The following is a 55,784-nucleotide window of genomic DNA, read 5'->3' as shown; positions in this document are numbered from 1 at the left end:
GAGGTGGTCGGTCCAACTGCGCGCCTGGCCCAGCGCGTTCGTGTTGGTGCGGCGGAAGAAATAGGTCTGGACATCCATCTGCTGGATGTGGAACTCGCCGGCCTCGATGCGGCGCCGGACCCACTGGTGGCTCGGGTTGAAGCGGCGCGTGTGACCGCACATCGCGACCAGGCCGGTCTCGCGCTGGCGGCGCACGACGGCCTCGCCGTCGGCCAGTACGTCGCAGAGCGGGATCTCGACTTGCACATGCTTGCCCGCGTCCAGGCAGGCCAGCGCCTGGCGCGCATGCAGCTGCGTCGGCGTGCAGAGGATGACGGCGTCGACGTCGTCGCGCGCGAGCGCCTCGTCGAGCTCGGTCGTCGCATGGCCGATGCCGTACTTCGCGGCGGTCTCGCGGGTCTTGTCCAGGTCGCGGCTGATCAGCGACACCACCTCGACGCCGTGGATCTGCTTGAGCGCGTCGAGGTGCTTCTGGCCGAAGGCGCCGGCGCCGGCCAGGGCAATGCGGATCGGTGCGGTCATGGAGGCTCCGGAAAGTCGAGGGTCGTGGACGGGACGGTTCAGGGGTTCTCGAGGATCAGGTGACCCACGGCGGTGTTGGACGCGGGCACGTGATAGAAGCGGTGGGCGACCCGCGGTGCGCCGCCGCCGTCGAGGTCGGCCATCGCGCCGCGCGCGATCAGCCACATCACGAGCTCGATGCCTTCGGAGCCGGCCTCGCGGACGTAGTCCAGGTGCGGCATCTCGGACAGGCCGCGCGGATCCGCGATCAGGCGGTCCATCCAGGCGTTGTCCCACTCGCGGTTGATCAGGCCGGCCCGCGGCCCCTGCAACTGGTGGCTCATGCCGCCGGTGCCCCAGACCTGGACGTTCAACGGCGTGTCGAAGCTCTCCACCGCGCGGCGGATCGCCTGGCCGAGCTGCAGGCAGCGCCGGCCCGAGGGCACCGGATACTGGACGACGTTGACCGCCAGCGGGATCACCGGCACGGGCCAGCCGGGCGCGCCGGCCTCCTGTTCGCCGAACATCAGCGACATCGGCACCGTCAGCCCGTGGTCGACCGTCATGCGGTTGATCAGCGTCAGGTCGAAGTCCTGCTGGATCACGCTCTGGGCGATGTGCGCCGCGAGCTCGCCGTGACCGTGGACCGTCGGCACGGCGCGCGGCCCCCAGCCCTCGTCGGCAGGCTCGTAGCGGTCCGCGGTGCCGAGCGCGAAGGTCGGGATCATGTCCAGGCTGAAGGCGTTGGCGTGGTCGTTGTAGACCAGCACGATGGCGTCCGGCCGGTTCGCGGCCATCCAGCGGCGCGAGGGCGCGTAGCCCGCGAACAGCGGCGACCAGTACGGGTCCTGCGTGCGGCCCTGGTCCATCGCGACGCCGATCGCCGGCACGTGCGAGGTGTAGACGGACGCGGTGATCCGCGCATGGGTGCTCATCGGGGGCTTCCCTTCGTGTCGTGCTTCGGGCCGTGCTTCGTCTCCTGCCGGGTGTCGCCCTTCGTGGCGGTGCTCGCGTCGGCCGTGACGTCCGGTGCGACGGCCGCCCGTCGCGGCGTGCCATCGGGGCGCCGTCCACCGGCCAGCATCATGTCGCGGTAGTCGGCCTCGGTCATCCCGGTCATGCCGGCGGCCATCTGCTGGTAGCTGCGGCCGTCGGTCGCGCCGATCTTGGCCAGGAAGTAGATGTTGCCGCCCAGCCGGATGCACTGGTTCAGGTCGCGCGCCAGCACGGCCTCCTTCTGCGCCGCCGTCATCGCCCACTCGTCCAGGTAGGCGCGCTCGTCGGCCTTGAAGCGCGCGCGGTTCTCGGCCTTCATCAGCGACATGCAGAACTGGTTGAGCCAGTAGCCCTTGCGGGCCTGGTCGGCGTCGAAGATGGTGGTGCCGGGGATGTCCTGGTAGGGCTTGTCGATGGGCATGGCGGTTTCCCTCAACGGATGGCCTCGGGCCAGTAGAGCCGCATCGGGTTGTCGACCAGCAGCCGCTGACGCAGGTCGGCAGTGGGCGCGATGCGCGGGATCACATCGACCAGCAGGCCGTCGTCGGGCATGTGGTCCTTCAGGTTGGGATGGGGCCAGTCGGTGCCCCAGAGCACGCGGTCAGGAAACTCCTCGACGACGCGCCGCGCGAACGGGATCACGTCGCGGTAGGGCTCGCGCTCACCGTTCAGGGCGGGCGGTCCGGTGACGGAGAGTCGCTCCGGACAGGTGACCTTGCTCCAGACGAACGGATGCTCGCGCAGGAAACGCAGGAAGAGCGCGAACTCCGGGCCGTCCACCGGTTTCGTGACGTCGGGTCGGCCCATGTGGTCGACGACGACCGTCGTGGGCAGCGCGCTGAAGAAGTCCCACAGCTCGGGCAGGTCGGGCGCCTCGAAGTAGATGACGACGTGCCAGCCCAGCGCCTTCACGCGCTGCGCGATCTCCATCAGTTCGTCGCGCGGCGTGAAGTCGACCAGCCGCTTGACGAAGTTGAAGCGCACGCCGCGCACGCCGGCGTCGTGGAGATCCTTCAACTGCTCGTCGGTGATGCCGCGGCGCACGGTCGCGACACCGCGCGCGCGGCCGCCGGACGCGCGGCAGGCATCGACCATCGCGCGGTTGTCGTCCCCATGGCAGGTGGCCTGCACGATCACATTGCGACTGAAGCCGAGCCGGTCGCGCAACGCGAAGAGCTGCGCCTTGCCCGCGTCGCAGGGCGTGTACTTGCGTTCGGGCGCGTAGGGGAACTCGGCGCCGGGGCCGAAGACATGGCAGTGCGCATCGACGGCGCCGTCGGGCAGCTGGAAGCGCGGCGTCGACGGGTCCTGATACCAGTCGAGCCAGCCCGGGGTCTTGTCGAAGCCGCCGGAGGTGGGGAGCGCCGAGGTGGTGCGCGTCATTGCGGGTCCTTCCACAGAATCAAAGCTTGGGCTTGGCGAGTTGCGCCAGCAACCGGTCGGCCTCCGTGCGCCAGTCCGGGCTGCGGCCGAAGTCCGCATCGCCGCGCCGGCCGAAGATGCCGTCCTCGGCCAGATCGGCCATCCAGGCCTGGCGCTCGGTCGTGCCTTCCGCGCTCCACGGCGTGAGTCCGGCATCGCGGACCGTCTCGGCGACTTCGCGGACTTCCTCGCTGCGGCGGCGGCCGTGCTGGATCACGCGCTGGAAGAAGTAGGCGGCCTGCTTCTCCCAGTCGATGCCGGGGAAGGTCTCCTTCAGCGAGGCGAGCACCGCGTCCTCGACGCCGTAATGGCGCGCCGAGGTGAGGCTCTCGATCACCATGGCCTCCAGGCCCTTGATCATGACGCTGCGGCACATCTTGGTCGCGCTGACGATGCCGAGGTCCGCGCTGCCGACGGTCGGCGCGAAGCCCAGTTGCCGCAGCAGCGGCTCGGCCGCCGCTGCATGCGGGCCGCCGAGCAGCAGTGGCACGCGCAGGCGGTAGGGCGGGACGCTCGTCATGACGGCGCCCTCGACGTAGCGTCCGCCGTGCGCGTGCACCGCGTCCGCCGCCTCGCGCTTGGCCTTGGGCGACGCCGAGTTGAGGTCGAGCACGACGGTGCCCGGCTTCAGTCCGGCGGCGGTCGATCGCGCGGCGTCCAGCGTCTGGCTCGCGGTGACGGCGATGACGACGAGGTCCGCCGGCGTCGCCACCATCGTGGCCGAGCTGGTCAGTTCGACGCCGAACTCGACCGCGTGTTCGCGCATCGTGTCGGCGTCGCTCGACGGGGACTCCAGCTTCAGGTCGTAGGCGCTGACCGCGGCGCCGGTGGCGCGCAGGTCCTCGGCGAGGATCCGGCCGACTTCGCCATAACCGACGAGGCCGATGCGCAGCGCCTGGGATGGCGCCGCCGTCGATGGGTCCGGTGGCGTCTGCGCCTGTGTCGGCGGTACTGAGGTGCTCATGTCAGTCCAGCGAGATGTTGAGCCGCTTGATCAGCTCGGCGTACTTGGCGGACTCGCTCGCGATGAAGGTCTGGTACTGCTCCTTCGTCGTCGGGAAGACGTCGTAGCCGAAGGTGGCGTAGCGCTCACGGATGTCGGGTTCGGCGAGCGCGGCCTCGATGTCGCGCTGGATCTTCTCCTGCACCGCCTTGGGCAGGCCGCGCGGCGCGGCGATCGTGGTCCAGCCGGTGACCTCGTAGCCGGCCGGTCCGCCGGATTCGCTGACGGTGGGCAGGTCCGGGAAGGCTGGGTGGCGCTTCGGCCCGGTGACCGCGATGAAGCGGATCTTGCCGGCGCGCTGCAGCGGACCGGCCGTCGCCATCGAGCCGAGCGCGAAGTTCAGCTCGCCGTTGGCCACGGCGGTGTAGAGCATCGTCGTCTCCTTGTAGACCACATGCGTCATCTGCGTCTTCGTCATCGCCTCCAGCTGCGCCGCGCCCAGGTGCACCGGGTTGCCGACCGACCAGGAGCCGTAGTTCAGCGCGTTGGGATGGGCCTTGGCGTCGGCCACGATGTCGCCGACGGTCTTGTACTTGCTGTTGGCCGGCACGCCGACGAAGAAGTAGGTCTTGAACAGCGGCGCGATCGGGTCGAAGTCCTTGACCGGGTCGTAGGGCAGCTTCTTGAACAGGTGCGGGTAGACGACGAGGTGGACGTTGTCCAGCTGGATCAGGTCGTGGCCGTCGGTCGCGCCGCGCTTGAAGGCGTCGATCGCGATGAAGCCGTTGGCGCCGGGCTTGTTCTCGACGATGACCGGCTTGCCCCACTTCTTCGAGAGCTTCTCCGCGACCACGCGGGCCACGGTCTCCGGACCGGCACCGGCCGGGAACGGCGTGATGATGCGCACGGGCTTCGTGGGCCAGTCCGCAGCCGGGGCCGCGGGGGCGCTGGCCTGGGCGGCGGCCAGTCGCGGCAGCGCCGCAGTCAGCAGCAGCGCGGCGAGGGTCAGGCCTTGCCCGGCGCGAGCAAGGGCAGTGCGGCGATTCGTAGGGGCAGTCATCGTCGTTGTCTCCGTCGATCTTTTGTGGTCGGCAACCTCTACAAGGCGGGTCGCTCGAGTGGATGGGTACTGCTGCGTGGTACTGCAGGAACTGCGGAAAACCTGAATCAGTCGATGTAGCGCAGCCCGGCCTTGGCCAGCGGCTCGCGCATCTTGTACATGTCCAGCCCGAGCACGCCGGCGGCGAACTGCTCGCGCTTGGCGCCTTCGTTGGCCTCGCGGGCCGCGGCGGCGTCGAGCGTCTGCTGCGCCACGGCGGCCGGAACGCAGACGATGCCGTCGTCGTCGGCCACGATGACGTCCCCGGGATGGACCAGCGCGCCGGCGCACACCACGGGGATGTTGACCGACCCCGGCGTCGCCTTGATCGTGCCCTTCGCGGAGATGCACCTGCTCCAGACGGGGAAGCCCATCTCGTTGAGCGTGCGCACGTCGCGCACGCCGCCGTCGATGATCAGCGCGCGGGCGCCGCGGGCCTTGAAGGAGGTCGCGAGCAGGTCGCCGAAGTAGCCATCGCCACACTCCGAGGTCACGCCGGCGACGACGATGTCGCCTTCGCGGATCTGTTCGGCGGCGACGTGCAGCATCCAGTTGTCGCCGGGCTGCAGCAGCACGGTGACGGCGGTGCCGGAGACCGCGACGCCCGACTGGATCGGCCGCATGTAGGGCTTGAGCAGGCCGACGCGGCCCAGCGCCTCATGGACGGTCGCGGCGCCGAAATGGCCGAGCGCGTCGGCGGCGACACGGTCGGCGCGGGTGATGTTGCGGTAGACGACGCCGAGTTCGTACATGGCGGGTTCCTTCTTGGGGGATCTGAGGATCTGAGGATCGGAGGGGGAGGCGGCGGGGCGGCGGGGCGGCGAATGTCGGCGGGCGTGCCTCGCCCTTCAGGCTGCCGGTGAAGCGAGACCCAGCCGACGGCGCAACGCGTCGTGGCGAGGAGAGGCGAAATCGTCGGCGACGCGTTGCGCGGTGGCGGGTTCGGCGGAGGTCACCGCGACGGCGGCGGTGAATCGGGTGACGATCTCGAGCCCGGGCGGCATCGGGCCCAGGATCGTCAGGCCGCCGTGGCCGAGGAGCTCGCTCAACTGCTGGAAGCCGAGGTCGACATCGCCCTGGGCGACCATCTTCGCCACGGGCACGCCGGCGGGAGACTGGCGCAGGCGGTCGTCGAGAGCATTGCGCAGGCCCCAGTCCTCGAGCAGCTTCAGCAGTGCCTGACCGCTGGGGCCGGTGGAATAACCGATGGCACGCGCACCGAGCAGGGCCTGGCGCAAGGCGTCGGCCGTGTCGACGGCGGGTCGCGCGTGGCCTTCGGGGGAGGCGATGAACATCGGTGAATCGGCGATCGGACGCAGCGAGCCGGCGCGCAGATGCCCCGTGCTCGACAGCCGATCCATCGCATCGGCGGCGAGCACGACGAGGTCCAGCGATTCGCCCGACGCGACGCGCCTGGCGGCGTCGACGCCGCCGATCGACTCGACACGGATCTCCACGCCGTGCGCCGCGGTGTAGGCGGCGGACAGTTCCGCCAGCAAGACGCGGGTGGCCATCGAGGAAATGCCGGCGAGGGGTGCGATCACGGGGCGGTCCGGAAGCGGGTCGGGTGGAAGGGCGGAGGGCGGGTTGGCAAGGAGGCGGGATTGCGGCGCATTCTGGTCCCGTCGAGCCGGGCCAACCAGTTCTGGGTTCCACTAGCTGCTATTCCGATCCGGCATGACACGGATCCAGGGCCATGCCGGTTCGTGAGAGCATGCGGACCATGAACCTCACGCAACTGGAGACTTTCGTCCATGTGGCCGAGCACGGCAGCTTCAGCAAGGCCGCGATGGTGCTGGGCGTGGCGCAGCCGGCGCTGAGCCGGCAGGTGCGGGCGCTGGAGACGGAGCTGCACGAGACACTGCTGCTGCGCAACGGCCGCGGCGTGGAACTGACCGAGGCGGGACGGCGCCTGCTGCAGCATGGGCAGGACATCCTGAACCTGGTCAGCCACGCGAAGGACGATTTGCGCGCGCGGCGCAGCGAGCCGGTCGGCCAGATCACGATCGCGATGCCGCCGACGCTGGCGCGGCTGCACACGCTGGCGCTGATCCGGGCCTTCCAGGCGGAGATGCCGCAGGCGCGCCTGACGATCATGGAGGGGTTCTCGGTGCATCTGACCGAGTGGCTGCTGACCGGGCGCACGGACCTGGCGCTGGTCTACAACCCGGAGCCCGTGCCGGCGCTGGAGATCCTGCCGCTGCGGCGCGAGCGGCTGTGCCTGGTCAGCCCGAAGGATCAGGCGCCGGCGCGGCCGCCGACCTTGTCGCAGCTCTCGCGTTATCCGCTGGTGATGCCGCAGCGCGGGCACATCTTCCGGGCACTGATGGAACAGGCGGCGGCGATGGCGGGCGTGCAACTCGACGTGCGCTGGGAAGTGGCGAGCGTGCCGGCGATCCTGGACTGCGTCGCGGCCGGCATCGGCCACGCAGCCTTGGGCGAGGACGCGTTGCAGATCTACGAGAAGCCGGAGCGTCTGGTCACGACGCCGTTCGCGAAAGCGGACATCCAGAGCACGCTGTGCCTGGTCACGCCGACCAGCAAGCGGGCGACGCCGTTGATGCAGAAGACGGCGGGGGTGCTGATGCGGATGGTGGGGGAACCGCGCTGATCAGCGATCAGATGGCGAGGTCTTTCCCCGTCGCTCAAGGCCGTCGTGCCGACGCGCCCCAGAGGAAATCACCATGACCACGACTGAATCCGCTGCGGCCATGTGACGGCAAGAGCAAGCTCGGCGGCTGAAGACCGCCGCGCGTCAGAGTTCCCATGGCGCCTTCCTCGCCATCATTCGTTGGTAGGCGGCGTTCTCGCTGAGCGGCCGATCCAGGAGGTCTTCGCAAGCTTGCAGTTCGTCTTCGGTCAGTCCCTGCGTCGCCTTATGCAGGATGGCGCCTTCAGCCGCGTCCAGCATCGCGTCGCGCACAAATGCGGCACGCGTCTTGTTGGCGCATTCGGCCGCGCAATCGATCAATTCACGAAGTTCAACCGGAATCTGCAGCCAATGACCCTGACCGCTCTCGATCAGGGGGGCGCGTTCGACGGCGGCGATTTGCGCTGCGATGTCGGGAGGCGCGGAAACGTTGTGGTCAAGATTGAGTGCGGTCATGAATCGAAGTGGAGTTGAAGATCAATTGGCCGGCATGCTGCTGCCGATGCGGCCACGAAGCAAGCCAGCCGGCGGGTGTCGCGACAGAAATCCGGCGTTCCGTTGACGTGCCTCAAAAAATCTCTGCGCGACAACGTCATGCTCCACGAGGTCGCGTCGACGCGCATCGCCCCGAGTGGGGCAATGAAGAGGGCCTACCAAAGAGGGAAATGGGGGGAGGCGCTCAGGCCGCCTTCGCTGTTGGCGGCTTCGCGCGCTTCACGTATTGCGGCAGGAAGCTCCGCTTCTCTTGACCGAATGCGACGGTCACGCTGTCTGCGCTGGCCTCGACGACCACGCCGCCGCCGTAGCGTTTGACCCGAACCGCTTCGCCGGGCTGGAACACCGCTGCCGCCGCGGCCGGGGTGTCAGGTGTTGCCTCGGCAGCGCGCATCGACGACTCGCGCTCATGCGCATCGATGCGCTCGCAGTTGTCGCAGCCGTGGCAGCGGTCGAAACCCGCCGCCTCGTCGAAGGCCTCCAGCATCACGCGCCAGCGGCACAGCCCGCTCTGCGCGTAGAACACCATCTGCTCGAGACGGCGACGGTCCTGCCCGGCCTTCGCTTCGTAGCGGGCCAGGGCCTCCATCAAGGACGCCACGTCGCCGGGCGCCGGGTCGCTGAGTCGGAATGCGTCACCGTCCTCCGTCAGCCACCCCTCGCGGACCAGCAGTCCCGTGAGTACCTCGAGCTTGTTGCGCGGCCGGCCGAGCCGGTCCCGCAGCGCGTCGAGCGTCCAGCCGGCCTCGTCCGGCGGTGGCGTGCGCAAGGCCTCGGTCAGCGCCTGCGCGTCGGCCGGCGCCGGATACCGGCCGTTCAGGAAGAACTGCTGCACCGCCCGGTCGCCGGCCACGAACAGCAGCGTGCAATCGGCGCGCTCGCCGTCCCGGCCCGCGCGACCCGATTCCTGGTAGTAGACGTCGAGGCCGGCCGGCACCTGGTAGTGGACGATCCGCCGGATGTCCGGCTTATCGATGCCCAGCCCGAACGCGTTGGTCGCGACCATCACGCGCGCATCGCCTCGCATGAAGCGGTCCTGCGCATCGTGGCGCTGGGCGGCGCGGAGGCGGCCGTGATACAGCGCCGACGGAACGCCCGCGCCGGTCAGCGCGTCATGGATCGATTCCGCCGCCTTCACGGTGGCGGTGTAGACGATCGTCGACGGCAGCGCCGACGATGCCGCGACGTCGGTGTCTGCCTCGTCGGCTTCGTCGGCACCCGCCGCTTCATCCGGTCGATCGGCCCTGTCCGCATCCTCGCCGGCGACCAGCGCCAGCAGGCGCCGGAGCTTGTCCTCCTCGTCCGCCAGCGGCTCGACGCGGTAGTGCAGGTTGGGGCGGTAGGTGCCGCCGATCAGGCAGCCCGCGGCGGGAATGTCGAGCTGCCGCGCGATGTCCTCGACGACCTCCGCGGACGCCGTCGCCGTGAGCGCGAGCACGGCGGGCCGGCCCAGGCGCTCGCGGGCCTCGCCCACGCGCAGGAAGGCCGGACGGAAATCGTGGCCCCATTCGGAGATGCAATGCGCCTCGTCGACCACGAGCAGGTCCGTCGGACGCTGCGCGAGACGCCTGACCCAGTCGGCATCGTCGAGGCGTTCGGGCGTCAGCAGCACGACCTTCGCCGTGCCGTCGAGCGCCATCTCCTCCTGCGCCGCGAGCGACGCCGCATCGAGGCCGCTGTGCACCTGCGCGCACCGGATGCCGAGCGCGCCGAGCCGCGCGCACTGGTCCTTCATCAGCGCGATCAGCGGCGAGATGACGATCGTGCGGCCCGCCATCAGCGCCGCGGGCAGTTGATAGCAGAGTGACTTTCCGGCGCCGGTGGGCATCACGGCCAGCGTGTTTAAACCACGCAGCACGCGATCGATGACGTCCTTCTGTCCCGGTCGCCAGACACGGAGTCCGAAGCGACGCAGTTGTTGAAGGACGAGGCGTTCTGAAGGAGCTGGGCGGCGCGTGGGCATGAGGGCTCAAGACGGGCAGGGCGAGGGTCCCGCACGCCTTCAGCAAGCCGCGAGCCCGACGGGTGTCCCCACGTTCGTACACCGGGCACAGGGGTTGCCGTACAGGGCCATGCCGCCCACGCGCAGCGTCCTTCGCCGCGCGCCGGGCCCGACCCACGTCACAACATTCCGGAGATCCGCATGATCAGCACCATCCTGCTCGTCATCCTCATCCTGCTGCTCGTCGGCGCCTTGCCCTCATGGCCTCACAGCCGCAGTTGGGGCTACGGCCCCAGCGGCGGCCTGGGCCTGGTCGTCCTGATCCTCATCGTCCTGCTGCTGCTGGGATACATCTGACGACCGTCGTCAGGAGCCGGCTCGCGAGCGCCCCTCGCGGGCGCAGTCCGCGGGCTCATCAGCTTCGGACCCGCTGGGCGCTCACGCGCCCAGCAACGACTGTCCGCACACGCGCAGCACCTGACCCGTGAGCGGGTGCGCCCCCGGCGACGCGAGGAAGGCGATGGCCTCCGCCACGTCCGCCGGGGTGCCGCCTTGCTTGAGCGAATTCAAGCGACGTCCCGCCTCCCGCACCATCCACGGCATGCGTCGCGTCATCGCGGTTTCGATGAAGCCGGGCGCGACGGCGTTGATCGTGCCGCCGCGTCCGGCCAGCGTCGCTGCCCGGGCGCCCACGTAGCCGATCAACGCGGCCTTCGACGCGCTGTAATTGGCCTGGCCGGCGTTGCCCGCGATGCCGCTGATCGACGACAGACAGATCTCGCGCGCTCCGGCGTTCAGCAGTTCGGCATCGTCCAGCCGCGCATCGATCGCGAGGATGGCCGCCAGGTTCACCGCCATCACCGAGTCCCATTCCGACGCGGACATCCGCGCCAGCGTCCGGTCGCGCGTGATCCCCGCGTTGTGCACCAGCACGTCCACGCCGTGCAGGCGCCGCACGGCATCGACCAGCTCATCGACGGCGCCCGGTGCCGTCAGATCCGCCGCGAGCAGCGATCCGCCGATCTCGCGCGCCACCGCTTCGAGCGGTTGACGGGCCGCCGGCACGTCCACGCAGAGCACGCGCATGCCGTCGAGCGCCAGGCGCCGGGCCGTGGCCGCGCCGATGCCGCCGGCCGCGCCCGTTACCAGCGCCACCGGCGCGCGATCCTCGTCGATCGGCGCTTCGACGTCCTTGCGCCAGGACAGCACCTGACCCGAGACATACGCGGAGCGATCCGTGCCGAAGAATCGCAGCGCGCCCGCGAGCGATGCCATCGACGCCGCGCCCTCCTGCAGCACGAGGGCGTTGGCCGTCGCGCCGCGCCGGCCGATTTCCTTGGCCAGCGCGCGGACGAAGCCCTGTGCCGCGTGCAGGCAGGCGGCTTCCGCCGCGCTCATGACACCGGCCGAGCTCAGCGCCAGCACGCGTCCCCCCACCGCGAGGCGGACCATCGCCAGCTGCGCCTGCTCGAACAGCAGGCGCAAGGCCGCGACATCGCGGCAGCCGGTCGCGTCGATCACCAGCGTCCGGACCGGACCGTCCCCGCTCGGCATGCCGCCTTGAGCGACGATCGCCGCCAGCAGCGACGGCAACGGCGCCGTGCTGCCCGGCGCGATCGCAAGCACGGATCGGCCGGCAAGTTCCTCGTCGACCCAGGCATTCTGGCGACGGAGCAGCGGCACTGGCTGCGGCAGGTTGAACAGGCGCGCGATGCGCCGGCCGAACGGGTGCTGGACGAAGTGGAGCAGGCGGTCGGTCATGGCGGCAAGGCGACGTCGGCATGTCGCCGGAGAGCGGGGAACGGCGCGCAGTGTAGGCGCGCCCGGATGCACCGGCGCTCAACGTCAACCCGATGCGCCCGGTGCGCCCGGTGAGCATCTTGCGTCGATGACAAAACGGTCATCCGCATGTCCGGCTCATGTCGGTGTCTCGCGCCTAGAGTGGACTTCAAGGCGTTTGAAACGCGCGCCGACGCAGCGGGAACCGGTCCGGTTCAACTCATCGGATCCCGCGTGCAGGACCACTTTCAATCCAAGGAGTCTGACCATGAACCACTTCAAGAAGCTCTCCCTTCCGATCGGTGCGGCTGCACTGGCCGCCGCCATCGCCGTACCCGCGTTCGCGCAGGTGGAGGAAGAAGTCCTGTCCGGTCCCAAGTCCCGCGACCAGGTGATCGCGGAACTCGAGACCGCCCGCATGGACGGCAGCCTCGACAGGTTGCAGGGCGAGCACAGCTATGCCCCGGACTTCGATGAAGCCAAGGGCATGGACGTGCAGTACTCGAATCACCAGGCCGATGCCGACGTGACGGTGGGCATGTCTACGGACACGAGCACCCAGGTTCAGTTCGCCGCGCCTGCCGCGGGCGGCAAGACGCGTGCCCAGGTGATGGACGAACTGGAACAGGCTCGCGCCGATGGCTCGCTGGAACGCGCCTGGAGCGAGCAGGGTTATGCGCCGGAGCTCGAGGCGGCGCATTCGTACCGTCGCTGATCGACGGTCTTCCGACTTCGAGCAACGGGGTTCCCATGAGGGAACCCCGTTTTGCATTCACAGCCGCGTGACGTCCAGGATCGCCTGCGCGAACGCCTTCGGCGCTTCCTGCGGCAGGTTGTGGCCGATGCCGCCGGTCAGGTCGCGGTGCTGGTACTTCCCGGCGAATTTGCGGCGGTAGGCGGACGGTGCCGGATGCGGCGCGCCGTTGGCGTCGCCTTCGAGCGTGATCGCGGGGATCGTGATGTCGGGCGCCGCGCCGACGCGCGCCTCCACCGCGTCGAAGCGCGATTCACCGTCGGCCAGGCCCAGGCGCCAGCGGTAGTTGTGCACCACGATCGCGACATGGTCCGGGTTGTCGAAGGCGGCGGCGCTGCGCGCGAAGGTCGCATCGTCGAATCGCCATTGCGGCGAGGCCAGCTGCCAGATCTGCTTCGAGAACTCGGCGCGGTACTTCTCGTAGCCCAGCCGGCCGCGCTCGGTCGCGAAGTAGTACTGGTACCACCACTGCAGCTCCGCCGCCGGCGGCAGCGGCTGTTCGTTGACCTTGCGGTCGACCAGCAGGTAGCCGCTGACGGACACCACGGCCTCGCAGCGTTCGGGCCAGAGCGCGGCGAGGATGCCCGCCGTGCGTGCGCCCCAGTCGCAGCCGCCGACGATCGCCTTCGGGATGCGCAGCGCGTCCAGCAGCGCGATCGCGTCGCGCGCCAGGGCGCCTTGCTGGCCGTTGCGGGCCGTGTCGGCGGACAGGAAGCGCGTCGTGCCGTAGCCGCGGGCGTAGGGCACGATCACGCGATAGCCGGCCGCCGCGAGCAGCGGCGTGACCGCCTCGTAGGTGTGGACGTCGTAGGGCCAGCCGTGCAGCAACAGCACGGGCGGGCCGTCGGCCGGACCGGCCTCGACGTAACCGACGCGGAGATCGCCGGCGTCGACGTGCTTGAGCGTGCCGAAGGCGGGCGCGATCGCGATGGATGCGCCTGCCGCCGACATCGGCGCCGCCAGCGCGGCGGACGGCAGCAGGCCCGCCAGCGGCAGCGCGGCGGCAGCCGTCGCGGCGCCCAGTGACGCGCCGAGGCGGAGGAACTGGCGGCGCGGCAGCGCGGCGCCGATCAGGTCGGGCGTGTCGATCATGTCGTGGCGGTCGGTCATCGGGGATCTCCGTGGGTGTGGTGGCGACCTCGGCAGTGGACGTCCGCGATGTATCTCCGCCTTGTCGACATCGAACCGGGTTTGCATGCCGGTGTCGCCCCTCCCGGCGCAGATACAGGGGCATACAAAGCCGATCTCTGACATCGGTCAAACCAGCCCCTGGCTTTCCGGCGGCGTCTTTCCTAGCCTGCCGCTGACCGGGCGCGCGGGGCGCCCGGATTCGGGCCGCGGGCCCGCAGGAGGTGGCTATGAATGGGGTCTCGCTGGATGAGGTCGTCTACTTTCCGTCGCTGCAGACGTTGCCGGCCGAGCTGCGCGGCTTGCGTGAACTCGACCGGGTGCGCAAGCGCCGGATCCTGCCGTTGATCACGCTGCTCCCGCTGCAGCGGATCCCCGACGTGGTGGACTTCCGCCGCGCGGCGCAGCGGGCGGGCGAGGCGATGCAGGAGCTGCCGCATTTCATCGACCTGGGCCGCGTCCCGCTCGACCACGCGCTGGCGTGGCGGCGTCTGGCCGACCCCGCGCAGGGGTTCCGGACCTGGCGCGAGTTCGTCCAGGCACACCGGAACGCCGTGCCCGTGGTGCTGATGCCCGACGGTGCCAGCGAACGCAGCGTCGTGCTGCAGGCGTCGGCGATCGAGCGCGAGTTCGGCCGGGTGCTGTTCCGGCTGCGCGGCGCGGCACCTTTGACGACACCCTCGGCGGCGCCCTCCACGGCGCTCGTGGAGCGGGCCCTGGAGGGCCTCGAGGACCCGCGCCGCGCGCTCGTCGTGCTGGACTTCGGGACCGAGCGCGAATGGCTGCTCGGCTGCGCTGCCGCCGGCCGGGACCTGCTGGCCCGTTGGCGGCGGCGGTGGCCGGGGTTGCGTGTCGTGATGATGGGCAACAGCTTCCCCGCGACGGCGCCATGGATCGGGGCCGCGACGTCGGAGGACAACCCCCGGTCGGGCCGTCTGGCGATCCTCGAGCGTGAGTTGCACCGGCGGCTGGGCGGCCCGGCGGTCGTCGGCTACGGCGACCATGGGGCCATCCATGCGCCCAGCGAGCCCGGCCCGGAACTGCCGACCGGGCATGTGCGCATCGACTATCCCTGGCAGGGCGTCTGGTACTTCGAGCGCCGCCGGCGCGCGAATCCGGACGAGGCCAGCCGGGAAGCCGCCGAGGCCATCGTCGCGACGGCACCGTCGTTCGGTGCACGCGGCCTGTGGGGGGAGCACGAGATCCAGGAAGCCGCCCACGGCAGGATGGTCGCGCCGGGGATGGAGACGTGGACGGCGATCCGCGTCAATCTGCACCTGTCGACGCAGGTCGACGAGATGTCGATGGAACACCGGAGCATCCGGAGCCTGCTGCCGGCCTCGACTTCGTGAAAACCACGGGTCGGCCACAGGGCGCGGCGAAGCCCGCTGGCGGGGAGGGACCCGCGGGGCTGCCTATACTCGCGCCCCATGCGCCGCTGGTTGACCGTCTTCCTGCTGATCCTGCTGCCGCTCCAGCTGAGCTGGGCGGTGGCGGCGACCTATTGCGCGCATGAAGCCGATCCGGCGGTGAACCACATCGGGCACCACGAGCATCGGCATGAGGCGTCGGGCGACGCCTCGGACGCCGGAGCGGCGCCTGAAGCCGCGAAAGCGGAGAAGGCCGCCGACAAGGCCCTGACCTGCGTCGACGACGACTGCGGCTTCTGCCATCTAGGTCACAGCCAACCGGTGGCCAGCACGCCGATCGTGCTGCCGGCGATGGCCAGCCCGCTCGTTGAGGGCTCCGTGCCCGAGGTGTGGTCCTCGCGCGGCCCCGACCGGCGCGAGCGACCGAACTGGCGACCCGCCTGAACGGCGACCGCCCCGCGGCGCCGATTTGGGCGCCCCGCGTCGTTGCAAATCCTCGCCATAGCGCTGCTATGGCTCCGGTTTGCGCCTAGCGGTGCATCCCAACTCGACGCCGCGTCCATCGATGGCAGTCAGGGATGACTGGCCTCGCGTCGAGCGCTCGCCGATTCCTCGTTGATCCCCTTCCTGCCCGGCCGCCCTTGCGGCGGCGGGCACAACGCCGGAGTCTCCGATGCCCAAGTTCCTGGTGCCGCTGTGCAGCGCGGCACTGCTTTCGTTCACGCCGATGGCGTCACGGGCCGCGCCCGAAGCGCCGTCTTCCTCATCACAGTCGTCCGCGCTGCCGCTGACCCTGAGCGCCGCCATCGAGCGCGCGTTGACGAGCCACCCACGCCTGCGCGCGGCGTCCTTCGAAGTCGAGGCCGCCGACGGCGCGGTCCAGCAGGCCGCGCTGCCGCCCAATCCTTCGCTGGGACTCGAGCAGGAGGACACCCGTCGCGAGACGCGCACGGTCACCGTGCTACTGAGCCAGCCGCTGGAAATCGGCGGTCAGCGCGCCGCCCGGACGGCGCTGGCCCAGCGCGGCCGTGACATCGCGCAGGCCGGGCTGGACGCGATGCGCGCCGAGCTTCGGGCCGATGTGGTGCAGGCCTTCTTCACCGCGCTGGTCGCGCAGGAGCGGGTCACCGCCGCCGAGGAATCGCTCCGCATCGCCGGCGGCGGCGCCGACGCGACCGCGCGGCGCGTGGCCGCCGGCAAACTCGCGCCGAACGACGAGACGCGGGCGCGCGTGGCCGAAGCCACCGCGCGCATCGAGCTGCGCCAGGCCCAGGCGGACCGGCTCGCCGCGCGGCACACGCTGGCGGCGGCCGTCGGGATGGACGAGGCGTTGATCGGCGCACTCGACGGCAGCGCCGGCTCGCTGCCGGCCTTGCCCGCCGAGGCCGATATCGCCCGCCGTCTGGTCGACGCGCCGGCGTTGCGGCGCGCGCGGCTCGAGGTCGAGCGCGCGCAGGCCGCGTACGAGCTCGAACGCGCGCGCCGCATCCCCGACGTCACGGTGACTCTCGGCGCAAAGCGCGCGCAGGAGATCGGCCGCAACCAGGCCGTGATCGGCGTGTCGATGCCGCTGCCGCTGTTCGATCGCAACCAGGGCGCGCAGCGCGAGGCGCTCAAGCGCCGCCAGGCCGCGGAGCAACTCGCGGAGGCCGAGTCCCTGCGGCTGCGCGCCGAAGTGCTGAGTGCGGCGGACGAGCTCGGCGCCCGCGCAGACGAGGTCGACGCCCTGCAGCGCACCGTGCTGCCCGGCGCCCGCGAGGCCTACACCGCCGCGACGCGTGGCTTCGAACTCGGCAAGTTCGGCTTCCTGGAGGTGCTCGACGCGCAGCGCACCTGGCTGCAGGCGCGGGTGCAGTGGCTCGACGCGCTGTCGCGGGCGCATCGCGCCAACGCCGACCTCGAGCGCCGCCTCGGCGCGCCCGTCCAGCAACCGTGAGAACGACGATGAATTTCAACCAGCAAGACAACAAGGCGTCCTCGGGACGCGGACTGCCCAAGAGGCAACTGATCGCGATCGCGGTGCTCGTGGCCATCGGCCTCGGCGGCGGCGCGGCCATCCTCGCCTCCGGCGCCACCGCCTCGCCCAAGGGCGGCCATGGCGAGCACGCCGAGGGCGGCCATGGCGAGCACGCCGAGGGGGGCCATGACGATCATGGTCATGAGGGGGAGAAGAGCTCGGGCGAGCACAAAGGCGAGCAAAAGAGCGAGCAAAGAGGCGATCACAAACACGAGGACAAGGACGAGCACGCTGGCGACGCCAAGGGTGCCGGGTCGGGCGATGCGCATCGGTCCGGAGCGGCTGGCGGGGAGGCCTCGCACAAGGAGGCGGGTGGCAAGGACGATGGCCACGGCCATGGCACGGGCGAGCCTGAAACCATCGCGATGAGCGAGGCGCAGATCAAGTCCGCCGCGATCGCGCTGGAGACCGCGGGGCCGGCGTCGATCCGGACGACGACGCGCCTGCCTGGCGAGATCGGCTTCAACGAGGACCGCACCGCGCATGTGGTGCCTCGCGTGGCCGGTGTCGTCGAGGCGGTGCCCGCGACGCTCGGGCAGACCGTGCGCAAGGGCGAGCTGCTGGCGGTGATCGCCAGCGCGCAGGTGTCGGACCAGCGCAGCGACCTGCTCGCGGCGCAGAAACGCGAGCAGCTGGCGCGCAAGACCTTCGACCGCGAACGCAAGCTGTGGGAGGAGAAGATCTCCCCGCGGCAGGACGTCGACATCGCCGAACAGGCGCTGCGCGAGGCCGAGATCGCCGTCGCCAACGCGCGCCAGAAGCTGATCGCCATCGGCGCCGCGCCGGGTTCCCTGGCGGGCGCCACGAGCGGCGGCGCGCTCACGCGCTTCGAGCTGCGCGCGCCGTTCGACGGCGTCGTCGTCGAGAAACACCTGACGCTGGGCGAGCAGGTGAAGGAGGACGCGAGCGTCTTCGTCCTGTCTGACCTGCGCACCGTGTGGGCGCGCATCGACGTGCCGGCCGGCGACCTGGCCAAGGTGCGCGTGGGCGAACGCGCCGTCGTGCGCTCGGCCGCCTTCGAGCAGTCGGCCGACGGCAAGGTCGCCTACGTCGGCGCGCTGATCGGTGGACAGAGCCGCACCGCGCAGGCGCGCATCTCGCTGGCGAATCCGGACGGCGCCTGGCGGCCCGGCCTGTTCGTCAACGTCGACGTCGTGACCGGCGAGGCCCCCGCGCCGGTGACCGTGGCCGCCGACGCGGTCCAGGTCTTCGAGGACCGTCAGGTCGTCTTCGTGCGCACCGCCGAAGGCTTCGCCGCGCAAGCGGTGAAGACCGGTCGCGGCGACGGCCGTCGCATCGAGATCGTCGACGGCCTGAAGGCCGGCGCCAAGGTCGCGGCGGTCAACGCCTTCGTCATCAAGTCCGAGGCCGGCAAGGGCTCCGCGACGCATTCGCACTGACGGAGACGACATGTTCGAACGCATCATCCGATTCGCCATCGAGCACCGATGGCTGGTGCTGGTGGCCGTGCTGGGCATGGCCGCGCTGGGGGTCTTCAGCTACCAGAAGCTGCCCATCGACGCGGTGCCCGACATCACCAACGTGCAGGTGCAGATCAACACCGGCGCGCCGGGCTACTCGCCCTTGGAGGCGGAGCAGCGCGTGACCTTCCCGGTCGAGACCGCGATGGCGGGCCTGCCGGGGCTGAAGCAGACGCGCTCGCTGTCGCGCTACGGGCTGTCGCAGGTGACGGTGATCTTCCGCGACGGCACCGACATCCACTTCGCACGGCAACTGGTCAACGAGCGGCTGCAGGCCGCGCGCGAGCACCTGCCCGACGGTTTGACGCCGGCGATGGGGCCTGTGTCCACGGGCCTGGGCGAGATCTACCAATGGACGATCGAGGCCGAGGAGGGCGCGCGCAAGCCGGACGGCTCGCCCTACACGCCGATCGACCTGCGCGAGATCCAGGACTGGGTCGTCAAGCCGCAGCTGCGCAACGTGCCGGGCGTGACCGAGGTCAACACCATCGGCGGCTTCGCCAAGGAGTTCGAAGTGGCGCCCGACCCCGGGCGGCTGTCGTCGCACGGGCTGACGCTGGCGGAGGTCGTCGAGGCGCTGGAGCGCAACAACGCCAACGTCGGCGCCGGCTACATCGAGCGCCGCGGCGAGCAGTACCTGATCCGCGCCCCGGGCCAGTTGCGCGACCTGGCCGACATCGGCAACGTCGTGCTGCGCACCGACGGCGGCGTGCCGGTGCGGGTGCGCGACGTGGCGCAGGTCGGCATCGGCAAGGAGCTGCGCAGCGGCGCGGCCACCGACAACGGCCGCGAGGTCGTGCTGGGCACCGTCTTCATGCTGATCGGCGAGAACAGCCGCAGCGTGGCGCAGGCGGTGGACCGCAAGATGAAGGAGGTCGCGACCACGCTGCCGAAGGGCGTGCACGTCGTGACCGTCTACGACCGCACGGTGCTGGTGGACAAGGCGATCGCGACGGTCAAGCGCAACCTGGTCGAGGGCGCGGTGCTGGTGATCGCGGTGCTCTTCCTGTTCCTGGGCAACCTGCGGGCGGCGGTGCTGACGGCTCTGGTGATTCCGCTCTCCATGCTGTTCACGTTCACAGGCATGGTCGGCCAGAAGGTCAGCGCCAACCTGATGAGCCTGGGCGCGCTGGACTTCGGGATCATCGTGGACGGCGCGGTCGTGATCGTCGAGAACTGCGTGCGGCGTCTGGCGCATGCGCAGTCGCGGCTGGGCCGGCCGCTGACGCGCACGGAGCGCTTCCACGAGGTCTTCGCCGCCGCGCAGGAGGCGCGCCGGCCGCTGCTGTTCGGGCAGTTGATCATCATGGTGGTCTATCTGCCGATCTTCGCGCTGACCGGCGTGGAGGGACGGATGTTCCATCCGATGGCGGTGACCGTGGTGATGGCGCTGCTGGGCGCGATGATCCTCTCGATCACTTTCGTGCCGGCGGCGGTCGCGCTGTTCATCGGCGACAAGGTCCAGGAGAAGGAAAGCCGCGTGATGGCGTGGGCGCATCGCGCCTACGAACCGCTGCTGGTCAAGGCCATGGCCGCGCGTCCGGTGGTCATCACCGGCGCGGCGGTTGCGGTGGTGTTGTCGACGCTGCTCGCGACGCGGCTGGGCAGCGAGTTCGTGCCCAGCCTCAACGAAGGCGACTTCGCGGTGCAGGCGCTGCGGCTGCCGGGCACCAGCCTGTCGCAGTCGGTGGCGATGCAGCAGCAGATGGAGGCGCACCTGACGCAGAAGTTCCCCGAGATCGAGCGCGTGTTCTCGCGCACCGGCACGGCGGAGATCGCGGCGGACCCGATGCCGCCGAACATCTCCGATGCCTACGTGATGCTCAAGCCGCAAGACCAGTGGCCCGAGCCGCGCCGCACACGCGACGCCTTGATCGTGGCGGTGCAGGAGGAACTCGCGACGCTGCCGGGGCAGAACTACGAGTTCTCCCAACCGATCCAGCTGCGCTTCAACGAGCTGATCTCCGGCGTGCGCTCGGACGTGGCGGTGAAGGTCTTCGGCGACGACATGGACCAGCTGAACGCGGCGGCGACAAAGATCGCCGCGGTGCTCGGCGGACTCGACGGCGCCGCGGAAGTCAACGTCGAGCAGACGACCGGACTGCCGATGCTCACCGTCGACATCGATCGCGAGAAGGCGGGACGGCACGGACTGAACCTGCAGGACGTGCAGCAGCTAGTCGCGACGGCGACCGGCGGGGCGCATGCGGGCACGCTGTTCGAGGGCGACCGGCGCTTCTCGATCGTCGTGCGCCTGGCCGAGGCGCTGCGCACCGATCTGGCGGCGATCGAGCGCCTGCCCGTGCCTTTGCCCAAGGGCGCTGACGGCGCGACGCGTTTCATTCCCTTGTCGGAGGTGGCCAGCCTGTCGCTGGCGCCGGGGCCCAACCAGGTCAGCCGGGAGGACGGCAAGCGGCGCGTCGTCGTCAGCGCGAACGTGCGCGGCCGGGACCTGGGTTGGTTCGTCGCCGAGGCCCAGCAGACGGTGACCTCGCAGGTCGCGTTGCCGTCGGGCTACTGGCTGGGCTGGGGCGGCCAGTTCGAGAACCTGCAGTCGGCCAGCGAACGCCTGCGCGTCGTGGTGCCAGTGGCGCTCGGCCTGGTCTTCGTGCTGCTGTTCGCGATGTTCGGCAACGCGCGGGACGGGCTGCTGGTGTTCTCGGGCATCCCTTTCGCGTTGACCGGCGGCGTGCTGGCACTGTGGATGCGCGGGATCCCGCTGTCGATCTCGGCGGCGGTGGGCTTCATCGCGCTGAGCGGCGTGGCGGTGCTGAACGGGCTGGTGATGATCTCCTTCATCCGCCAGTTGAGGGAGCAGGGCCGTCCGCTGGGGGAGGCCATCCACGAGGGGGCGTTGACGCGCCTGCGGCCGGTGCTGATGACGGCGCTGGTGGCATCGCTCGGATTCGTGCCGATGGCGCTGGCCACGGGCACCGGCGCCGAAGTGCAGCGGCCGCTCGCGACGGTTGTGATCGGCGGGATCCTGTCCTCGACGGCGCTGACGCTGCTGGTGCTGCCGGTGCTGTACCGGTGGGTGTATCGACGGGATGAACACTCATCCACGTGAGTGAGCTGCCTTGTCGAAGTGGCCTCGGTGCCAAATCGACAAGTGCAGGTCATGGCATCCGGAGCGACATCTCCCTAGAGTGGCTGCATCGCTTCGCAAGGAGAGTGGTGTGGCTATGTCGAAGATGGAAATGAACGGACGGATCGTCGTTCCCAAGGACATCCGGAAGGCCGTTGGCGCCAAGCTCGGCACGCGCTTCATCTGGAGCTTGACGGAAGATGGCTGCATCCACGTCGTTGCGAAGTCGAAGAGGCCGGTCGCGGAAGTGATGCCGCAGCCGGATTCCGGTGACTCACTGAATGGAGATGGCAATGCATGAAACGTTTCTGAGCGAGCAAGGCACCCTGCAGGTGCCTGCGGAGATCCTGAAGGAGTTGGGGGCAAAGCCTGGCACCCCGTTCGTCTGGTACACCCGTGGCGACAATACCCTCTATGTTCGCGCCAAGACCAAAACCTGGGATGACTTGGTGGGGATGCTGAAGCCGCGCAACGGCAGGACGGTATCCGTCGAAGAGATGAGTCCGTTCCGCTGATGGGCGCCGTCGATACCAACGTCCTGATTCGGTGCATCGTTCAGGACGATCAACGTCAATGTGGCGCAGTCGCTCGATTGCGGGAACGCTACATGCAGAAAGGCAGCAAGCTTTTCGTGCCTGTGACGGTCCTGCTGGAGTTTGAATGGGTGCTGCGAAGTCGCTTCAACTTCGACAAGACTGAAGTTATCGCCGCCATGTCGACGATCTTGAACGCCAGCGACTTTGTCGTCGAGCGAGAGATGGCGATGGTCGAAGCGCTCGCAGAATTCAAGGTGTGCGATGCGGATCTTGCCGACTGCATGCATGCACGGATTTCGGCATGGGAGGGGCAGGAGCCGCTTCACACATTCGATCGTCGTGCTTCGACCCTGCCGGGCGCACAACTGCTCAGCATCAGGGTGGAAGAGCCGAGACCAGCATGGCGAAGGAGTCCGATTCAGGTTCGAGTAATGGCGTAATGGGGAGGGACGAACCGTCCCTCCCGCGAGACCCTAGCAGTCAAGAACGGCAGCGACATGGAAGAGACGACATTGAAGGCGAACGGGACACTAACGTTGCCGGCGTCGATTCGAAAGAAAATCGGCGCTAAGGCGGGCATGCGCTTCCTGTGGGGCTTGATGCCCGATGGAACGCTGATCGTCCAGGCGAAGAACAAGTCTCTGCTGGACATGCGCGGGCTGCTAAAGCCCAAGAAGGGACTTCATGTGTCGATCGAGGAGATGAACCCTTGGGTCTGAGGATGGTGATCAACACGGGAGTGATAACGTCTCCCCCCATGACTCGCAAGCCATCAAGACCGACCGCCTGGGCGACTGAAGGTGACCGCGACGTAGTCCTGCTCACCGGCGGCAACCCGCAGATCCCGAAAGGGTTCGGCGATGAACCGGTGCAGGCGTATATCGCAGCGCTGCAGGATTGGAAGCAGGCGGTGGTGAGACGCATGAACGCGCTGATCGTCGAGGCCGTGCCCGGCGTGCGCAAGGCCGTGAAGTGGAACTCGCCGATGTATGGCCTCGATGGCACGACCTGGTTCCTTGGCCTCCATGTGATGACGCGCTATGTGAAGGTCGCGTTCTTCAACGGCAAGTCGCTGGACCCGATGCCGCCCGTCGATTCGAAGACGGCTCACGCCCGCTATCTGCATGTGAGCGAGAAGGAGCCCCTCGACGAGGCCGCCTTCGTCGCCTGGGTGAAAGCCGCGAGCGCGATCCCTGGCGAAAAGATGTGATCAGCGCGCGGCGCGCCAGTCGATGAGGTCCTCGTAAGTCGCGCACGCACCGCCGCAGAGGATCACCAGCACGTTCCTGGCCTTCTGCAGCGCGGGGACTTCGCGCTTGAGGGTCGCCGCGACCGCGGCCCCGCACGCGGGTTCGACGATCAGACGGTGTTCCTTCGCCACGTCGAGGCAGGCCTGCACCGCCTCGGCATCGGTCACCGTCGTGGCAGTCACCGCATGCCGCTTCGTCCACGCGAAAGCCTGCTCGCTAACCCGTCGCGCGCCAAGCGAAGTCGCGAGGCTGGTGATCGCGTCCAGGGTCACCAGTTCACCCGCGGCGATCGCCGCGTTGAGTGAATGAGCGCCGATGGTTTCAGCCGCCACCAGCGGCACGTCCTGCCACCCGGCCGCGTGCATGCCCTGCAGCACGCCGCTCATCAGGCCGCCGCCGCCGACCGAGAGCACGACCGCGTCCGGCTTCGGCGCCTGCGTCGCCGCCTCCGCGATCATCGACGCATGGCCGTCCCACAGCAGCGGGTCGTCGAACGGATGGATGAAGGCGTCGGTCGGCTCGCGCAGCGACATCAGGTGGTCATTGGCTTCCATCCAGCTCTTGCCATGGACGACGACCTCCGCGCCCTGACGACGGATCAGCGTCTTGGGCCACTCGCGCGTCGTCTCCGGCACCACGACCACGACGGGCAGCCCGAGCCGCCGTCCCGCGTACGCGACCGCAATCCCCGCGTTGCCGCCCGAGGACGACAACAGCCGCGTCGCACCGCGCGACGCGTGGACTTCGCAGGCATGGCCGATGCCGCGCAGCTTGAACGAACCGCAGGGCTGGAGGGCTTCGAGCTTCAGCGAGACGCGCTGGTCGGGCGTGCTGAACGCGTCGGATTCGACGGTGGGCGTGATGATGTGGATGGCCATCCGAGGATCGTAGCGCGAGGGCCGGCAGCCGCTACCATCCAGCGCACATGAATGCCCTCTTCGAACGATCCTGGCAGCGCGCCTGGTCCGCCCTCGTCGGCGAACGCGACGGCACCGCGCTGCGCGACGAGCTGCTCGCCCGCTACGCGGAGCCGCAACGCAAGTACCACACGGGTCAGCATCTCGAGGAATGTCTGGCGCTGTTCGACGAGGTCGGCGATCTCGCCGCGCATCCCGCCGAGGTCGAGATGGCGCTCTGGTTCCACGACGCGATCTACGACGTGAAGGGCTCCGGCAACGAGGAACGCAGCGCCGAGTGGGCCCATGAGGCGCTGCTCGCCGCCGGCGTGAGCCGCGAGGTCGCCGATCGCGTCCGGCACCTGGTGCTGGTCACGAAACACGACGGCGTGCCGGCCAGCGTCGACGAGCAGGTGCTCGTCGACATCGACCTCGCGATCCTCGGCGCCGAGCGCCTGCGCTTCGACGAGTACGAGCGCCAGATCCGCGATGAATACGCGTACGTGCCGGGTTTCCTCTTCCGCCGCAAGCGCAAGCAGATCCTCAGGATCTTCCTGGATCGACCGGTGCTGTACAGCACGCCGGCGCTGCATGAGCGGCTGGACGCGCGCGCCCGCGAGAACCTGCGGCGCGCGATCGGCTGATCAGCGTGTCGCGGCCGCGACCGCCTGCGGCGTGTTGCGGAAGCTGATGGCCAGGCGGTTGTAGGTGTTCATCAGGCCGATCGCGATCGTGAGGTCGACGAGTTCCTTCTCGTTGAACACCGCGCTGACGGCGGCGTAGTCGGCATCGGGCACGCCGGTCGTCGCGACACGCGTGACGGACTCCGCCCAGGCCAGCGCCCCGCGCTCGCGGGCGTCGAAGAGCGTGCCGCCTTCCTGCCAGGCCTGCACCAGCGCAAGCTTCTCGACGGGCACCCCCTTCTTCAGCAGGTCGCGGGTGTGCATGTCCAGGCAGTACGCGCAGTTGTTGATCTGCGAGATCCGCAGGAAGACGAGTTCGACGAGCGCCGGCGACAGGCCGCTCTGGGCGACGTAACCGTAGACACCGCCGAGCGCCTTGACGCCGGCGGGAGCGATCTGGCTGTAGTCGAGACGTTGGGACATGGTGGGCTCCTTGGGAATGAAATGGAAAGACAGGGATGAACAGGGGGCGGGTGGTCGATGCGTGATCGATGACTGGATTCTTCTCCCACCGTGGTGCAAAGTGGAGTCCCAAGAACTACAGGAATCGCTGTACCACGATGAGCACGCCGCTGAGCCTTTCGCTCGACAAGTCGTCGACCATTCCGCTGGCCGACCAGATCCACCGCGGCATCGCGACGGCCATCGAGCAGCAGGTGCTCCAGGCCGGCATGCGGCTGCCGTCCTGGATCGATCTGGCGGCGCAACTGGGGGTGGCGCGCGGGACCGTGCGCGTGGCCTACGAGAAGCTGGCCGCCGCGCAGATGATCGAGGCGTCGCGTTCCGCCGGGACACGCGTCGCGGAGCGGCCCGCCGCCGCGCGCCGCAGCGAGAGGACGCTCGATCCCGGACCGTTCATCTCGATGTACCGTGAGCTGACGGCGGGCCCGGGGATCTTCCAGCCCGGCATTCCATCGCGCGACAGCCTGCCCTCGAAGCTGATGCAGCGGCTCCGCGCGCGGGCGCTGCTGGCCGAGACGACCGGCGCGGCGCTCTATCCCGATCCGCGCGGCGAGCTGGAACTGCGCCGCGAGATCGCCGCCTACCTCGCCGTCGCCCGCGGCGTGGTCTGCTCGCCGGACCAGGTGCTCGTCACCGGCGGGTACGCGGCGGGGCTTGGCATCACCTTGCGAGTGCTGGGGATCGAAGGGCGCATGGCGTGGATGGAGGAGCCCGGCTTCTTCTTCACGCGCCAGGCGTTGATGCTCGGTCGCCTCACGCCGATTTCCGTGCCGGTCGATGAAGAGGGAATCGATGTCGACGCCGGCTGGTCGCGCGCGCCAGACGCGGCGCTGGCCGTCGTCACGCCGGGGCAGCAGGCGCCGCTGGGCGTGACGATGTCGCTGCAGCGCCGGCTGCGGCTGCTCGACTGGGCGGCGAGCACCGGCGGCTGGATCGTCGAGGACGACTATCTGAGCGAGCTGCAGCTGCAGGGCCGCGCCGCGCCGGCGCTCGCGTCGCTGGACCAGCACGGGCGGGTGATCCACATCGGCTCCTTCAGCAAGACGATCGATCCTCGGCTGCGGCTCGGGTTCGTCGTCGCGCCCGCGGCGATGGCGGCGCGTTTCGCGGAGGTCGCCGCGTGCCTGGCGCCGCCGCCGGGGCCGGCCGCTCAACTCGCGATTGCGGCGTTCATGCGCGACGGGCACTACCTGCGTCATCTGCGTCGCGCCAAGCGGCTGTACCTGGCGCAGCGTGACGGCCTGCTGGACCTGTTGCACCAGCGCGGCCTGGAGACCTTGCCCGCGGCCCTGGCGGTGCTCGTCCGGACGCCGGCGGGCGCCTCGGACCTCGCGATTGCGCGGGACCTGTTCGCCTTCGGCATCTCGCCGGCGCCGCTGTCGGTCTGGTTTGCCGAACCGGAGCGCGCACAGCCAGGGCTGATGCTCAGCGTCGCGACGGCGCCGCAGGCGCAGGTCGCTCGCGCCTGCGACCGGCTGCTGGAGGCGATCGCCCGGCACGCGCCGCGTTGAAGCCGGCCACGCCGCGGAAGTCACCGGCGTCGGCGGGGGTTGTCGGCGTCGGCGGCTCGTACCGACGGCGAGGCCGGTGCCGGCAACACGTCATCCCGGGAGGAACGACCCTTGCCACGAGGGCGGCTCCACTCCGATCTTGACGGGAACTCCCATGGACCTCGACCACCGCCCGCCGCGCGACCTCTGCGTGGGCACCGCTTCCGGACTGCTCGGCGGCCTGATCGGCGCCGCCGCGATGACCGCCTTCCAGGCGGGGCTGGAGCGGGTCGGCATCACTTCAGGGGTACGGGGCATGCCGTCGACCGAGCGTGCCGCCGATCGCCTGGCGACACTCGCCGGCCGGAGACTGCCCTCGCGCCAGCGCCCCGTCGCCGGCGAAGCCGTCCACTACGGGATGGGGTCGCTGGTCGGAGGCCTCTACGGCGCCGCGGCCGAACTCGATCCGCGGGTGACCTGCGGGCGCGGGACCGTCTTCGGCGTGGCTGCGGCGACCGTCGTCGACGAGACACTCGTCCCCGCGTTCCGCTTCGGCGATCCGATCACGCGGGCGCCGCTGCAATCGCATCCGTATTCGTATGCGTCGCACTTGGTCTACGGCGCCTTCACCGAGTCGGCACGCCAGCTGTTCCGCCGATTCTTCGGGCGGGTGCGTGCGGGCGCGCAGGTCGTCCGCGAGGCCAGGGCGCAGGGTGTGCCGGTCGTCGCGGTCAAGCCGGCGGACTCCCGGCGCACGCTGCTGATGGCCTTCCTGCTCGGCAGTACGGCCGGTCCACGGACCAGCGCGCCGCTCACCGTCACGAGCTGGGCCGCGAAGCTCGGCTGGATCGATGTGAAGGACTCGCCGCTGGCCTTCCTCGCCTCGGCGCACGCCGTGGCGGTGACCACGCCGATGGCGATCGGGGAGCTCATCGTCGACAAGCTGCCGGCTACGCCCGATCGCACCGATCCGCCGGGGCTCGCGGCGCGTGCCGTCAGCGGGGCGATCTCGGGCGCGGCGCTGGCGGGCGGGCGCTCATGGCCGGCCGCCTTCGCGGGCGCGATGGGCGCGGTCGTCGCGACCTATGTCGGGTACACGCTGCGCGAGAAACTGTCCGATGCGCTCGGCCACGACTTTCCCGTGGCGGCGGTCGAGGACCTGATCGCCTTCGGCGGCGCAACGATGGTGTGCCTGGCCCAGTTGGGCGGCAGCGAGGAGGCGGCGCCTGCCGCCGCCGCACGGCAGGCGGATTCTTACGACGACGCGCTCTCGGTGCTGGGCTGGCCACACAGCTGAAGCGGCAGGACCTGGCGGCCGTCTCGTCAGAGGGTCGGCCGCAGGCGCGGTGGACGCCCTGGCATCACACCGCGGCCTTGCGTCGCGGCAGCCCTAGGTCAGGGCGGCGATCAACGCGGCGCAGAGTGCCATCGCACCGAGATAGAGGCCCCAACCACGCCAGCGGCGGGCGCGGTCTCCGGGAGCGCCGCGATCGTCTTCGCCTCGGGCCAGCATGGCGCCTGCCGCATACAGCCCGGCGGCGATCAACGACGCGGCGAGCAGGTTGCGGCCCTCGCTCATGTCGTCGCTGACATCGAGCCAGAACGCCGACGCCACGCCCGTCATCGCGACGAGACTCACGGCGCGCCAGCGGTCCAGCCGGCTGACCGGCGGATCGAAGCGCGGTTGCCGCAGCCGTTCGTCATCGGGCGCGGCCATCGTCGGCATGCCCGGCGGTGCCCAGCCCGGCGACTTGAACAGCACGCGGATCCGGTCCGTCCATCGCGGCGTGGCCCGGGCCCGGTCGAACAACTCGCCGTAGAACTGCCCCACCGCCCGGATCGGATTCCAGCTGTGCAGCGGCTTGACCGTGCCGTAGACGCAGGGCTCGGTCTCCTCGGCGAAGGTGCCGAACATCCGGTCCCAGATCACGAGCACCGCGCCGTAGTTCCTGTCCAGGTAGCCCGGATTCACTGCATGGTGGACGCGGTGGTTGGACGGCGTCGAGAACACGCGGTCCAGCCAGCCCAGCCGACCGATGTGCTCGGTGTGGATCCAGAACTGGTACAGCAGCACGAACAGGCCCGCGGCGACGTACTGCTCCAGCGGCAGCCCCAGCAGCGCCATCGGCAGGAAGAACGGCCAGCCCATCACCGCGTAGAAGCTCTCCTGGCGCAGGGCGGTCGTCAGGTTGAAGTGCTCGCTCTGGTGGTGCACCGTGTGCGCCGCCCAGAAGAGGGCGCTCTCATGGCTGACACGGTGCAGCCAGTAGTCGCAGAAGTCGTAGATCACGATCGCGACCGCCCAGCCCCACCAGCCGTCCCAGGCCGAGGCCGGGACCAGCGCCAGATGCGGCTGCAGCCACGCGTACATGCCGTTCTGGAACAGCGGCGTGACCGCGGCGACCGCCAGGCTCATCAGGCCCTGGCTCAGGCTGCTGATCGAGTCCGGCAGCCGGTAGGTGTCGCGCCCCTTCAGCCGCCCCCACAGCCATTCGAAGGCGATCAGGAGTCCGAACAGCGGGACGGCGATGAGGAGGACGCGATGCATGGGGAAACTAGAACCGGTACCAGAGGCTGGCGCTGAAGGTCTGCTGCGACTTGGAGGTCGTCAGCGGCGATCGCGACGCGTCGCCCACCAGCCGCGCATTCAGCCACTGGCCGCTGACGGACCAGCGCTCGGAGAACTTGTGCTCGCCGCTGAGCGCGATGCTCCAGTCCATCAGGCCGGCACGCGGGTGCCATTCGGGCAGGCCGCTCGCGCGGGATTCGCCCGCGCCGATGCCGTAGCTGCTGCGCAGGTGCGCGCCGTTGGCCGCGGTGGTCGCCAGCGTGATGGCGATGAGGTCGTCTCCGACCGGGATCCCCGACGTCAGCCCCACCTCGAACAGCTGCCCGTCATGCCGGCGGCCGCTGCCCCAGGAGAACCCCGACTGCAGCATGAGCCAGGAGGCCGCCTGGACGTTCGCGAACGCCTCCGTCGTGACGCGTGAGCCCAGTCGGTCGATGCCTTTGGGGGTGACCCGCGACGGCCGTCCGAACTGAGGCCACAGCCGCGCGCCGACCTGCCAGGTCGAGGCGGTCTCGGCATCAGCCAGCAAGGGCACGAGGTTCCAGCCGACCCCCAGGTCCGTGGAGACGAAGGCGCCATTGGAAGTCAGCACCTCCACGGCCGGCAGCAGGTCGTTGCTGCGGGCACGGCTGCCTGGCGCGGAGGGCCAACTGCGGGTCGAGACGCCGCCGAACCAGCTCGTTTGCGCTGGCGGCGCGTCCATCAGCACCAAGCTGCCCGCGGCCAGGGCCGGCAGGGGCGCGATGCCGGCGGTCAGGCCGGCCATCAGGAGCTGGATCTGGAGCTGGGGGAGGGGAGGTCGAGGGACGCGGCGCATGAGGGGACGGAAGCTGCCCGGAATTCTAGGGAGCGGGGTCCGTCGTGACCTTGCTGGAATCTGTCGGTCGACCCTGCCAGTCCCGTGCGCGGTACGTTTGGCGTTCCCACCAGATGGGGGGTAGCGCACGCAGCGAGGGACCTATAAATAGGGATGGCGCGTGACAACGTTGCCGATCTAAATCCGCAACATGTCGTCACAAGTGTTTCAGGCATCACCCCTCAGGGTTCCCCCTGAAGAGGGGGCGACGCAAGTGACCATCGGCCTATCATGCGGGCCTTCTCCGGCGTGCAGTGAGGGGTGACGACGACCGAGCCGGAGACCCATCGGTCAGTCGAAAAAAGGGAGGCCCTATGGAAGCAGTGTCCGTTGCCCGCACGTTCGAGGCGGCTGGAAGTGGTGGCTATGCGTTGCCGGCGGTGAAGCGCCGCGTGCTCCTGGTCGACGACCACGAACTTGTGAGGGCGGGGATCCGCACGCTGTACCAGTCGCTGGACGAGATCGACATCGAGTGGGTGGAGGCGGCGTCGTTGCAGGAAGGCCTGCAGGCCTACGCCGGCGGCGGCGCGGTGGATGCCGTGCTGCTGGACCTGAACCTGGGGGACTGCAAGGGCCTGCAAGGGCTGCGGCAGTTCATGGAGGCCTATCCCGAGGCCCGCGTCGTCGTGTTCAGCGGCACGCAGGATGAATTCGTCGTCCGCCAGGCGCGGGCGCTGGGCGCCGTGGGCTACCTGCCCAAGGGCGCGCTGATGGCCGAGATGCGCAGCACGCTGCGCGCGCTGCTGGCCGAGGGTCAGCGTCATCGTCAGGCCCAGTCGGGCACCTTGTTCCCGCGCTTCCCGTCGTCCGCGATGTACGACCGCGTGGCCGAACTCGGCCCCCGCCACCTGGAGATCCTCGAGCTGGTGCTGTCCGGCTGCAGCAACCAGGAGATCAGCAATTCGACACAACTGTCGCTGGGCACGGTGAAGAACTACGTCTCCTCGCTGCTGCTGGCGCTGGACGTCAAGTCGCGCTCGCACATGATCAGCCTCTTCCGCTGACGCGGTGGCCACGGTCCACCGAGGCGGGCACGGCGTCGAGGAACAGGCCCCCGACACCACCTTCCCGCCGACGGAGCTCTTCATCGACTCGCCGGACGTCCTTGACGTGCCGGCGAGCGCCTTTTCTGGCGGGTCCCCTGGCGGGTCCCCTGGCGGGTCCCCTGGCGTGCCCTCCGGCGCGTCATCGAACGGCGGCAACGCCACGCCCCTTGCGCACGCCACGCACGCCGCGCCTGTTGCGGATCGCTTCTCCGGTTCGTCCGGGCCCGGCGGGACATCGACGCCCGGCTCGCGTCCGGGTGACGCCGGTTCCCGCATGTCCGCACCGCCGGGCGCGGGGGCTCCGCCGCCCGCCGACGGCATGGGAGCCCGTCCCAAACGCTCCCGGCGTCCACCGAAGCCGAGCCTCTTCGTCGCGGTCGCCGGCGCCGTGCCGGAGAACGACGAGTCCGTCCAGGAAGGCCGCCGCCGCGAACGGCGTGCGATCGCGCGGCGGCTGCAGGACGCGGGCTTCGACGAAGCCTGGAGCCATTGGCCCTGGCTGCTGACGGCGGTCGCCGTGCCGCTGGTGTCGGCGCTGCTGCGCGGCATTCCCGCGACGGGTCTGGTGGTCTGGGTCTTCGGCGTGATCGCGCTGGCGGTGGGCTGCGTCTTCACCGCGCGATCGCTGTCGCATCGCGGGCCCCGGAGCGACAGCAGCCGCATGGCCTTCTCCGACCGCGAGGGCCGGCGACTCCTCTACCTGCAGGCTGCCGGCTGTCTCGTGCTGCTGAGCCTGCACCCGTGGCTGGCCGAATCGCCGGGCGCGCGCGGCCTGCTGACCGGACCGCTGCTGGCGGCCACGGCGGCGGTGGTGGGCGTGCTGCTCGCGCCCATGGGACGCTGGTCGGCGGTGATCGCGGTGCTGCCGGCCTCCGAAGGCCTGGCGCGGCTGTTCGATCCCGCCGCGCGGCCGGGGGCCGGTCCGGTGTGGTTCCTCGCCGCGGCGGTGGTCGGCGGGCTGGCCCTGCTCGAACACCATCGCTGGCAACGCGCCAAGCGCCTGCTGATGGAGCAGGACCTGCAGGTCAGCACGCTCGAGCAGGACCGCGACGGCGCGATCCGCGCCGACCAGGAGAAGAGCCGCTTCCTCGCGATCGCGAGCCACGACCTGCGCCAGCCGGTGCACGCGCTGGGGCTCTTCGCCGCGAGCCTGGAGCGCCGCCTGCAAGGCACCGAGGAAGAGCCGCTGATCCGCAACGTGATGCGCTCGATCGAGGGGCTGGAGCGCTCGTTCAACGCGATGCTCGACATCTCCCGGCTGGACGCCGGCACGGTCGAGCCCAACCTCCAGCACTTCCCGCTGCGCGACCTGTTCCGGCGCCTGCACATGCACTACGCGGGGCAGGCGGAGGGCTCGGGCCTGGGCCTGCGCTTCTCGCCGGGCGGCAAGTCCGTCACCAGCGATCCGCAACTGCTGGAGCGCATCCTGGGCAACCTGATCCAGAACGCGATCAAGTACACGGAAGAGGGCGGCGTGGTGGTGGTCGCGCGCTCGACCTCGACCCACCTCAACCTCGAGGTCTGGGACACCGGCATCGGCATCAAGTCCAGCGACCTGCCGCGGATATTCGCGGAGTTCTACCAGGTGGGCCAAAGCGAGCGCAGCCGCACGCAGGGTCTCGGCATGGGGCTGGCGATCGTCAAGCGGCTGGCGCACCTGCTGGGCTACCGGCTGATGGTGGCGTCGCGGCCGGGGCGGGGGACGATGTTCCGGCTCAGCATCCCGCTGGGCGGCCTGCCGGAGATCCCCGAGTTCACGACGGCGGCCGACACCGTGCCGATGCCGGTCATGGAGCCGCGCTCCGTGCTCGTCATCGACGACGAGGAGCCGATCCGCATCGGCTTGCAACTGCTGCTCGAGGAATGGGGCTACGAGTCCATCATCGCCGCGACGGCGGCCGAGGCGGCCGAGGCCGTGCGCACGCGCGCCGAGCCGCCGGACCTGATCCTGTCAGACCTGCACCTGGGCGACGGGCCGGACGGCATCGCCGCGATCCGCGCGGTGCGCGAGCTCTGCCGCATGGAGGTGCCGGCGATCCTCGTCACCGGCGACACCAGCCGCGAGGAACTGCGCCGCGCGACCGAAAGCGGTCACACGGTGCTCTTCAAGCCGCTGCAGCCGCGCAAGCTCTTCAACGCCCTGCGCGGCATGGTCTCCTGACGCCGGGCGAGTGTCGCGCGTGGGGCGCCCCATGGCGCCTACAGTAACGAGCCCTTCACGCCGCTCCACGATGACCACGATCTCCGACACCCTGACGCCCCGCCGCCTGACCTCGGCGGCCTGGGCGCTGCGCATCCAGTTCTTCGTCTCCGGCGCGCTGTTCGCGACCTGGGGCGTGCACGTGCCGACGGTGAAGGCGCATTACGGCCTGGGCGAGCAGTCGCTCGCGATCGCGATGCTGGCCTCGGGCGTCGGCGCGCTGCTGGCGCTGACGCAGGCCGGCCGTGTCGTGGCGCGGTTCGGGCCGCGTGGGGTCGCTGGCTTGACCGGCGTGCTGTGCGCCGCCGGCGTGTCGATGCTGATCGCGCCAAGCGCATACCTCGGGCTCGTCCTGCTGCTGATGCTCTTCGGCGCGACGGCCAGTCTCTTCGACGTCGCCATCAACGCCGAGGCCACCGAGATCGAGCACCTCGCCGGCCGCCCGCTGATGAGCGGCTTCCATGCGATGTTCAGCCTGGGCGGCATGGTCGGCGCGGGCGTGGGCAGCCTGCTGCCGCTGCTCGGCTGGACGCCGCAGACGCACCTGCTCGTGGCCTGCGGCACGGGCATGGTGATGATCCTTGCCGCCTGCGCGGCCATGCTGAAGATGAAGACCGATGCCGGTGAGTCGCAACCGCTGAGCCTGCCGCGCGGCGTGCTCGCGCTGATCGGCACGCTGGCGGCGCTGGGGCTGATCGCCGAAGGTGCCATGTACGACTGGAGCGTGCTGTTCATGAAGCAGGAGCGCGCCAGCGACGCCAGCCTGTCGGCGCTCGGTTATGCGAGCTTCAGCCTGGCGATGGCGTTGGGGCGATTCGGCGGTGACTGGGTGCGGGCGCGCGTCGCGCCGGTGCCCTTGATGGTCGCGAGCGGCCTGCTCGCGGCTGCCGGCATGGCGACGGCGCTCCTCGTGCCGATCGCGACCGCCGGTCTGCTGGGCTTCGCGCTCGTCGGCCTGGGCCTGTCGAACGTCGTGCCCGTGCTGTTCAGCGCGGCGTCGAAGGTGCCCGGCGTCAGTGCCGCGCACGGCATCGCGGCGGTCTCATCGCTGGGCTACCTCGGCATGATGGCCGGCCCACCGCTGATCGGCATGATCGCGGAGCACACCTCGCTGACTGCCGGGCTGTCCTGCGTGGTCTTCTTCGCGCTGTTCATGGCCGCCAGCGCGCAGCGCGCGCTGGGCGGCACCACGCGCACGGCCGCGCCCGCTGCCGCTGATTGACGTCGCTGGTCGACGCCCACACGCCACGATCGGGTGAGGGCCGGGGCCGCCCCGTGATCCGTGTAGGCGATTGCCCGACACGCGCATCGGGCGATCACGCAGGCGACGATGCGTCGTTGACCTCGTGCCACGGCACGCCCTCGTCCCTACAGTTGATCCTGACAACGGAATTCGAGCTTCCGTTGTTCATGCTTCTCTCTCGCATGGTCCGCCTTTTCCCTCTGCAGGCGGACGAACTTTCGGCCCCGGTCTCACGACCGGGGCCTTTTCTTTTTGGGCGCCTTCGCGACTGTCTGCGTTCGTGCGCATGCCTAAGATGCGTGACCATGAACAGCACGACTCCAACGCAACGCCTTCGCATTGACTGGCGCGGTCGGGCCACCGACATCGAATACACTTGGATCAACGACGCGCCCGCCGACGCGCCGCTGATGGTCTTCCTGCACGAGGGCCTCGGTTCGATCGCAATGTGGCGCGATTTCCCGACGCGCCTGTGCGAGGCGATCGGCATGCGCGGGCTCGTGTATTCGCGGCCGGGCTACGGGCGCTCGACGATGCGCGCGCCGGACGATCGCTGGGACGTCGACTACCTCCACCGGCAGGCGCATGAGGTGCTGCCCGCGGTGCTTGCGGGATTGGGCGTGACCTCACCGCCCTGGTTGTTCGGGCACAGCGATGGGGGCTCGATCGCGCTGCTGCATGCCGCGAAATTGCCGACGGCGGGGGCAGTCGTTGCCGCCCCGCACATCGTCGTCGAGGATCTGTCTCTCGAGGGTATCCGCAAGACCGTCGAGGTCTACGAGGCCGGTCCGTTGCGCGAGCGCCTGGCGCGCTTCCACGACGATCCCGATTCGCCGTTCGGCGGATGGAGCCAGACGTGGCTGAGCCCCGCGTTCCGCGACTGGTCGATCGTCGAGGAGATCCGTGCGATCACCTGTCCGCTGCTGGCGATGCAGGGTGTCGACGACGAGTACGGCACGCTGGAACAGATTCGCGGCATCGCACGCCAAGTGCCTCAGACGAAGCTTTTCGAGATCCCCGCATGCGGCCACTCGCCGCACAAGGACCAGCCCCTCGAAGTGATCGACGAAGTCAGCAACTGGTTGGGGACGGTAGGTCGCGGGGTTCTGGCGCTTGACGCCAGGGCCCTGCGACCTAGCGGCCAACGCCCTGGCGAGGGCAGGTAGGCGGTCCTAGACCGTCAGCAACCCCATCGTCATCGCCTTGAGCGTGGCCGCCGCTCGCGTGCTGCATTCGAGCTTGCGGAACGCGCTTTCCAGATGCGTGCGCACGGTGGCGGGGCTGATGCCGAGGACTTTGGCCGCTTCCTTGTTGCTCTCGCCGATGGCGATGCGTCCGAGCACCTCGGTCTCTCGCGCGGAGAGCGTGATCGGGGCGGGTGAGGGCGCTGATGCGGCAACGCGACGACGCTCGGCGCCGCAGACGGCATCGGCCGCTTGCGGGTCGAGACGTCCGGCGGCCACTTCCTTGCCCATGGCTGCGCGCGCGGCGTCGATGTCGAGTGCCGGCGCACCGGGGCGCGGCGTCCGCACGGTCACCCAGGCGGCGGCCGCGGCCAGCACGCGTGCCGGCATCGGGATCGCGGCGCCCGCCGCGCTGCGGAAGGCGCCGGAGCCGTCCATCCGCTCGTCGACGTAGGACGCGAGCTCCGCTTCGGCGTGCAGCGCGGTCAGGCGCCGCGCCGCGCGTCCGGTCCAGTAGGGCATGAGCCGGAGCTTCTCGCGATCGGCCTCGCCGAGACGGCGGCCTTCGCTCCAGATGGCGTTCGGCACGGACGCCCGGCCGATGCCATGCAGCAGTCCCGCGCGGTGCAGCCGCTCCAGCGCGTCCGCGTCGAAACCGAGCACCGAGCCCGCTTCGCGCGCCGCGTCGGCCACGCGCCGCGACAGCCCCGTCATCCAGGGCAGCTTGAGGTCGATGACGTCGGCGACCAGTTCGAGCGGTGTGTCGAGGGCGGCCAGCGCCGCATCCAGGTCGGCGGCCTCGTGGCGCGGAGCATGGCCATGCTCGCCGTCCCGTGGGCTGCTCTCCTGCGCGCCGCCTTCATGCGCGCCGGCATCCAACGCCACCATCCACGCCTGCGCGTTCTTCGTGACCAAGTCCACCAGCGCCTTCGGATACTTCGCATCCGAGCGCTCGCCGATGTGACGCAACGCCGCGGGCACGCCGTGCACGCGCGAGAAGATCTCCAGATCCCCCGCCAGCGCCACATGGAAGACGACGGCCGGCACCTCGTCGCCGCGCAGTCCGGCGGGTTTGCCGTGACCGTCCCAGGTCTCGAAGAGATGGCGCATCGCGCGCTCGATGTTGGCCGGCAGGCCGAGCAGCCGGGCGATCTCGCCCGCGACCTCGCAGTGGATCAGCGCCGCCTCGCCGAGCGTGCCGGCCAGCGCCGACGCTTCCTCGGCCGAGCCGTTGGACAGCATCGCGTCGCGGCCGCCGACGTCGTCGCCCAGCGCCGCCGCAATCTCCGGCGCGTTGGCCGTGCAACCGGACCACCGCAGCAGCGCCACGCATGCCGCGTGACCGGGCGACTGGTCGGCGTCGCGGCCCAATTCGAGGCCTTCGGCACGGGCGGCCTCCGCGATGCGCGCGGCGAGCCAGCCGGTCCGCGTCGAATGGTCGACGGGCTGCCCCATGCTGAGGTCGCCCACGAACGCCAACGCGCGCACGGCGTCGAGCACCGGCACGCGTGAGCCCGCCGCGAGGGCCGTGGTGGCCGTCGCGGCGGAAGCCGTGGAGGGAGAGGTCGGAAGGGGCAGGGGAGAAGGTTCTGTCACGGTGTCCCAGGGGCAAAGTCCAGCGCGCCGCGGGCACCGCGCCATGGGTGCCCGCGGACGGCGCGGACCTTACCGGGATTGCCGGACGGCGTCCAGGATGACCTTGGCGACCGCTTCCGGCTGCGATTGCTGCGGCACGTGCGAGCTGTCGACCTTGGTCACCTTGGAGCCGGCGCGCGCCGCCATCGCGGCCTGCGCCTCGGGGGCGATCATGTGATCGGCCGTGGCCAGCAGGTAGTACGACGGCTTGTTCTTCCACGCCGCGGCGGACACCGTCTGCTCGAAGGCCTTGGCCTGGATCGGGCCTTGCGTCGCCGTCATCACGGCGGTCGTGGCGGCGGGCAGGTCCTGCGCGAAGTGGTTCTTCATGCCTTCGGCGGTCAGGCTGAGCCAGCCTTGCGCGTCGGCCTTGAAGTGCGCCGAGCCGGACGGCGTCGGGAAGCCCTTGCCCTGTTCCGCGGTGTTCTGGCCGACGTTGGGCGCGAACGCGGCCACGTAGACCAGCGAGGCGACCTTGTCCGAGGTGCCGGCTTCGGTGATCACCGTGCCGCCCCACGAGTGGCCGACCAGCACGACCTTGCCGGGCTGCGCGTCGATGGCGCGGCGCGCGGCGGCGACGTCGTCGGCCAGCGAGCTCAGCGGGTTCTGCACCGCGGTCACCTGCACGCCTTCGCGCTGCAGCAGCGGGATGACCTTGGCCCAGTCGGAGCCGTCGGCGAAGGCGCCGTGGACGATGACGACCGAGGGCTGGGCCGCGGCGGCCGGCGTGGCGGCCAGCGCGGCAGTCGACAGACCGGCCGAGGCGGCGAGGGCGGAAGCAGCGGCGGCGGCGACGATGAGGCGGCGGGTGAAGTTCATGGTCAGGCTCCTGGTGGTTGGGAGGGGGTTAGGGCTTTCAAGACAGGGCTCTACTGTCGCGATTCGGGCCTCGCGCCGGTATCGGACGAATGTCCGAGGCCCCCCTCCACCGTGGGGCGAGGCCTGTCCCCTGGAGCAAGTGACACGGCAGTGACATTGCCTCGCGTTGCCCATCGGTATTTACACGGAGGTCGCCACACTTTCCCCGGGCGATGTGAAAGCGCCGTCAAGCGCGGATCGCCCGGCGTGGGCGGAGGGCGCCTCCCGCGAGCGGCGGGCGCGCAAGGGGCGCCCTCCCGCATCCCCAATGCGGATGCGTTTGCGCGGCGTTTGCGCCCGTCCGCGCCGGGACCGCCGGGCAAGTCCTGACCCCGACGCCGTCCCGCCGCCTGGCCCGAAAGGGTCACCCCCTAGGGAAAGAACCACCCCCGCACCAAGGGGGAAACGCGGCCCGACCCCCTCCTGCTCTCCGTGACAAGAGTCACAGAATCGACACGCCCGAAGGTCGTCCTCCCGCCGGCCGTCAGCAGTCAAGACGGCGCCCCGCATCACGGTGCGCCGTCGTTCAAGTCCAGGTGGACATCCCACCTTCATCCTGAAAAGGACGCAGCAATGTTCAAGAAGACCTGTCTGGCCCTGGCGCTCGTCGGCGCCGCGGCCGCGGCCCACGCGGGGCCCACCCTCATCAACGAGGGATTCGACGACGTCACCGCTCTCCCGGGCTGGACGATCGCGAACCTTGGCACGCCGGTCACGCCCGGATATCCCGCCTGGTTCCAGGGCAACGTGGCCGCGTTCGACGCGCACAGCGGTGCGCCCACGTCCTACATCGGCTCCAACTATGGCGCCGTCGACGCCGGCGGCACGCTGTCGAGCTGGCTGATCAGCCCGGTGTTCTCGACCGCCGAGAACCTGGAAGTGTCCTTCTGGGCGCGCGGCGAAGGCGTGCAGGGCTTCGTCGACCAGTTGGCCTACGGCCTGGTCGACGCGGCCGGCGCGTTCGCCAGCTTCGTCCCGCAGGCGAGCATCACCGTCGCCGGCGAATGGACGCGCTACAGCTTCCAGCTCGCCGGTCAAGGCGTCGGCTCGAGCGCGCGCTTCGCGATCCAGTACTTCGGCAGCGCCGACCTGGCCAACGTGGTCGGCGTGGACGACGTCGCCGTGAACGTGCCGGAGCCGTCGACCTGGGCCCTGGCCGGCGTGAGCCTGCTGGGCCTGATGGCCGCGCGTCGCCGTCGCGCGCAGTCTTGAGCCAGGTTTCGAATCATCGGAACTTCCGAGTCATCTCCGCAAGGACAACGACCATGATCACCCGCATTTCCCTGGGCCTGGCGATCGCCGCGGCCCTGCCGCTGGCGGCGCAGGCTCACGAAGCCGCCGCCCCGGCTTCCCTGTCCGTGGCCGACGCGGCCGCGGCTGCGGCCGCGGCTGCTGCCGACACCAACAACATCATCATCGTGCGCGACGCCGAGACCGGTCTCCTGCGCCCGGCCACCCCAGAGGAGCACAACGCCCTCAAGGCGCTGCCCGCCAACGCGAACGCCCGGGCGCGTGTCGCCTCGCGCGCCGCCGCACTGACGCCGCTGCTCAAGCAGCATCGCAGCGGCGCTGTCGGTGTCCGCCTGACCGACGACATGGTGAGCCAGTCCGTCATGGTGCGCGGCGCCGACGGCAAGCTCATCGAAGCCTGCTTCGCCAGCAAGGAAGAAGCCGAAGCCTTCATGAAGAACGGCGGCGCGGTCGCCAAGTCGGCCCTGCCCACGGAGTAAGCCATGCAGACATCCTTCAAGAACACCGTGATCCGCACGGCGCTGCTGGCCGCGCTGTGCGCCGCCGGCGCCGCCCAGGCCGCCACCATCGTCATCCAGAGCCGTGACCCTGCGGGCGTCGGCTTCAACGACACCACGCCGGTCGCCCCGGTCGGCGGCAACCCCAAGACCACCCTGGGCGAGCAGCGCATGTACGTCTACCGCTACGTGGCGGACGTGTGGGAGAAGGCGCTCGACAGCGACGTCACGATCACCGTGAACGCCGGCTGGGAACCGCTGACCTGCACCTCGTCGCAGGCGGTGCTGGGCAGCGCCGGCGCCTGGAACATCTGGCACGACTTCCCCGGCGGCACGCCCGGCACCTGGTACCCGCAGGCGCTGGCCAACAAGCTGGCCGGCGAGAACCTGAGCGCGGACCAGCCCCCCGGCCCGTCTGGTTACGACGACGTGGACATCAAGACCCAGTTCAACATCAACCTCGGCAAGGCCGGCTGCCTGGACGGCGCGCCGTTCTATCTGGGCCTCGACGGCAACTTCGGCACCGGCGTCAACTTCGTCGAGACGCTGCTGCATGAACTGGGCCACGGCCTGGGCTTCTCGGTGCTGACGGTCTACACCGGTTCCGTGGCGCCCGCCGTCGGTTACCGCCTGAACGCGGATGGCACGGCCTACGTCGCCAACGGTGGACTGCCCAGCGTCTGGGAGCAGTACATGTATGACAACACGGCGGGCAAAACCTGGCTGACGATGACCAGCGCCGAGCGCGGCGCATCGGCGGTCAATCCGCTGGGTCTGGCATGGATCGGCCCCAACGTGCTGGCCGGTGCCGACATGCTGGCGGCCACGCCGGTGCTGAAGATCTCGGCGTCCGCGCCGGGCGCTTCGGGTCAGTACCCGTACGGCACAGCGTCCTTCGGTCCGGCCGTGAGCAGCGGCCTGAACCTGGGCGCGTTGGCCACGGTCCCGGCGGATGCGGTCAACGGCGCGGGTTGCCTGCCCTTCAGCCCGGCCGTCACCACGGCGGTGGCGGGCAAGGTGGCGATCATCGATCGCGGCGTTTGCGGCTTCGCGGTCAAGGCCAAGAACGCCCAGAATGCGGGCGCGATCGGCGTGATCATCGCCAACAACGCCGCAGGCGCGGCTCCGGGCCTAGGCGGTGCCGACCCGACGGTCGTGATCCCGACGATCAGCGTCTCGCAGGCCGATGCCGTCAAGCTGCGTACCGCGATCACCGCGGCGCTGCCCTTCGGCACGCGGACCAAGCCGGGCCTGGCCAACGCCACACTGGGCGCGGACCCGAGCAAGCGCGCCGGTGCTGACGCGCTGGGCCGTCCGCTGCTGTACACGCCGAACCCGATCGCCTCGGGCTCGTCCGTGTCGCACTGGGACGTGTCGGCCTCGCCGAACCTGCTGATGGAACCGAACATCAGCCCCGACCTGGGCCTGATCCTGGTGCCGCCGAAGGACCTGACCAAGCCGCTGCTGAAGGATCTGGGCTGGTAATCCGGCCCGGTTCCAGCGCCTGATCCGCCCCCACGGGCGGGTCGGGTAGGATGGACCTCGAAAGCCTGGTGCGAGAGCGCCAGGCTTTTTTCTTGCACGAGGCGGCCCGATGTGGCCTTCGACCCGCTCGAATGTCGTGGGTATGACGCGGGATGTCGCTCAAACGGGCGATGAAATCCGCCATGCGGACGTTTGAAGGGGGAGAAGGGGGCGGCTGGTTGCGTGTTCAAACAGTCGGGTGGTCAGGACTGGCTGATAATCGCCGGCCCCGGCTAGCCGGACCCTGGTTTTTTACTGGAAGCATTGATGAACAAGAGTGAACTGATTGAAGGCATCGCCACCAAGGCTGGCGTGACCCGTGCCGTGGCCGCGAGCGCCCTGGACGCGACCCTGGAAACCATCACCGAAGCGCTGGCTTCGGGCGACCAGATCGCCCTGGTCGGCTTCGGCACCTTCAAGGTGAGCGACCGTGCCGCGCGCACCGGCAAGAACCCCGCCACCGGCGAAGCGCTGGACATCCCGGCCTCCAAGGTCGCGAAGTTCACCGCCGGCAAGGCGCTGAAGGACGCGGTGAACAAGTAAGCCTCCCGGCTTCTTTCACTGGGCGACGCCCGCTCCTGCGACAGCAGGGCGGGCGTTGTCGTTTGCGGGCAGGCCCCGGATGGGGGAGCTCCCCGCGTGGGGGCGGGTGTTGCCTCGCTGAGAATCCGAGCCGTTGACGCATTCGTTGCGACTCAATCGGATATCCCATGGACTACATGACGCATCTCCAGGCGTGGGAGATCAACGCAGGCGCTTCTCCGCAAGACATCGATCGCGTCAACGCTGATTTTGGCGGTCGGTTACCGGAGGACTACCTGCGCTTCATCGGGCTGCATGACGGCGGGGAGGGCCCCGTCGGGGACAACTTCCTGGTGTTGTTCCGAATCGGCGAGTTGGCGCAGTTCAACCGCGAGTACGAGGTCGCCGATTACGCGCCTGGCCTGCTGCTGTTCGGCTCGAACGGGGGCGGGGAGGGATTCGCGTTCGATACCCGCGAGGTTGGGTGGCCGATCGTGCAGGTTCCCTTCATCGGTCTGGCGCTGGACGCTGCGTTGGACGTCGCCCCGACCTTCGAGGGCCTGTTCGGGGTGCTGGCAGATGATTGACCATCAATCGCGCATGAACCTCATCTGCCAGGCCTGCGAACTTTCTCCCTTCTCCCTGGAGGATGAGACGGACGACCCTGCCGATCCGATCCGTGTCTGTTCCGCATGCCATGCCCGCTTGCTCGCCCGTTCGCTCCGTCCGCTGGAGTGGTTCAACCTCGCGAAGCGGCACGGCTGGGCTCAGCCGCTGCTGCACGACGATCTCTACAACGAGGACGGCAGTGCGGAGCAACCTGACGAAGACGTCATCGCGCCTGAAACGCTCCCCGCACCGACGCTGATCGAAGCCAGTCGCTCGGCCGAGTCGCTGCTCGACTTCAGCATCACGCGCTGGTGGCTCCGCGCCGATGTGCTCGATGCATGGACCCGCCTGCCTTCGGACGAGGCGCTTGCAGCCTTGAGCAAGCGTTTCGAGACCGTGCGAAACATGCAAGTCCGCTCGGTCGTGCTGGAGGTGACTGCCACGGTCGGCCGGGCCGCCGCGGACTTCGTTCGGCGCGTCTGGCAGGAGGCCGTCGACGACGAGCTCTATAGGTCGCTGGTCCGCGCCACGGCCGCGAGCCTGCCGTTGGACGAGGGCTTTGCCCGCGCGGAGTCCGCGTTGAAGGAAATGCCCGAAAAGGTCTGGCGCGGAAACTTTCCCGCGCTAGGCCATTTCAAATCGGAGAAGGCGCTCGCCTGGATTGAAGCCAATGCCTGCGAGCCCTCGGTCGGGGCTTGGGGCACTCTGGCGGTGGCATCGTCATTCAGCTGGAACAAGGCCAGCGAGTGGCTCGCATCGGGCAGGCCCTTGAGCCTGATCGCCGTCGATGCCCTGGTCGAGGTCCTGGATCCGAGATCACGGCCGGTGGACGCGGCTGCTCGGTTCTCGCTCGCGTCACCAGCCAATGAGCTCGCGATCCGCCAAACGCTGGAGGCCGCGATGGCCGCAGACCCCGTCCCCCGAATGAAGCAACGGATCGGCTGGCTGCTCTCCCAACTGCCAGCCTTGAGCGGCGCTTCGTCCGGAGCGACTTAACCCTCGCGGAAGAACTTCAGCGCGGCCAGATCCGGGAATGCGGTGGGCCGCTTGGCCTGCGCCGCCGCGAACGCCTCCATCAGGTTCTTGTTCTGCCAGATCGCCGCCTGCAGCCAGCCCATCTGCTGGAGGCTGTCCTTGACGCCGTGATCGCGGGCGTAGTGGATCGCCTGCTTGCTGCCCCAGATCGCCACCGGCGGCTTCTGCGCGATCTCACGCGCGCATTGCAGCGCGGCTTCGACGCACTCCGCCTGCGTCGCGAAGACGTCGTTCACCAGACCCACTGCCTGCGCCCGCGCCGCGGGCATGCGGCGTCCCGTGTAGGCCAGTTCCTTGACCACGCCCAGCGGCACCAGCTTCGGCAGGCGCTGCAGCGTGCCCAGATCCGCGACCATGCCGATGTTGATCTCCTGGATGCAGAAGAACGCGCCGGTCTCCGCGTAGCGGATGTCGCATGCCGCCACCAGGTCCACCGCGCCGCCGATGCAGCCGCCCTGGATCGCCGCGATGGTCGGCACGCGCAGGTCGTCGAGCTGGTTGAACGCGCGCTGCATGTCGGCCAGCAGGTCGACGATCGCCGCGCGGCCTTCGGCGCTGCGGTCGTCGAGCTGGATGCCGCCGTTCTGGAATACCTCCAGCGACATCCCCGCACTGAAGTGCTTGCCCGTCGACGAGATCACCAGCGCCCGCAGCGTCGGGCTGCGGTGCAACTGTCCGAGCACCTCTTCCAGCTCGCGCCACAGCTGCGGCGACATCGTGTTCATCGCATCGGGCCGGTTCAGCACCAGATGGCCGACGCCGGCTTCTTCGGTCAGGGTGAGGCAGTCCATTCGAGTCTCCTGCAGTCCTTGCTTTGGTTGCTGTCGTCCCTGTCCTCGCGTTCGCGTGGGGCAGGGGATCAGGCCATGCTAGCGGGAGACCGCCGGACGCCGCGTCAAGGACGCGACGCCCGATGCCGATTGGAGAGCGCTCTCCATCGACGCCTGCCGAGCTCCTCAGACGCCGTACCGGTCTTCCCTCGATGTTCAGAACCAGGGTCAGGTATTGCCCCGACAAGGGAAAGCGAGGACTTGTCGTCTCGGAACGCCCCGTGGTGACATCGGGACATAAGTTCAAAGAGATCGAAGAGGGAGGAATCGCATGCTGCGAGTCGGGCAGGCGCTTGCGCGCGCACGGGGAAAATCCTATGTCATCGCTTGTCTTGGCCTTGCCCTCTGTGGCTCGGCGCTGGCGCAAGCGGTCAACATCACACCGCCCAACCTCTCCGCGGGCCTGGCGGGCGCACTGAAGGGTTCCGCAAGCGCCACCCTGACCGGCGCCTCCACCTACACGATCGCGCTGCCCCTGCCGCCCGGCACTGCCGGGCTCCAGCCTGAACTGTCCCTGAGCTATTCCAGCCAGTCCGAAGATGGCTGGTTGGGGCGAGGTTGGAGCCTCTCCGGACTCTCCACGATCACCCGCTGCGCGAAGACCCTCGCACAGGACGGCGTGCGACGAGGCGTGGCACTCGATGCCGACGATCAGTACTGCCTCGACGGGCAGCGCCTGATCTCGCGAGGCGCCATCAGCAGCAGCGAAGTCGAGTACAGGACGGAGCTCGACAACTTCTCGCGCATCGTGTCGACTCGAATCCGGGGCACAGCAGCGGGCGGCCCCTCACTGTTCTCGGTGCAGGCAAAGAACGGCATGACTTTCGCCTACGGCCTGAGCACCGCCGGGCGCATCGAAGCGCCTGGATCGAGCGCGGGTCTGTATTGGCTACTCGACCGCGTCGAGGACCGCCGGGGCAATTACTACGAGATCGATTACCAGGAAGACAACATCCAAGGGGAATATTTCCCGACGAGGATCCGCTACACGGGCAACGATTCCAAGGGGTTGTCGCCCTACAACGCCGTTCGCTTCGTCTATGAGGCCCGCCCTGACGCCTGGCTCGGTTACGTCATGGGCAAGGCGCTGCGGCGCACGGTTCGACTGAAAGCGATCCAAACGTACACCGGCACCGACGGCGCCGGCGCTGGCGGAACGCTGGTTCGGGAAACCCGATTGGACTACCAGCAGAACCCGACGTCCGGGCGCAGTCTGCTTCAGAGGATTCGTGACTGCGACGCGCAGGGCATCTGCCTGCCGGCGACGGAACTGACCTGGACCCTCCGCGATCCGTCCGCCAATGCGTCGGGCGCCGCTGGTAGCGGGTACTGGGGCGGTCCCAGCATCAACATTGAATCCACACCCAAGCAGCCCATCCCTTCGGAACAGGTGAAAGCCAAGACTGTGATGGGGGACTTCAACGGCGACGGGGCCGTCGATCTGCTCTACGCGGATGGCAGCAGCGCCTGGAAGGTCTGCCTGTCCACGGGCAGCGGCTTCAATTGCCAGACATGGACGGCGGTGGCAGGTCGGACGGAGGAGTCCATGTCGGGCGACTTCAACGGCGACGGGCTGACGGACATCGCTCTGCTGCCGACCCAGACCTCCGGCGTTGGTCCTTGGACCATCTGCCTGTCGACCGGCTCCGGTTTCTCCTGCCAGACCTGGAACGCACAAACCTCAGGCAAGTTTGCGCAGCGGTACATGGTCGCAGACATGGACGGTGACGGCCGCGACGACCTGCTGGTCTACAACCTGTTCAACGACAACTTCCTCTGCCGCTCCAACGGCGCGGGCTTCGATCCCTGCATCACCTATGCGAACGTGGGAGCAGCGTTGACGTCCGGGGACGATTACGAACTGCGCATCCGGATCTACCAGCGCATGGGCGACCTGAACGGCGACGGGCGTCCGGACATCCTGAAATACGCCATGCGCACCGGACCATCAGCGGGCAACGCCCATTGGGAGGCCTACGTCGCGACCGATACCGGCTTCGTGTTGTGGCCGGGTCTTGCGGCCAGTGTGGGCAACGCCATCGCGCCGATGCAGCCGGGCCAGAGCCTGATGGCGGACATCAACCGCGACCCGTTCGGCGGCTACAGCGACACGATGGCAGTGGTCGGTACGTCCGACCCGAACGCGCCGATGTTCGAGGTCTGCAAGTCGACCGGGACGGGCCTGTCTTGCACGACGCGCCCCTACTCGCCAAGCACACAAAGTCCGATCGACGTTCTCGCGGATAACGACCGTGACGGATGGGTCGACGGCTACTCGGGTGGACAGATCTGCCAGATCGGCGATACCGCGATTGCGCCATGCACGGCGCTGCCAGGCACTTTCCCGCCAGGGTTCTTCCTCACCGGAATCATTGCGGATCTGAACGGAGACGGCATTCCGGATCGCGCCTACTACGACAACACCTCGTCGCCGGGACGCTGGTATGTCACGCTGACTGCGGGGGCGAACTACCAGGATCTGTTGGCCTCGGTCACCGAAGGCCGCGGCGCCACCACGCGCTTCTTCTACGAAGGACTGGAGAACCGAACCGTATATACGCCGGGCCCACTGTTGCCTTACCCCAGCCGACTGCAACTGAGCGGGCAACCGTTGCTGTCGCGCATGGAACTCAGCAACGGCATCGGCGGATGGAATGCGTTCGACTACCGCTACGAAGCGGCGGCCGCCGATCTGCGCGGACGCGGGTCGCTCGGTTTCGCAAAGGTGACCGCGATCGACCAGGACAACGGGATCACCACCACCACGACGTTGCGGCAGGACTTTCCTTACATCGGCACGACCAAGGCGGTCAGACGCACCTCTCGCAGCGGCGGACTCCTGTCGCTCCAGACGCTGGGTCACGCCAGACTGGACACCGGCAGCGGCACGGTCTACCCCTACGTCAAGACGCAGACCGTTTCGGCCAACGACCTGGACGGCAGCCCGCTGCCGGGCGGCAGTTCGACCATCGATACGGTGGATGCCTACGGCAACATCACCCGCGCGACCGAGGTCGTGTCCGGGCCGGATGGCGACAGCGTGACCACCGTCATTACACGCGAATTCGAGAATCGTGACGCCTCCTGGCTGCTGGGCCTGAAGACCTTGGAGCAGGTGACGAAGACGAGCACGTCGACCGGCAGTCCGCTGGTGCCCTCGCAGCTGACGCTCGTCACCTGCGCCATGGGCTCCGGCACGGTGGCGCCAACGCCCGATCAGGCGACTTGTCGCCTCGGCAATCTTGGCCAGACCGCAGCGACCGGGATTATCTACACGAGCCCTTCCGGAACAACCGTGTCGGGGCCGACGTCCTGCGCAGCAGGTACCGGCGACTGCGGCAACGTGGTCATCACCAGCGGCACGAGCCCCCGGCGCTACGACGGACAGGTCACGGCCACCTCGGCCTCCGGCAGCGTCGCCTCCGCGGCCATCACGCTTCAGGTCGACGCACCGGCGACGCCCGCCCGCCTGACGCTGTCGGCTTGTTCGATCGTCTCGTTCACGACGACGCCGACGCCCGCCACGCACACCTGCCAAGTTGCCAACGAAGGCGAGACCGCAGCCAGCGCCATCAGCTATGCCTCGATCGTCGGCGCGACCGTCGTCGGGCCCACCGGGCGATGCGAAGCGGGTGCGACTTGCGGCACAGTGACCGTGACGTCGGCGACCACGCCTGGCCATGTGACCGGCACCCTCGCGGCGACGCCGGCCACGGGCGTCGGCGCAAGCACGTCGATCGATCTTTGGGTGCTCACTGCGTCGCAACTCGAGTTCCGCGATTGCACGCGCACGTCGCCAGTGACGGCACCCGCCAGCGCGCGACTCAATTGCACGGTGTTCAATACCGGGCAGACGTCGATCGCCTCGATCGCTTACGGCGGCATCGCGGGCGTCAGCGTCACCGGGCCGACCGGCGCGTGTGCTGCGACAACGAACTGCGGCGTGGTTTCCGTGACGACGCCGGGCACTGTCGGCGTCTATGAGGGCGTTTTCACCGCAACACCCAATGCCGGCGGCGCGGCGCAACTCCCTTCGAGCCTGGTAGTCCAGTCGCCCGCGCAACTGGCCTGGACCAACTGCTCTGCCAACTCGCCGGTGACCACGCCGAGCACCGCCACGCTCAGTTGCACGTTGAGCAACACCGGCCAGGCGAGCGCAAACAGCATCAGCTACGCCGGCATTGCGGGTGCCTCGGTGTCCGGACCGACCGGAGCGTGCGCGGGAGGCACCGTGTGCGGCACGGCGGTGGTCACCACCAGCGGCAACGCCGGCAACTATGTGGGCACCTTGACCGCCTCGCCTGACTCGGGCGGCTCGGCCAACACAGGCGTGAACCTCCGGGTCTACACCCAGGCTCAACTCGCTTTCAGCAACTGCAGCGCCAACTCGCCGACGGTGGTACCCACGCCTGCTTCGCTTAGTTGCACGCTGACCAACGTGGGACAGACGGCGACCGGAGGCATCAGCTACTCGACCGTAGGGGGCGCATCGGTATCCGGCCCCACCGGCGCGTGCGGTGCAGGCGCGATCTGCGGAACCGTGACGTTGACGACCTCGGGTTCTGCCGGCAACTATGCCGGCACGCTGGTCGCATCGCCGCAGGGGGGCATCGCGGGCAGCACTGGCGTGTCGCTGACGGTGCATCCGCCGCCGCCCTCACTGACCACCACACCGGTGTTCCCGCAGAGCTTCGTCGGAAATGGCCTGTTCACCTACACGGTCAACGCCACGGCCAACGTCGCCAACGGTCTGGCGCCCTTCGTCTATCAATGGAGCACGCTGCAGTCCGACAACACCAGCACGACGATCACTGGCGGCAACACCGCTACGGCGACGCTTGCCACGCGACAGACAGTGGCCTGCGAGTCGGGCTTCACCGTGTATCGCGTGACCGTCACGGACGCATTGAACAGGGCGACCAGCCTGGATCTCACCGTCAACACGAGATCCACAAGCCCGCCCAACAACAGCGTGTGCCCATGAGCCGCGGCAAGACATTCGTGACAGGACTCCAGGGAGGAGCGATGGAACAACAGCGATCCAAGGGTGGCGCCGGACGGGCGCGCGTGCTGCGCGGGATCCTCACTGCCATGGCGGCGGCGATCGGAAGTTGCGCGCTAGCGCAGACAACGACGGTAACGCGCACGACTGCGTTCGAGTACGACGAATACGGGCAGTTGATCCGGGAAACGATAGAGCCGGGAGGCGACCCCAGCCTGACGCTGGCGACGATCTACAACCGCGAGTCGACGACAGGCGTGCTGCGGTCACGCCAGCAGTCCTTCCGCGACATGCAAACCGGCACGAATGTTCTTCGCACCGTCGAGCAACTGAACTACGACGCGCAGGACCGATTCGTCCTGGAGGTGATCAACGCCAAGCAGCACAAGGAGACGCGGACCTACAACGGCGGGCTTGGCGCGCTGCTGACGATGACCGGTCCCAACAACCTGACCACGACGTGGCAATACGACGGCTGGGGGCGGAAGACGCGAGCGGACTTCGCGAATGGAACGAGCGAGACATTCGCCTACCGCCAATGCATTGAGAGTTGCGCCAATCACGCGACACAGGTTCTGGTTACGCAGTACTGGGCGCAGGGCGTGCAGCGTGCCGTTCCGTTTGAGGAGTTCCTCGACGCGCTTGGAAGACGGGTGCAGACGCGCTCGTGGGGTTTCGACGGCCGGCAGGTCTTCACGCAAAAGATCTTCAACGGCAAGGGCCTGTTGGAAAAGAGCTCGCGGGCATACTTCGCTGGTGCGCAGCAGGTGTTTGCGGAGACCTATTACGACGACCTCGGGCGTCCGATCGAACTCCGGCTCCCGGCGGACAGCGGTGGACAGGACGTCTCCACCACCGTCTATCAAGGGTTGCGAACCACCTCGACGAACGCCAAGGCCCAACAGCGTGTGGAGGTCCGCGGTGTGCTCGGCAGCGTGCGGCGCCTCATCGATGCGCGCGGCTATTCGATGAGCTTTGCGCACGACGGTTTCAATGCACTCACTCGCGTCTTCGATGCCAAGGGCAATCAGACCACGATCGACTACGACACCCGAGGCCGCAAGACCCAGTTGAACGACCCCGACCTCGGCGTCCGCCGCTACTGGACCAATGCGCTCGGACAGACCTGGCAGCAGACCGACGCCAAGAGCCAGACGATCACCGTCACTTTCGACGAGCTGGGACGTATGACACGCCGGTTGTCGGCGGACCAGGATGCGCGATGGGAATATGACTCCGCTGCACACGGCGTCGGGCGGTTGGCCGAGGCATCCACCTGGATCGCGGGCGCCAAGGACTATCGAGAGCTCAACGTTTTTGACGCGCTAGGTCGGCCCGCGAGTGTCTCCATCGGACTCGACTGGGACTACGTGACCGAGTTCGGCTACGACGGATTCGGACGGGCCGCCTCGACGTCCTTCAGGCGAGGTGAGCGTGGCGGCACGCTGGGAGCGCCGCACCAGACTCTGTCGACCGAGTACAACGCTCAAGGATATGCGACCCTACTCAAGCGGGACGGCGTCGCGCTTTCGACGACGCTCGCGCGAGACGCCGCTGGCATGCTTACTCAGGCGCAGTGGGGCAACGGCCTGACCCAGCAGTGGGGATTGAATCCGTTCACCGGACGTCTGAAGTCGTTGGACGTCGGGACGTCGGCGGATACGAGCAGTCATCAGCGTGACCGCTACAACCATGACGCGCTCGGCAACATCACCAGCCGCGAGCAACGGATCATCACCGGCGGCGACTCTCTGCTGGAAGTGTTTTTCTTCGACGAACTGAATCGGCTGAGCAGTTCCCAACTGGCTGCTCAACCAACGAAGTTCTACGACTACGACGCCATCGGCAACTTGGTGCGAAAGGACGGCATTGGCCGGCTGGTCTACCCCTTGTCAGGAAGTGCGGGACCGCATGCGTTGAGTCGAATCGACAGCGACCAGCCGGTACTGGGCCTGACGAATCCGCAACTGACGTACGACGGAAACGGCAATCTGGTGGACGGCTTGAACCGTCACTACACGTGGACGACTTTCAACGGGCTCGCCAGCGTCGACCGCATGGATGGGGCGACATCGGTTCAGCGCACGGCCTTCCTCTTCGGGCCGGACCGCCAGCGCGTCAAGCAGACCATCAGTCCAATGTCTGGCGGCGCACCCGGCGCGCCGTCAACGACGATCCACTACGCCGGCGTTGTGGAAAAGGAAGTGGACGCCGCCGCTGGGACGACCACGATTCGAACCTATCTGCCTGCCGCGATCGGTTATGTGGAGGAGAAAATCGCCAGCGCCACGGCGCAACCAACCGATACCGGGGTGAAGAAGGTGCGCTACTTCATGACCGATCATCTCGGCAGCGCGGTGGGCGTCGTTGACGAGTCCGGAACGGTGCTGCAGAGGATGAGTTATGACCCGTGGGGACGCCGCCGCACGGAGGCTGGAATGGATGACTCTGGGCCTGGTTTCGGCAGCATTCGCAACACCCAGGATCACACCGGCTATACCGGTCAGGAGCACCTTGATCAAGTCGGGCTCGTCCATCTGAACGGGCGGGTCTACGACCCGATCTCGGGCCGGATGGCCAGCGCCGACCCCACGGTGCCGGACGCGTCAAATCCGCAGGCGTTCAACCGCTACACCTACGTCCTGAACAACAGCCTGTCCTACGTGGATCCGTCGGGCTTCATGGCGGTGGAACACCTGTACATGACCGATGGCGATTTCGTGAACGGGATCAACACGAGTGGCGGTGGGGCTGAGCAAGAGAAGCAGAAGGAAGAGGCCACCAAGCTGGAGAAGGTGGAGACCGACGGGAAATCGACCGGCTCCGACAATGCGGTATCTATTGGCGTCGCCAGCGCACTTAAATTGCCCCGGACGGTCGTCAGTGGCAAGCGCGTGATCCCGTTGGTCACCATCATCAACTGGGTGTCGCGAATCCCCCCGCCTCTCCTCATCGGTGGACTTCTTTTGGCGACACCGGGAAACTTCGGTCCCAACCCGAGCCCCTATTGCGGTCCGGGGGCTCTTTGCCGCGATCCCAAGACCGGACTGCTGATCAACTCGGCAACCGGAGAAACCATTCCTGGAACAGCACTCAATGCTGATAAATCCGACGGGAGCGGTGAAGAATCCGCTGGTACAGGCGATCCGGGAGCTCAGCCGCCAGAGGACGACCCCAAACGCACGCGCGAACAGAAGAAGCAGGACAAGATCGATCAGATTCTCAAGGACAAGAAGCTTCCAAGAGAAGGTGAGGTAACCTATGAGCCGCCGAAGAAGTGGAACCCTTCCGAGCCGCTACCTAGGGGGGAGAAAGATGGGTTTATGGACAAGTTCGGTCGCGAATGGACGAAGGGACCGTCTCGCACAGCGGGTGAGCACTTCGAATGGGACGTTCAATTGAACGATGGCTCAGGAGGGCACTTGAACGTATCGTGGACCGGAAAGATTACGCATTGACCCATGACCGAACTCATTCTTGAACTCAAAGCCGTGATCTTTCCCATTTCAAAAGCTGATGAGGACGGCGTGTTGGCGCGTCTGATAGAGGTGGCGTCTGCATTGGGCACAGTGACCAAACAGGAATCAATGCCCTACTCAAAACCTTCGGACTCGTTGATGTTGCGCGTCCAGGCCAGGAGCGTCGGGAATGCCGACGAGATGGTCACTGACGTCATTGCCCGTCTGCAAGGAACCGGCTGGATAGTGGAGGGTAATGAACTTGAGTCTGACGCGATATGGTCCCCACGGGAAGCAGTACTGGCGCCAGTGGCACCGGCCCTCACATGGGCCTATGTCCAGGCTTTCCCAATATCTTCCAAATCAGTTTGAGTCACCAATGCCTGCACCGGGTAAAGCCAAGGAGAACTCAGCGATTGAATCCGATGGTCGAGTCGGGGCAAACCATGGGCAAGATTGATTCTCCGGAACAGCGCCATGCGTTGCTTGGCAACCTGTACGCTCTGTCAGACCCGATCTACCAACAGCGGGTCTGGATCGAAGGACAGAAGTGGGGCACGGTTCAGCACGATGAGTTCGACTACGCCGTCCATTTCTTCTTCGACGACTCGACGCTGCGGAATGATCCTGATGGAAACATCGGGTGGATGCTTATCGATGCCACCGAGGCGCGACTCGTGACAGCCGTGATCGATGCCTTCGAGGCCATCTTCCAGAAGTACGGCACCGCGCTCAAGGATTCCCAATACATCGCCCTCCCTGAATGGAGCAGCGTGGTCGACGCGGCGAAGGCCGCGCTGTCAGTCATGCCGGACCGAGACCGAGCGTACTAGCGGTAGGTCACGCGCCGGACGCCGCGTCAAAGGTGCGACGTCCGATGCCGATTGGAGAGCGCTCTCAGGCGCCGACCAGTTCCTCCGCCGGGCCGAAGAACTCGTAGCGGAGCTGCTCCGCCGGCACGCCCAGCGAGCGGCCCGCCCGGTACACCGCCTGCATGAACGGCTTCGGGCCGAGCAGGTACAGGTCGACGTCGCGGTCCTCAGGCAGATGGCGCGCGAGCAGCGCATCGGTGACGTAACCGACCTCGTGCGGCTCGTCGCCGTCGCGCGGCGTGTCGTAGACGTAGAGCGCCTCGACGTTCTCATGTGCCGCCGCGAGCACGTCCACGCGCTCCCGGAACGCATGCACGCCGCCGTGGCGCGCCGCGTGGATGAACCGGATAGTCCGCCCGCTGGCCGCCGCCGATTCGAGCATCGCCATCGCCGGCGTGATGCCCACGCCGCCCGTCACCAGCACCAGCGGTCGCGTGGACTGGGCGTCGAGCGTGAACTCGCCAGCCGGTGCCTGCGCGTGGATGCGGCTGCCGACCGCGGCCTTGTCGTGCATCCAGTTGGACACCAGCCAGCCGTTCTCGCGCTTGATGCTGATGCGGTACCAGGGCTTGCCCGGCGCGTCCGACAGCGAGTAGTTCCGCCGCACCGTCTTCCCGTCGATGTGCAGCACCAGGGTCAGGTATTGCCCCGGATGGAAAGGCGGCAGGGGCTGATCGTCCGCCGGCACCAGGTAGAACGAGGTGATCAATTCGTTCTCGCGTTCCTTGCGCGCAATCACCATCTCGCGCTGACCGCGCCAGCCGCCCGGCAGCGCGGCCGTGGCGGCGTAGACCTTCTCCTCGGCGTCGATCAGCAGTTGTGCGAGGGCACCGTAGGCCTCGCCCCAGGCATCGATGATCTCGTCGGTCGCGACGTCCGCGCCCAGCACCTCGCGGATCGCGGCCAGCAGGCACGCGCCGACGATCGGGTAGTGCTCGGGCTGCACGCCCAGCGCCACGTGCTTCTGGATGATGCGGGGCAGGGCCGGGGCGAGTTCATGGACGCGATCGATGTGGCTCGCGTAGGCCAGCACCGCGCCGGCCAACGCGCGCGCCTGCGTGCCTTCGGCCTGGTGCGCCTCGTTGAAGAAAGCCTTCAGTTCGGGATGTTCGGTCAGCATCGCGCGGTAGAAGTGCCGCGTGATGTCCTCGCCGCGCGACTTCAGCAGCGGCACCGTGGCCTGGATCAGGGCGATGGTCTGGGGCTTGAACATGAGCTTCTGTACTCCGGATTCGTTGAGGATGGCTTCCTCTACTCACGATCCGTGCCAGCGCGATCAGCTTTAAAAAACACTCCTAACTCATTGATATTCATTGTTATCAATCCCATCGACAGATCATGGTTGTCGAAATGACCGAAGATGTGCCGGTGTCGGATTGACAACGCGCAGGTCGAAGTGACTTCAGATTCCCGCTACCGCCAACTGCTCGCCGCCGTGCGCGGCCTCGTCCGCTGCGACGCCGCGGCGCTGCTCCGGCTGTTGCCCGACGAGGTCGTGCCGGTGCTGCAGCCGGTGGCCGTGGACGGACTGGCGGAAGAAGCCCTCGGGCGGCGCTTTCCGGTCGCGGCGCATCCGCGTCTGGCGCGGCTGCTCGACAGCAGTCATGGGCTGCG

General features: G+C 68.6%; 51 protein-coding genes (2 of these 51 cut by a window edge). 31 read left to right on the top strand and 20 right to left on the bottom strand.

The window, feature by feature from the left end; all coding sequences use genetic code 11:
* The 8 genes from AC07OZ_RS04240 to AC07OZ_RS04205 form a co-directional block, all read right to left on the bottom strand.
* A protein-coding gene (locus AC07OZ_RS04240) for a Gfo/Idh/MocA family oxidoreductase (RefSeq protein WP_495465904.1) crosses the window boundary here: on the bottom strand, nt 1–522 show its 5' portion. It extends 435 nt beyond the left edge of the window; 522 of the gene's 957 nt are visible here — the first part of the coding sequence; its start codon is at nt 520–522; its stop codon lies off the left edge, out of view.
* A gap of 38 nt (nt 523–560) precedes the next feature.
* On the bottom strand, nt 561–1,436 hold the full coding sequence (locus AC07OZ_RS04235) for a class III extradiol dioxygenase subunit beta (RefSeq protein ID WP_495465903.1): 876 nt from the start codon (nt 1,434–1,436) through the stop codon (nt 561–563).
* A complete protein-coding gene (ligA, locus tag AC07OZ_RS04230) occupies nt 1,433–1,918 on the bottom strand; it encodes a protocatechuate 4,5-dioxygenase subunit alpha (RefSeq protein WP_495465902.1) in 486 nt (161 codons plus the stop codon). Before ligA ends, AC07OZ_RS04235 begins: the two co-directional genes overlap by 4 nt.
* Nucleotides 1,919–1,929: 11 nt before the next feature.
* Entirely contained in the window at nt 1,930–2,880 is a 951-nt protein-coding gene (locus tag AC07OZ_RS04225; RefSeq protein ID WP_495465901.1) for an amidohydrolase family protein, read from the bottom strand.
* Nucleotides 2,881–2,899: 19 nt separating this feature from the next.
* Complete coding sequence (locus AC07OZ_RS04220; protein WP_495465900.1) at nt 2,900–3,883, bottom strand: NAD(P)-dependent oxidoreductase; 984 nt, start codon at nt 3,881–3,883, stop codon at nt 2,900–2,902.
* Nucleotide 3,884: 1 nt separating this feature from the next.
* Complete coding sequence (locus tag AC07OZ_RS04215) at nt 3,885–4,922, bottom strand: Bug family tripartite tricarboxylate transporter substrate binding protein (RefSeq protein WP_495465899.1); 1,038 nt, start codon at nt 4,920–4,922, stop codon at nt 3,885–3,887.
* 107 nt (nt 4,923–5,029) lie between these two features.
* Nucleotides 5,030–5,713: a 4-carboxy-4-hydroxy-2-oxoadipate aldolase/oxaloacetate decarboxylase gene (gene ligK, locus AC07OZ_RS04210; RefSeq protein WP_495465898.1), complete on the bottom strand. Its 684-nt coding sequence runs from the start codon at nt 5,711–5,713 to the stop codon at nt 5,030–5,032.
* 96 nt (nt 5,714–5,809) lie between these two features.
* A complete protein-coding gene (locus tag AC07OZ_RS04205) occupies nt 5,810–6,505 on the bottom strand; it encodes a substrate-binding domain-containing protein (RefSeq protein WP_495465897.1) in 696 nt (231 codons plus the stop codon).
* Between the two features lie 179 nt (nt 6,506–6,684).
* On the opposite strand from AC07OZ_RS04205, the gene AC07OZ_RS04200 reads away from it, so the two are divergent.
* Nucleotides 6,685–7,572 carry a LysR family transcriptional regulator gene (locus AC07OZ_RS04200; RefSeq protein WP_495465896.1) on the top strand — a complete coding sequence of 296 codons (888 nt, stop codon included), beginning with the start codon at nt 6,685–6,687 and terminating at the stop codon, nt 7,570–7,572.
* A gap of 144 nt (nt 7,573–7,716) precedes the next feature.
* Here the strand turns inward: AC07OZ_RS04200 and AC07OZ_RS04195 are convergent, their stop codons facing one another.
* Together AC07OZ_RS04195 and AC07OZ_RS04190 are read right to left on the bottom strand one after the other, a co-directional pair.
* Entirely contained in the window at nt 7,717–8,067 is a 351-nt protein-coding gene (locus tag AC07OZ_RS04195) for a type II toxin-antitoxin system TacA family antitoxin (RefSeq protein WP_495465895.1), read from the bottom strand.
* A 223-nt stretch (nt 8,068–8,290) separates the two neighbouring features.
* Nucleotides 8,291–10,069 carry a RecQ family ATP-dependent DNA helicase gene (locus tag AC07OZ_RS04190; protein ID WP_495465894.1) on the bottom strand — a complete coding sequence of 593 codons (1,779 nt, stop codon included), beginning with the start codon at nt 10,067–10,069 and terminating at the stop codon, nt 8,291–8,293.
* A gap of 180 nt (nt 10,070–10,249) precedes the next feature.
* Between AC07OZ_RS04190 and AC07OZ_RS04185 the strand changes: the two genes are divergently transcribed.
* Nucleotides 10,250–10,405, top strand: coding sequence for a DUF3309 family protein (locus tag AC07OZ_RS04185; protein ID WP_067272324.1), 156 nt, complete (start codon nt 10,250–10,252; stop codon nt 10,403–10,405).
* An 81-nt stretch (nt 10,406–10,486) separates the two neighbouring features.
* Here AC07OZ_RS04185 and AC07OZ_RS04180 read toward each other — a convergent pair whose 3' ends face one another.
* Nucleotides 10,487–11,809, bottom strand: a complete 1,323-nt coding sequence (locus AC07OZ_RS04180) for a 3-oxoacyl-ACP reductase (protein WP_495465893.1) — start codon at nt 11,807–11,809, stop codon at nt 10,487–10,489.
* 286 nt (nt 11,810–12,095) lie between these two features.
* Between AC07OZ_RS04180 and AC07OZ_RS04175 the strand changes: the two genes are divergently transcribed.
* Complete coding sequence (locus tag AC07OZ_RS04175) at nt 12,096–12,542, top strand: DUF4148 domain-containing protein (protein ID WP_495465892.1); 447 nt, start codon at nt 12,096–12,098, stop codon at nt 12,540–12,542.
* Between the two features lie 57 nt (nt 12,543–12,599).
* Here the strand turns inward: AC07OZ_RS04175 and AC07OZ_RS04170 are convergent, their stop codons facing one another.
* Nucleotides 12,600–13,691 (bottom strand): alpha/beta fold hydrolase, encoded by a 1,092-nt coding sequence (locus tag AC07OZ_RS04170; RefSeq protein ID WP_495465891.1) that lies wholly within the window; start codon nt 13,689–13,691, stop codon nt 12,600–12,602.
* 248 nt (nt 13,692–13,939) lie between these two features.
* Between AC07OZ_RS04170 and AC07OZ_RS04165 the strand changes: the two genes are divergently transcribed.
* The 10 genes from AC07OZ_RS04165 (at nt 13,940) to AC07OZ_RS04120 (ending at nt 23,408) form a co-directional block, all read left to right on the top strand.
* Nucleotides 13,940–15,061, top strand: coding sequence for a beta family protein (locus AC07OZ_RS04165; RefSeq protein ID WP_495465890.1), 1,122 nt, complete (start codon nt 13,940–13,942; stop codon nt 15,059–15,061).
* Between the two features lie 78 nt (nt 15,062–15,139).
* Nucleotides 15,140–15,523: a cation efflux protein, CzcI family gene (gene czcI / locus AC07OZ_RS04160; RefSeq protein WP_495465889.1), complete on the top strand. Its 384-nt coding sequence runs from the start codon at nt 15,140–15,142 to the stop codon at nt 15,521–15,523.
* Between the two features lie 229 nt (nt 15,524–15,752).
* Nucleotides 15,753–17,015 (top strand): TolC family protein, encoded by a 1,263-nt coding sequence (locus tag AC07OZ_RS04155; RefSeq protein ID WP_495465888.1) that lies wholly within the window; start codon nt 15,753–15,755, stop codon nt 17,013–17,015.
* Nucleotides 17,016–17,023: 8 nt separating this feature from the next.
* Nucleotides 17,024–18,496 (top strand): efflux RND transporter periplasmic adaptor subunit, encoded by a 1,473-nt coding sequence (locus AC07OZ_RS04150; protein WP_495465887.1) that lies wholly within the window; start codon nt 17,024–17,026, stop codon nt 18,494–18,496.
* A 10-nt stretch (nt 18,497–18,506) separates the two neighbouring features.
* On the top strand, nt 18,507–21,644 hold the full coding sequence (locus AC07OZ_RS04145) for an efflux RND transporter permease subunit (RefSeq protein WP_495465886.1): 3,138 nt from the start codon (nt 18,507–18,509) through the stop codon (nt 21,642–21,644).
* A gap of 115 nt (nt 21,645–21,759) precedes the next feature.
* Nucleotides 21,760–21,963 carry an AbrB/MazE/SpoVT family DNA-binding domain-containing protein gene (locus AC07OZ_RS04140; protein WP_495465885.1) on the top strand — a complete coding sequence of 68 codons (204 nt, stop codon included), beginning with the start codon at nt 21,760–21,762 and terminating at the stop codon, nt 21,961–21,963.
* Complete coding sequence (locus tag AC07OZ_RS04135) at nt 21,956–22,177, top strand: AbrB/MazE/SpoVT family DNA-binding domain-containing protein (RefSeq protein ID WP_495465884.1); 222 nt, start codon at nt 21,956–21,958, stop codon at nt 22,175–22,177. The genes AC07OZ_RS04140 and AC07OZ_RS04135 overlap by 8 nt, the downstream gene beginning before the upstream one ends.
* Nucleotides 22,177–22,638, top strand: a complete 462-nt coding sequence (locus AC07OZ_RS04130) for a type II toxin-antitoxin system VapC family toxin (protein WP_495465883.1) — start codon at nt 22,177–22,179, stop codon at nt 22,636–22,638. Before AC07OZ_RS04135 ends, AC07OZ_RS04130 begins: the two co-directional genes overlap by 1 nt.
* A gap of 57 nt (nt 22,639–22,695) precedes the next feature.
* Nucleotides 22,696–22,917: an AbrB/MazE/SpoVT family DNA-binding domain-containing protein gene (locus AC07OZ_RS04125; RefSeq protein ID WP_495465882.1), complete on the top strand. Its 222-nt coding sequence runs from the start codon at nt 22,696–22,698 to the stop codon at nt 22,915–22,917.
* Nucleotides 22,918–22,955: 38 nt separating this feature from the next.
* Nucleotides 22,956–23,408, top strand: a complete 453-nt coding sequence (locus AC07OZ_RS04120; RefSeq protein WP_495466484.1) for a DUF1801 domain-containing protein — start codon at nt 22,956–22,958, stop codon at nt 23,406–23,408.
* Here the strand turns inward: AC07OZ_RS04120 and AC07OZ_RS04115 are convergent, their stop codons facing one another.
* The gene (locus AC07OZ_RS04115; RefSeq protein ID WP_495465881.1) at nt 23,409–24,326 is read right to left on the bottom strand and encodes a pyridoxal-phosphate dependent enzyme; all 918 of its coding nucleotides are present in this window, start codon (nt 24,324–24,326) and stop codon (nt 23,409–23,411) included.
* Nucleotides 24,327–24,373: 47 nt separating this feature from the next.
* Between AC07OZ_RS04115 and AC07OZ_RS04110 the strand changes: the two genes are divergently transcribed.
* On the top strand, nt 24,374–24,988 hold the full coding sequence (locus tag AC07OZ_RS04110) for an HD domain-containing protein (RefSeq protein WP_495465880.1): 615 nt from the start codon (nt 24,374–24,376) through the stop codon (nt 24,986–24,988).
* On the opposite strand, the gene AC07OZ_RS04105 is transcribed toward AC07OZ_RS04110, so the two are convergent.
* Nucleotides 24,989–25,450, bottom strand: a complete 462-nt coding sequence (locus AC07OZ_RS04105; RefSeq protein WP_495465879.1) for a carboxymuconolactone decarboxylase family protein — start codon at nt 25,448–25,450, stop codon at nt 24,989–24,991.
* Nucleotides 25,451–25,587: 137 nt separating this feature from the next.
* Here AC07OZ_RS04105 and pdxR point away from each other — a divergent pair, with 137 nt between their 5' ends.
* The gene (gene pdxR / locus AC07OZ_RS04100) at nt 25,588–27,000 is read left to right on the top strand and encodes a MocR-like pyridoxine biosynthesis transcription factor PdxR (protein ID WP_495465878.1); all 1,413 of its coding nucleotides are present in this window, start codon (nt 25,588–25,590) and stop codon (nt 26,998–27,000) included.
* A gap of 154 nt (nt 27,001–27,154) precedes the next feature.
* Nucleotides 27,155–28,276: a DUF4126 family protein gene (locus AC07OZ_RS04095; protein ID WP_495465877.1), complete on the top strand. Its 1,122-nt coding sequence runs from the start codon at nt 27,155–27,157 to the stop codon at nt 28,274–28,276.
* Between the two features lie 93 nt (nt 28,277–28,369).
* On the opposite strand, the gene AC07OZ_RS04090 is transcribed toward AC07OZ_RS04095, so the two are convergent.
* Together AC07OZ_RS04090 and AC07OZ_RS04085 are read right to left on the bottom strand one after the other, a co-directional pair.
* Complete coding sequence (locus tag AC07OZ_RS04090; protein WP_495465876.1) at nt 28,370–29,527, bottom strand: sterol desaturase family protein; 1,158 nt, start codon at nt 29,525–29,527, stop codon at nt 28,370–28,372.
* Between the two features lie 7 nt (nt 29,528–29,534).
* Nucleotides 29,535–30,314: a MipA/OmpV family protein gene (locus AC07OZ_RS04085; RefSeq protein WP_495465875.1), complete on the bottom strand. Its 780-nt coding sequence runs from the start codon at nt 30,312–30,314 to the stop codon at nt 29,535–29,537.
* A 404-nt stretch (nt 30,315–30,718) separates the two neighbouring features.
* On the opposite strand from AC07OZ_RS04085, the gene AC07OZ_RS04080 reads away from it, so the two are divergent.
* The 4 genes from AC07OZ_RS04080 to AC07OZ_RS04065 all read left to right on the top strand — a co-directional run bounded on the left by AC07OZ_RS04080 (nt 30,719) and on the right by AC07OZ_RS04065 (nt 36,059).
* On the top strand, nt 30,719–31,408 hold the full coding sequence (locus AC07OZ_RS04080) for a response regulator (protein WP_495465874.1): 690 nt from the start codon (nt 30,719–30,721) through the stop codon (nt 31,406–31,408).
* A gap of 316 nt (nt 31,409–31,724) precedes the next feature.
* Entirely contained in the window at nt 31,725–33,611 is a 1,887-nt protein-coding gene (locus AC07OZ_RS04075; protein WP_495465873.1) for an ATP-binding response regulator, read from the top strand.
* A gap of 70 nt (nt 33,612–33,681) precedes the next feature.
* Entirely contained in the window at nt 33,682–34,872 is a 1,191-nt protein-coding gene (locus AC07OZ_RS04070; RefSeq protein WP_495465872.1) for an MFS transporter, read from the top strand.
* A gap of 326 nt (nt 34,873–35,198) precedes the next feature.
* Complete coding sequence (locus tag AC07OZ_RS04065; protein ID WP_495465871.1) at nt 35,199–36,059, top strand: alpha/beta fold hydrolase; 861 nt, start codon at nt 35,199–35,201, stop codon at nt 36,057–36,059.
* A gap of 6 nt (nt 36,060–36,065) precedes the next feature.
* Here the strand turns inward: AC07OZ_RS04065 and AC07OZ_RS04060 are convergent, their stop codons facing one another.
* Both AC07OZ_RS04060 and AC07OZ_RS04055 read right to left on the bottom strand, forming a co-directional pair.
* Entirely contained in the window at nt 36,066–37,673 is a 1,608-nt protein-coding gene (locus tag AC07OZ_RS04060) for an HD domain-containing phosphohydrolase (protein ID WP_495465870.1), read from the bottom strand.
* 69 nt (nt 37,674–37,742) lie between these two features.
* The gene (locus AC07OZ_RS04055; RefSeq protein WP_495465869.1) at nt 37,743–38,531 is read right to left on the bottom strand and encodes an alpha/beta hydrolase; all 789 of its coding nucleotides are present in this window, start codon (nt 38,529–38,531) and stop codon (nt 37,743–37,745) included.
* 612 nt (nt 38,532–39,143) lie between these two features.
* On the opposite strand from AC07OZ_RS04055, the gene AC07OZ_RS04050 reads away from it, so the two are divergent.
* The 6 genes from AC07OZ_RS04050 (at nt 39,144) to AC07OZ_RS04025 (ending at nt 43,969) form a co-directional block, all read left to right on the top strand.
* Nucleotides 39,144–39,782 (top strand): choice-of-anchor J domain-containing protein, encoded by a 639-nt coding sequence (locus AC07OZ_RS04050; RefSeq protein ID WP_495465868.1) that lies wholly within the window; start codon nt 39,144–39,146, stop codon nt 39,780–39,782.
* A gap of 53 nt (nt 39,783–39,835) precedes the next feature.
* Nucleotides 39,836–40,300, top strand: a complete 465-nt coding sequence (locus AC07OZ_RS04045) for a post-PEP-CTERM-1 domain-containing protein (protein WP_495465867.1) — start codon at nt 39,836–39,838, stop codon at nt 40,298–40,300.
* Nucleotides 40,301–40,303: 3 nt separating this feature from the next.
* A complete protein-coding gene (locus AC07OZ_RS04040; RefSeq protein ID WP_495465866.1) occupies nt 40,304–41,803 on the top strand; it encodes a PA domain-containing protein in 1,500 nt (499 codons plus the stop codon).
* A gap of 306 nt (nt 41,804–42,109) precedes the next feature.
* Nucleotides 42,110–42,385 (top strand): HU family DNA-binding protein, encoded by a 276-nt coding sequence (locus AC07OZ_RS04035; RefSeq protein WP_495465865.1) that lies wholly within the window; start codon nt 42,110–42,112, stop codon nt 42,383–42,385.
* A gap of 167 nt (nt 42,386–42,552) precedes the next feature.
* Nucleotides 42,553–42,951, top strand: a complete 399-nt coding sequence (locus AC07OZ_RS04030) for an SMI1/KNR4 family protein (RefSeq protein ID WP_495465864.1) — start codon at nt 42,553–42,555, stop codon at nt 42,949–42,951.
* Nucleotides 42,944–43,969 (top strand): hypothetical protein, encoded by a 1,026-nt coding sequence (locus tag AC07OZ_RS04025; RefSeq protein ID WP_495465863.1) that lies wholly within the window; start codon nt 42,944–42,946, stop codon nt 43,967–43,969. The genes AC07OZ_RS04030 and AC07OZ_RS04025 overlap by 8 nt, the downstream gene beginning before the upstream one ends.
* Here the strand turns inward: AC07OZ_RS04025 and AC07OZ_RS04020 are convergent.
* Nucleotides 43,966–44,799 (bottom strand): enoyl-CoA hydratase-related protein, encoded by an 834-nt coding sequence (locus tag AC07OZ_RS04020; RefSeq protein ID WP_495465862.1) that lies wholly within the window; start codon nt 44,797–44,799, stop codon nt 43,966–43,968. The two genes, AC07OZ_RS04025 and AC07OZ_RS04020, sit on opposite strands and share 4 nt — an antisense overlap.
* Nucleotides 44,800–45,109: 310 nt before the next feature.
* Here AC07OZ_RS04020 and AC07OZ_RS04015 point away from each other — a divergent pair, with 310 nt between their 5' ends.
* Genes AC07OZ_RS04015 through AC07OZ_RS04000 form a run of 4 tightly spaced genes read left to right on the top strand, consistent with a single transcriptional unit; the run spans nt 45,110 to nt 54,131 of the window.
* Entirely contained in the window at nt 45,110–49,822 is a 4,713-nt protein-coding gene (locus AC07OZ_RS04015; RefSeq protein ID WP_495465861.1) for an FG-GAP-like repeat-containing protein, read from the top strand.
* Nucleotides 49,819–53,298: a polymorphic toxin type 17 domain-containing protein gene (locus AC07OZ_RS04010; RefSeq protein WP_495465860.1), complete on the top strand. Its 3,480-nt coding sequence runs from the start codon at nt 49,819–49,821 to the stop codon at nt 53,296–53,298. The genes AC07OZ_RS04015 and AC07OZ_RS04010 overlap by 4 nt, the downstream gene beginning before the upstream one ends.
* Nucleotides 53,299–53,301: 3 nt before the next feature.
* Complete coding sequence (locus AC07OZ_RS04005; RefSeq protein WP_495465859.1) at nt 53,302–53,670, top strand: hypothetical protein; 369 nt, start codon at nt 53,302–53,304, stop codon at nt 53,668–53,670.
* Between the two features lie 53 nt (nt 53,671–53,723).
* On the top strand, nt 53,724–54,131 hold the full coding sequence (locus AC07OZ_RS04000; protein WP_495466483.1) for an SCO4402 family protein: 408 nt from the start codon (nt 53,724–53,726) through the stop codon (nt 54,129–54,131).
* A 64-nt stretch (nt 54,132–54,195) separates the two neighbouring features.
* Here AC07OZ_RS04000 and hmpA read toward each other — a convergent pair whose 3' ends face one another.
* Nucleotides 54,196–55,383 (bottom strand): NO-inducible flavohemoprotein, encoded by a 1,188-nt coding sequence (gene hmpA / locus AC07OZ_RS03995; RefSeq protein ID WP_495465858.1) that lies wholly within the window; start codon nt 55,381–55,383, stop codon nt 54,196–54,198.
* Nucleotides 55,384–55,530: 147 nt separating this feature from the next.
* Between hmpA and norR the strand changes: the two genes are divergently transcribed.
* Nucleotides 55,531–55,784 carry the start of a nitric oxide reductase transcriptional regulator NorR gene (norR, locus tag AC07OZ_RS03990; RefSeq protein WP_495465857.1) on the top strand. 1,366 nt of this gene lie beyond the right edge of the window, so the window shows 254 of its 1,620 coding nt (coding positions 1–254); it begins with the start codon at nt 55,531–55,533; its stop codon lies beyond the right edge, outside the window.

It is taken from the genome of Roseateles sp. GW821-FHT09G03 (assembly GCF_059416045.1).
The sequence above is the reverse complement of the archived record's forward strand: the minus strand, read 5'-3'. Positions and strand labels throughout refer to the sequence as shown.

Coding starts and splice junctions, on each gene's coding strand:
- AC07OZ_RS04235 (WP_495465903.1), bottom strand. CDS start 1,436: ATGAGCACCCATGCGCGGATCACCGCGTCCGTCTACACCTCGCACGTG.
- ligA (WP_495465902.1), bottom strand. CDS start 1,918: ATGCCCATCGACAAGCCCTACCAGGACATCCCCGGCACCACCATCTTC.
- AC07OZ_RS04225 (WP_495465901.1), bottom strand. CDS start 2,880: ATGACGCGCACCACCTCGGCGCTCCCCACCTCCGGCGGCTTCGACAAG.
- AC07OZ_RS04220 (WP_495465900.1), bottom strand. CDS start 3,883: ATGAGCACCTCAGTACCGCCGACACAGGCGCAGACGCCACCGGACCCA.
- AC07OZ_RS04215 (WP_495465899.1), bottom strand. CDS start 4,922: ATGACTGCCCCTACGAATCGCCGCACTGCCCTTGCTCGCGCCGGGCAA.
- ligK (WP_495465898.1), bottom strand. CDS start 5,713: ATGTACGAACTCGGCGTCGTCTACCGCAACATCACCCGCGCCGACCGT.
- AC07OZ_RS04200 (WP_495465896.1), top strand. CDS start 6,685: ATGAACCTCACGCAACTGGAGACTTTCGTCCATGTGGCCGAGCACGGC.
- AC07OZ_RS04195 (WP_495465895.1), bottom strand. CDS start 8,067: ATGACCGCACTCAATCTTGACCACAACGTTTCCGCGCCTCCCGACATC.
- AC07OZ_RS04190 (WP_495465894.1), bottom strand. CDS start 10,069: ATGCCCACGCGCCGCCCAGCTCCTTCAGAACGCCTCGTCCTTCAACAA.
- AC07OZ_RS04185 (WP_067272324.1), top strand. CDS start 10,250: ATGATCAGCACCATCCTGCTCGTCATCCTCATCCTGCTGCTCGTCGGC.
- AC07OZ_RS04180 (WP_495465893.1), bottom strand. CDS start 11,809: ATGACCGACCGCCTGCTCCACTTCGTCCAGCACCCGTTCGGCCGGCGC.
- AC07OZ_RS04175 (WP_495465892.1), top strand. CDS start 12,096: ATGAACCACTTCAAGAAGCTCTCCCTTCCGATCGGTGCGGCTGCACTG.
- AC07OZ_RS04170 (WP_495465891.1), bottom strand. CDS start 13,691: ATGACCGACCGCCACGACATGATCGACACGCCCGACCTGATCGGCGCC.
- AC07OZ_RS04165 (WP_495465890.1), top strand. CDS start 13,940: ATGAATGGGGTCTCGCTGGATGAGGTCGTCTACTTTCCGTCGCTGCAG.
- czcI (WP_495465889.1), top strand. CDS start 15,140: ATGCGCCGCTGGTTGACCGTCTTCCTGCTGATCCTGCTGCCGCTCCAG.
- AC07OZ_RS04155 (WP_495465888.1), top strand. CDS start 15,753: ATGCCCAAGTTCCTGGTGCCGCTGTGCAGCGCGGCACTGCTTTCGTTC.
- AC07OZ_RS04150 (WP_495465887.1), top strand. CDS start 17,024: ATGAATTTCAACCAGCAAGACAACAAGGCGTCCTCGGGACGCGGACTG.
- AC07OZ_RS04145 (WP_495465886.1), top strand. CDS start 18,507: ATGTTCGAACGCATCATCCGATTCGCCATCGAGCACCGATGGCTGGTG.
- AC07OZ_RS04140 (WP_495465885.1), top strand. CDS start 21,760: ATGTCGAAGATGGAAATGAACGGACGGATCGTCGTTCCCAAGGACATC.
- AC07OZ_RS04135 (WP_495465884.1), top strand. CDS start 21,956: ATGCATGAAACGTTTCTGAGCGAGCAAGGCACCCTGCAGGTGCCTGCG.
- AC07OZ_RS04130 (WP_495465883.1), top strand. CDS start 22,177: ATGGGCGCCGTCGATACCAACGTCCTGATTCGGTGCATCGTTCAGGAC.
- AC07OZ_RS04125 (WP_495465882.1), top strand. CDS start 22,696: ATGGAAGAGACGACATTGAAGGCGAACGGGACACTAACGTTGCCGGCG.
- AC07OZ_RS04120 (WP_495466484.1), top strand. CDS start 22,956: ATGACTCGCAAGCCATCAAGACCGACCGCCTGGGCGACTGAAGGTGAC.
- AC07OZ_RS04115 (WP_495465881.1), bottom strand. CDS start 24,326: ATGGCCATCCACATCATCACGCCCACCGTCGAATCCGACGCGTTCAGC.
- AC07OZ_RS04110 (WP_495465880.1), top strand. CDS start 24,374: ATGAATGCCCTCTTCGAACGATCCTGGCAGCGCGCCTGGTCCGCCCTC.
- AC07OZ_RS04105 (WP_495465879.1), bottom strand. CDS start 25,450: ATGTCCCAACGTCTCGACTACAGCCAGATCGCTCCCGCCGGCGTCAAG.
- pdxR (WP_495465878.1), top strand. CDS start 25,588: ATGAGCACGCCGCTGAGCCTTTCGCTCGACAAGTCGTCGACCATTCCG.
- AC07OZ_RS04095 (WP_495465877.1), top strand. CDS start 27,155: ATGGACCTCGACCACCGCCCGCCGCGCGACCTCTGCGTGGGCACCGCT.
- AC07OZ_RS04090 (WP_495465876.1), bottom strand. CDS start 29,527: ATGCATCGCGTCCTCCTCATCGCCGTCCCGCTGTTCGGACTCCTGATC.
- AC07OZ_RS04085 (WP_495465875.1), bottom strand. CDS start 30,314: ATGGCCGGCCTGACCGCCGGCATCGCGCCCCTGCCGGCCCTGGCCGCG.
- AC07OZ_RS04080 (WP_495465874.1), top strand. CDS start 30,719: ATGGAAGCAGTGTCCGTTGCCCGCACGTTCGAGGCGGCTGGAAGTGGT.
- AC07OZ_RS04075 (WP_495465873.1), top strand. CDS start 31,725: ATGTCCGCACCGCCGGGCGCGGGGGCTCCGCCGCCCGCCGACGGCATG.
- AC07OZ_RS04070 (WP_495465872.1), top strand. CDS start 33,682: ATGACCACGATCTCCGACACCCTGACGCCCCGCCGCCTGACCTCGGCG.
- AC07OZ_RS04065 (WP_495465871.1), top strand. CDS start 35,199: ATGAACAGCACGACTCCAACGCAACGCCTTCGCATTGACTGGCGCGGT.
- AC07OZ_RS04055 (WP_495465869.1), bottom strand. CDS start 38,531: ATGAACTTCACCCGCCGCCTCATCGTCGCCGCCGCCGCTGCTTCCGCC.
- AC07OZ_RS04050 (WP_495465868.1), top strand. CDS start 39,144: ATGTTCAAGAAGACCTGTCTGGCCCTGGCGCTCGTCGGCGCCGCGGCC.
- AC07OZ_RS04045 (WP_495465867.1), top strand. CDS start 39,836: ATGATCACCCGCATTTCCCTGGGCCTGGCGATCGCCGCGGCCCTGCCG.
- AC07OZ_RS04040 (WP_495465866.1), top strand. CDS start 40,304: ATGCAGACATCCTTCAAGAACACCGTGATCCGCACGGCGCTGCTGGCC.
- AC07OZ_RS04035 (WP_495465865.1), top strand. CDS start 42,110: ATGAACAAGAGTGAACTGATTGAAGGCATCGCCACCAAGGCTGGCGTG.
- AC07OZ_RS04030 (WP_495465864.1), top strand. CDS start 42,553: ATGGACTACATGACGCATCTCCAGGCGTGGGAGATCAACGCAGGCGCT.
- AC07OZ_RS04025 (WP_495465863.1), top strand. CDS start 42,944: ATGATTGACCATCAATCGCGCATGAACCTCATCTGCCAGGCCTGCGAA.
- AC07OZ_RS04020 (WP_495465862.1), bottom strand. CDS start 44,799: ATGGACTGCCTCACCCTGACCGAAGAAGCCGGCGTCGGCCATCTGGTG.
- AC07OZ_RS04015 (WP_495465861.1), top strand. CDS start 45,110: ATGCTGCGAGTCGGGCAGGCGCTTGCGCGCGCACGGGGAAAATCCTAT.
- AC07OZ_RS04010 (WP_495465860.1), top strand. CDS start 49,819: ATGAGCCGCGGCAAGACATTCGTGACAGGACTCCAGGGAGGAGCGATG.
- AC07OZ_RS04005 (WP_495465859.1), top strand. CDS start 53,302: ATGACCGAACTCATTCTTGAACTCAAAGCCGTGATCTTTCCCATTTCA.
- AC07OZ_RS04000 (WP_495466483.1), top strand. CDS start 53,724: ATGGTCGAGTCGGGGCAAACCATGGGCAAGATTGATTCTCCGGAACAG.
- hmpA (WP_495465858.1), bottom strand. CDS start 55,383: ATGTTCAAGCCCCAGACCATCGCCCTGATCCAGGCCACGGTGCCGCTG.